Source organism: Segatella copri (genome assembly GCF_949820605.1).
Taxonomy (GTDB): Bacteria; Bacteroidota; Bacteroidia; order Bacteroidales; family Bacteroidaceae; genus Prevotella.
The window spans coordinates 2362672-2420342 of the sequence record NZ_CATKVU010000006.1 but is presented as its reverse complement, the minus strand read 5'-3'; the positions used below and the strand labels follow the sequence as shown (position 1 = coordinate 2420342).

Below are 57671 nucleotides of genomic sequence, written 5' to 3'. Positions count from 1 at the left end.
AAGACAGATGCATTCCGCTTGGCTAAGGTCCAGATAACTTACGACTTGCCTAGTACTTTGTTCCAAAAGACATGGCTTAAGGGGTTGTCGGCATACGTAAGCGGAGCTAACTTGCTTACCATTTCAGGAGAGCGCGAAGTCTTAGAGATGAACGTTGGGTCTGCGCCTCAGACACGCTATTATAATATAGGTGTGAAGGCAACATTCTAATCATTTTAAAATGTAGAAAGAAATGAAAGTAAAAAATATATTTATATTAGCAGCAATGTCGCTTACTTTGGCTTCTTGCTCAGATCTCTTCGAGCCTGCAGATGAAAACAACCGTGGCTTGGATGAGATTTACAATGAGCCAACATACGCTCAGGGACTATTGGGATATGGTTATGCCATGCTTCCTTACAATACGAAGAGTGTTACTGATGTTGCTACAGATGACGCTGTAAGCAATGACTTGACAAATGGCTATCTCAAGATGGCTACAGGTTCTTGGACTGCTAATAGCGATCCTATGTCTAAATGGACAAATGGTCGTGCTAGTATCCAATATCTCAATATCTTCCTTCAGGAGGTAGATAAGGTAAACTGGGCAAAGGACGAGAATGCCCGTAAGATGTATTGTGATAGTCGTAAAGGTGAAGCTTATGCTTTGAGAGCTCTCAACTTGTATTATCTTTTGATGAATCATGGTGGATGGACAGCCGATGGCAAACTGCTTGGTGTTCCTAATTTGACAGAACCAGAGACTTCTACTGATGATTTCAACAAGCCACGTAATACATTCCAAGAGTGCTTGGATCAAATCTATAGCGATTTGGACGAGGCTGCCAAGCTTCTCCCTCTTGATTACAATGATTTGACTGATGATAACGCTGTTCCTGCCAAGTATAAGGAAATCGGTGTAAAGACCGCAGGAGACTACAACCGTGTGTTTGGTTCCATTATGCGTGGTCGTATCAGCGGTCGTATCGCTGAGGCTATTCGCTCACAGGTATCTTTGCTTGCAGCTAGTCCTGCTTTCTCTGAAGGTACAAACGTGGATTATGCTAAGGCTGCTGACGATGCAGCTACCGTTCTTGATCGTATCAATGGTGTGAATGGTTTGTCGGCTACAGGTAATAATTGGTTTATGCAAACCAAGGAAATAGATGCGCTTGGCTCAGGTGCTTGCCCTGCTGAAATTCTTTGGCGTGGCAGTCGTACCAATGGTTCTGAAGATTATGATTTTGGTCTGAACCAAGAGGCTGATAATTTCCCTCCGTCTCTTTATGGTAAGGGTAGAATCAACCCAACTCAGAATCTGGTCGATGCATTCCCTGCTGTAAATGGTTATCCTATCACCGATGCTCGTTCTGAGTATGATAAGTTGAATCCTTACAGCAATCGAGATCCTCGTCTTGACCTTTATATCATTCATGATGGTAGTACTTATAAGGGAAAGACCATTCATACAGACATTACGACGGCTAATAACAATGATGGTTTGAATAAGATTTCCAATTCTACTCGTACAGGCTATTACATGAAAAAGCTGTTGCGTGAGGATTGTAATCCTGACCCTAATGCAAAGAATGCTCAGTATCATTATCCTGTGTATATTCGCTATACTGAGATATTCCTCGATTACGCTGAGGCTGCCAACGAGGCTTGGGGACCACAGGGTAAGGGATCTCACAACTACTCAGCTTACGATGTAATCAAGGCAATCCGTGAGCGTGCCGGGGTTGGCGAGTTTGGCGAGGATCCATACTTGGATGAGTGCGCTGGTAGCAAAGAGAAAATGCGTGAGTTGATTCGCAACGAGCGTCGTTTGGAACTTTGTTTTGAAAATAAGCGCTTTAGCGACCTTCGCCGTTGGAAAGCTCCTCTAAATGAGGCTGTGCGTGGTATAGAAATCACTTCAGAGGCTGGTGCCCCATTATACAAAGTCATGAAGGTTGAGGATCGCAACTATAAAGATTACATGTATTACGGTCCTATACCACAGAGCGAAATGTTGAAGTGGAGCAACTTGCAGCAGAATAAGGGCTGGGAAGTAAAAAATAACGACTAATATTTAAAATGATGAAAACAATGAAGATAAGCAAATATTTGTCCATGGCTGCATTGGGAATCTTGGCTTTTGGCTTTAACTCTTGTGAGAATGGCAACCAAGAATTTCCTGATTATGAGGGCGGTACTACTGTATATTATCCTTATCAGTATATCGAACGTTCTGTAGTTTTAGGCAATGATGAGAATCGCGATAATACGGATGATAACAATCATGTATTGTATATCGTATCTACAATGGGTGGAGCATATAATGGAAAGAACATCACATTGAATGTAGATGTTGATAATTCATTGTGTGACAATCTGTATTTTGAGGATGGAGTCACTCCTGTAAAGCCAATGCCTAGCAATTATTATACAATTCCTACCAAGACGGTTGCGTATAATGGGAAAATGCAGGGACGTCTTCAGGTTAAGTTGGAGGATGCTTTTTTTGCTGCCCCTGATTGTGCAAAGAATACATATGTAATCCCAGTTCGCATCAAGGATTTGGTGGGAGCCGATTCTATTCTTTCGGGTTCTCCTGCCGTTGCAGGTACAACTCCTGTTCGTACTGATGCTTCAGCTTGGTTAATTGCTCCTAAGGATTATATCCTTTATTGCGTTAAGTTTATGAATCCATGGGATGGCTATTATTTCCGTAGAGGAACTGACAAGATTACAGAGAATGGACAAACTCATGAGGTAAAGCGTGAAGGTGCAACTCTTGAAAAGGATGAAGTGAGTCGAATTACAACCAAGAGTTTGAAGGAATGTAATTTCGTAGTCTCTGTAAATAAAGCTGACGGCAAAAAGGTCACTTGCAACTTGAAACTTACGTTCGATGATAATGGTAATTGTACCGTTACTTCTGATACAGAGGGCATGACTGCTTCTGGTTCAGGAAAGTTTGTAGAAAAGGGAGCAAAGTTGGCTTGGGGTAACAAGGATCGTGACATCCTGACTCTCAATTACAAGGTTGATTTCGGTTCTGGCATTGTTTTGGAAACATCCGATCAGTTTGTTGCCCAGACTCGTGGTAACACCAATGGTGTTGTTCAATTCAGTCCTCAGTATATCAAGAAGTAATATTCTTGATAGATAAGTGTCATTCTAATAATTTGATTATTATGAAATTGAAAAATATTAATTTAGGTTTAGGCTTGATGGCTCTCTTGGCTTTGTCTTCTTGTGCTGATGACAAGTTCTCGGAGTACAGAACTGATATGACCAAGAATTTGAAGGATTATCAGTATCTGAATAACTACGAGCCTTTGAAGAAATACGTGGAAGATATGAAAGCTGCCGGCAAGTGCAATCCCGACTTTAAGTTGGGCATTGCGCTCGAAGCAGCCGAATTCAACAAGCAGGGACTTGTATATTGTCTTGCTGGTAGCAATTTCAACGAGACTGTAGCCGGCAACGCCATGAAGATGGCTTCTTGTGTTGCTGATGATGGTCGCATGAATTTTGATAATGTAAGTGAATATGTTAAGAATGCCACAGATGCAGGTCTTTCGGTTTATGGCCATACCTTGGCTTGGCATGCTCAGCAGCCTAACAAGTACCTCAAAAATCTTATCAAGGATAAGGAACTGCCACCTGATCCAAATGGTGGAAACAAGTACTTGCAGATTACTTGTGGCGAACCTGGTGCCAATAAATGGGATAAACAGATTAGTTATGCCTTGCCTAAGGCATTGGTTAAGGGACAAAGTTACGTGATGACCGTTAAGGTAAAGGCTTCGGATGGTGGAACTTTTGCTGCTTGGCCTATTTGGGAAGCAAGTGATAATAAAAACCAATGGGGTGGTAGTAATGATGTTCAGTATATGGCTGATTATGACATCACTAAGGATTATTCTACTTTGAAGTGGGAATTTACAGCCAATTTCCCTATTGATAAGCTTCAGTTTGTGTTCGGTAACGTAGGAGGAACCATTTCTTGCGATGACTTTAAGTTGACGAAAGCTGGTTCTGATGAGAATCTTATTGAAAATGGAGACTTTGCAAAAGAGTCGGCTCGTGGTTGGAAAACGACTGGCTGTACCATCAAGGTGGCTTCTGCAGCCGCAGCTAAAGAGGTTGAACTACTAGTTCATGAGCGAACCTATACTGATGGACCTTTCCCATTCTATGTAATGGGTGGTTGTAAACCTCCTGTTGTTAATGGTGCTATCCATTTTGTTCCAACAGGAGATTGGTCTCAGTTCTTTGTTATGCCAGGTGGCGAAAATCATCTTTCAGAGGGTAATTATGTGGTTTATTTGGATATGACTTCTTCCAAGGCTGCTAGTGGAGTAGAATTGACTATGCAGAATGGTTGGGGTAAAAGTGACCAGGCTATTACTAAAAGTGTACCTGTTTCTGCTGGTCGTCATACCGTAAAACTTCCGATGTCTAATATTGTTGGAGGTAATTATGATATTATCTTGAAACCACAGACTGCAGATGCTACTTTGGATGTACATTCTGTTAAGGTTTTTCAGGTCAAGAATCTCAATTCTATTCCTCTTACTGATGAGGAAAAGAAGAAAGCACTTACTCCTGTTTTGCAGAAGTGGATTTACGGCATGATGGAAGCTACCGAGGGCAAGGTGAAGGCTTGGGACGTTGTGAACGAGGCCCTTTCTGGTGAAGATAAAGATAAAGATGGCAAGTTCGAATTGCAGTCTGCTAAACGAGGCAACGTTTCAGCTGACGATGCAAAGAACAATTTCTACTGGCAGGATTACCTGGGTGACATTGAGTATGTTCGCACTGCTGTAGCTGCAGCTCGCAAGGGCTTTGCTGATGCTGGTGGAAACCCTGAGGATTTGAAGCTCTTCGTCAATGACTATAACTTGGAGAGCGATTGGGACGACAATGGCAAGTTGAGGAGTTTGATGCAGTGGATTCATGATTGGGAAGCTGATGGCGTGACCAAGATTGATGGTATCGGCAGTCAGATGCACGTTTCATGCTGCATGGATCCTGTTGAGCAGAAAAAAAGAGAGGATGCTTACGTGAACATGCTCAACCTGATGGTTAGTACAGGTAAGTTGGTTCGTATTTCTGAGTTGGATATGGGCTTGGAGGTTCCGAACTTGGATAAGAACAGCAAAGCCCCATATATCCAAGTAAAGACTACTGATATGACCGAGGAACAGCACAAGGCAATGCGTGCTTACTACGAGTTTATCGTCAAGAAGTATCTTGAGATTGTTCCTAAGAATCAGCAGTGGGGTATCTGCCAGTGGTGTGCTACTGACAGTCCTGCCAATAGTGGTTGGCGTGCTGGTTTGCCTACTGGACTCTGGGATTTGGATTATTATCGCAAGCACACCTATGGTGGCTTTGCAGCAGGTCTTGGCGCTCCAGAATATTGGAAGGAAGCCAAGTAATTACTCTAAAAGACATTAGTTTTAGGTTTATCATACAAAGATTAACCGAAAAAAGATGTTAGTCGTTAAGGTTGGCTGTGTTGTGATGACACGGTCAACCTTTTTGCGTTTTTTTAATGATGAAAATATTCTCTTTCTCCTATGTGTCATTCTTGAAAGAGATTGTCTAGTGTTACTTCGCTATTTACTATGCTTGAATGGATGCCATTGGCAACACCAAATGTTGTGACAAAGGTATTTACCAATGATTTTGTGCAATGGGTTCGGTCTCTGAATAATTCCATCCTATTGCGCAGCTTTATCTCATAATCTGCTGAAATTTTGTATTGGGCTTGACTAAATTTCATCTCGCAGAGGTTGATGACTCGGTCGGCACGCTCTATGATGAGATCTATTTGGGCTCCTCTCTGATTCTTGGTTTTGTCAGCTTTGTCAAACCAAATGTAAGCCTCGCTAGCCACGCCACCAATATTCAATGCCTTGCGTATTTGGCTGATATGGAACAAACAGAGTAATTCGAAAGTTAAACCTTGCCATGCCTCAACACTGTGAGAGAGATAATGCTTGCTCCACCATTGCTCATCAAAGGAGTCGATATTGGGCTCTATATACTTTAAATAAAATAAGGTATAAAAGTCTGTCAACTTATATAGGCGGTTTTGCGTCTTCTTGCCATAATATCTGAACTTCATGATGAAGTCACATCTCTCCAGATTCTTTAATATCTGGCACAACTTCTTTCCGTCCAGTTTGGCTGTTTTAGCAATTTCTGCATTTGTCATGCCGCCTTTATGATTAGCCAAGAGCCTGACCACCTTGATGTAATTGTCTGCATGAGTAAATAAGGCTCCATATAATTCGTCAAATTCTTGTCTTAGTGCCCCTCCCTTGTTAAAGCACAGGGCATCAACATTCTGTACAAGGCTAAGACTTGGATCTATTAAACTCAGATAAAAAGGAATGCCTCCAAAGAACATATAGCATTGGGCTATCTGGAAGCGATCCCAAGAGCATCCCCGCGATTTTAGGTATAGTTCTGTCTCATACAAAGTAAATGGGCGTAAATATATCTGGCAAGTGATGCGAGCATGCAGACCTCCTTGGTTTTCTATGAGCTTGTCTACCATCCATGATGTGGCAGAACCGCTAGCGATGAAAACTATATCGCGACGACGGGCTGCCCATCCATTCCAAAAGTTTTCAAATGCTGGAGTGAAGTCGGAACGCAAGGAATCTATCCAAGGCATTTCGTCTACAAAGATTATCTTTTTGCGGTCTTCTGGCAAGGATGACAGATATTCTTCCAAAACATCAAAGGCATCAAACCAATCTGATAATTTGCGAGCTGATGTCTCGCCCATGGCTTGTTTTAATGCTTTGGCAAAACTGCGCAATTGGGTGCGTTGGGGGAGATTGTGTCCTCCAACGAAAGTGAAGTCGTACTTCCGACCAAAGAATTCATCTACTAGATAAGTCTTGCCGACACGTCTTCTACCATAAACGATAACAAGTTCAGAGCGATCTGAGTCTATACAACGTTGAAGCTCTGCCTTTTCTTTATCTCGTCCGATTATTAAATCTGCTTTCATACTTCTAATGTTTTGGTTCGACTGCAAAATTACGATATTTTTCCTTAAAATGGCACGAAAACGCACTTTTTCTCACTTTTTTTTCGAGAAAAAGTGCGTTTTCGTGCCAAAATCTTTAATTTGGCTTCCCAGAGAAGGATGTGATGTATTAGGCTCATCTGTATAGATTTCCTCTGTTTTGACCAAACATTTGGGGAATCTGGAATATTTTGGGTAAAAACATTTGGGGAATCTGGAATATTTGTTTATTTGACTTTTCCTGATTTCCTCTTCAAATAGGTTTGATGGTGTATCATTTTCGTTATAATGTTGGCTATCAAACCTATTTGGTATTTCTCACAAAGTATTTGTTACACCCCGCAAAGTCTTTTTCAGCCTTTTCTGTTACTTTTGCCATCAGATTTGAGAAACTTCTCAATTTTATAACTGGATTTATTAACTTAATAACAAATTGTAAAGCTTATGAAAAAGTTATTTACTTTGATTGCTGCCGCATTGATGGCAGTTGGTGCTAACGCTCAGACAGCGCAGAACTTATTTTTTGGTGGTGCGGGTACAAATGCAACTATCAAAACTCATGATGGTTCTAGTCTCCCTGAACTTTTCACATGTACCCAAAAGTATGGTGCCATTAATTTGCTCGGCGGAAAAAAATCTATTTCTGGGGATGAATACAAGGGATTGAAGGTTGTCTTTTCCGATTTCCAGGCTGTTGGTAAAGAAGGTGTGAATATCATTGTTGGTGTGAAAGCGGCTGATTATTCTACTTCATACAAGTGTGACCCCGTTCAGTATGCAGGTCTTTCAGGTGATGGTGAGATGGTAGTTACATTTAATGAAACTTTTAAGGGAAAGAATATAGATTTACTCGATCTTCAGGGATTAGCCCCAGGAGTTGAGGTTAGTCTGAAGAAGGTTTATCTTATCAAGAACGATGACACTCTAGAAGAAGTGCCCTTTAGTATTTCCTTTGGATGGAATAAGTCTGTCGTAGGTAAGGCTGCTTATGCTGATCCTATTATCGTATTTCCGGGTCAGTATAGTTTGATTACTGTTTCTACAGATGAAAACGGAACTTTGGCTACTTTTGACGTTAATTCTGATTCAAAACAGGAGTATATTGTAGAGTTTGAAGAACCTACAACTGCTGGTCTTAATCTTGGTTGTAATACTGATGTAAAGGATGAAACTGTTACATGGGACGCTAAGATAGCTCTTTATTTCCCAGTAGAGCCTGGATCCAGCAAAGCTTCTTGCGTGATTTCTAAGGAAAATGTCTTGGCTAAAACAGATAAGGCAACCAAAGTTGTCAGTGTGTTCCTACAGAATACAGACTCTAAAGCCCAAACTGTAAAAATCAAAAGTATCAAGCGTGTAACTACTACAGCTACCGGTATTTCTAAGGTAGAGAATCTGAAGGTTGCTAAGGATGGCAAGTGCTTCAACCTCGCTGGTCAGCAGGTAGGTAAGAACTATAAGGGCGTTGTCATCAAGAATGGTAAAAAGATGGTTATCAAGTAATAGATGAGACGTTTTACAATGCTCGCATCGTACTATATATACCTGTTGGCGGAATTAAAAAACCGCCTGAAAATTAGTATATTTTTATGGAGAAAAAGTTGTGCATCTCGTTGATTTTTAGTAACTTTGTAGTGTCCAATTATAAAGTTATATATTTCACGCTATGCACAACTTGTATGCAAATTTCGTAAAAATTCTTGAGATATGCAAGGATTTCTCCAAAAATTTAGTTAATGAGCTAGGAAATATTCCTCGCCCTGGAGTCGTACCACGTTTTTCAGACCTCGAAGTTGTTGCTTTGAGCTTGACAGCCGAGCATCTTAGCATCGACAGTGAAAACAACTTGTTCGATAGGCTGAAGGAGTATAAGGCAGATATGCCAAATCTGATTTCTCGACGCCAGTTCAATGACAGGCGAAAGTTCACTGCGGAACTATGTGAGAAGATTCGTAAGCGCATAGCGTCAAAGATGGATGGCGCAGAAGAATATTTCTGCATAGATTCCAAACCAATAGAGGTGTGTCGCTTGTCCAGAGGCTTGCGTTGCAAGATGAAAGGAACAGACGTAACAAACTCTCCTGCATTTGGCTATTGCGCTACTCAGAAGATATACTACTTTGGGTATAAGCTCCACGCTGTCTGTGGGTTAAGTGGAGTTATCCACTCGTATGACCTGAGTCCAGCTAATGTTCATGACATTCATTTTCTTAAAGATGTAAAGTTTCAATTCCATGACTGTTGCATCCTTGGCGATCGTGCTTACCTCAGTGCGGAACTACAGCAAGACTTGTTTTCTTCTGTAGGCATCAAGTTGGAAGTTCCATATCGCTTGAACATGAAGAATTGGCGACCAACATTTAAGCCTTATGCTAAGGCGAGGAAGAGAATCGAGACAAATTTCTCTCAACTTTGTGATCACTTCATGCTCTTCCGAAACTATGCTAAGCAAACACCAGGACTGTTTACCCGAATCATTGGGAAAATCAGCGCATTTACAGTCTTGCAATATATTAATTATGTAAACAACAGACCGATTGGCAGGGTTAAGTATGCGCTAAATTAATTCCGCCAACGGGTTATATATAATAATGTGAACGATGATGTAGAATCTATATAATATAAATATTAAACAAATGGTATAAAAAATCCCAGGATCGCTCTTCCAAGCGGTTCTGGGATTTATTATGGTGATATTTGTCATCAATATCTCCGCTATTATATTTTTTATGTATTGCTCAGATTCTTAATGATTTCCAAAGGTAGCTGGGTAGCTTTGGAAACCTGTTCGGCAGAAAGTCCCATTGCCAGCAATCGTTGTGCTGTTTCTGTGTTGGCCTCATGCTTGCCTTCTGCTCTACCTTTCTCCATACCTTTTTCCATACCTTTCTCCATGCCTTCTTCCATTCCTTTCTGATATCTGTCATCCAGAAGGGTTCTTTCAACACTTACCGAATCCCAGAATTTATCATAGGCACGGAGTTCGGCATCAGTAAAGCCGGAAATCTCCAGTTCTTCTGTTGTCGGCAGATATTGTTGCTGTTGTATCAGTTCATCTTCATTGAGTGACTGAAGGCTATTCAGAAGTTTTTTCAATCGATCGGGATGATTGCCGAATATCTTCTTGAACGTAAGGTCTGCCTTGGGATCTAAGTACTTCATAACCATCTGTTTTAAAAATCCATGCCGCAAAGTTACGGTTTTATTTTCATATCTGCAAGAGATTTCAGTGAAAAGTTTATGAAAAAGTAAGAGATTGCGTTTCTTATGTGACAGGACAAGGGTCTATATGCCACGATGACAAGTGGTGTATAGACCCTTGATTATATGGAGATTTTCGTAATCTACATCTCCGCTATTCTGTATTTATGATATGGCGGATGGCATGCAGGCGGTAACAATGCCGTTTACAACCCTTTGGGGATATGATACGGATGCTGACAGAGTCGGAATTTATGTGTTTTATGTTGTTTTCTTCACGAATAATTTGGTAGTTACAAATAAACAGTGTATCTTTGCAGCAGAAATGCTGCACTCGGTAATTTGAGAACAAATTTTCATTGTGCCTGTTTGCATTATCAATAAATCAAATAACAAAAATTCTGCTTATGGGAAAGATAGTAGATAAAACAGAGACTAAGATAGTTACGCTTGATGGAGTTGAGATTATCAAGCAGGTAACGAAGGTACTTATGCCTAATGGTAAGTACCGATATCCTACTGTGTATTTTACGGTTAACGATGATGTCAAGGCTCTGACAGCAGAACAATTAGACAAAATCCGCATCCCTGTCTACAAACAGTTAATTTGAAATTAATATGGAAGAAAGTGAAGGTTATCCCTTCGTCTTTCAAATGATAGACAGGGATAGTGCAGATGAATGGCTGATTGAAACTTTGCAATATAGATTCAAGTCAGCTAAATCTCATCATTCTTATATTGTAAGAGTTGAGCGTTATCAGGAACATGCTTATTGCGTGAAGTTCTTTGATAAGGCCAATATGAATAGTAAATTGAAATTTAGTCTTCGTACTAACACTTTTGAGCCAAGAATCATTTTCTATACATTGTTCCATATTATGCTTGATGTATTGAAAAGAGATAGCAAAGCCTCATTCTTCTTTGTTGGTGCAGAAGATGAAAATGATGAATTAGGAATGGCGACAAGACGATTTCGTGTATATAAGAAATTCACTACGTCTGTGGTATCTGAAAGATTATTCAAGCATTATGCAATAGAAAATGAGTCTTTGTATATTCTGATTAATAAGAACAGTTGTTCTGATTGTGATGATTTAGCCAAAAGAGTTACTGTTGCAGTAAAAAAACTATTCTCTCGTCATTAAAACATAATTAGGTTAACAGTATATATCTGATCACAGGAAACGACAAGGGTCTATATACCACGATGAACAGGTGGCGTATAGACTTGGTGAATGTTGAGTGTTGAATGAAAGAAATATGACGACAAAGAAAAAGGGCGCATCCGGATTGGATGCGCCCTAACTTGTTAAATAAAATCGGAGGGATTCTGCTCTTGAAAAACCCTCTTAATGGAAGAGAATCAGGAAGCATCCAGAAGGTACTGGAGCTTCGTGGCATCAAAACACGGACAGGCTTTCTGAACGCCAGGCAAATCGCGATGACCCAGGATGGTGCGGATGCCCGGAAAACGGTGGTGAAGATCCAGGATAAGATGCTTCATCGCCTCCTTCTGCTTAGGAGTGCGGGTGTCGCTGATGCAGCCCGATGGCGAAAGACCACCCTCGTAACAGATGCCTATGCTGTGCGCATTGTAACCGAGGGCATGAGAGCCCATACGCTCTACCGGGCGACAGGCATGAACCACTCCATCCAGCGTGATGTAGAAATGGTAGCCGATGTCAGTCCAGCCGTTGTTATGAACATGGTCGTAGCGCAGCATCTTCATCGTATAACGGTGATCGCAGCGGCTGCCGCTGCAATGCACCACTATCATATTGATGTCTCTCATAGGCTCCTTCTAAAGTCCACCTGCCGAAACGCCCAACGCCCCGAGGAGAGCTGTCAGTACGGTTACTGCAAACTTGAGAATCTCATTCCATTTCTGCTTGTTCTTTTCTGTCATAATCTATTCTGTTTTAAGAGGTTAATTATTCTAATCCGTCTCCTGTGTCACCGTTGCCAGTGCTACCCGTGCCGCCGGTCTGCTCGCCTGAGGTGTTGCCACCCGTGGTATCGCCGCCTGAAGAAGCATTGTCCTTGGCAGGCTTTTTCTTAGCCTCCTCAATGTCGAGAGTCTTGGCACCCTCCTTCTCAGCCTTGAGGGCAGCCTTCTGTACGGCACGTGATGCAACCTGCTCAAACTCCATACCTACGAAGATGTTGGCAAGATCGCTGCCCGGGATAAACTGGATGTTCACACCCTTGATGTTGATGTCGCTCTTAAATTCGGCTGCGGTTGCCGCACCCTCACTGGTAAGCTGGAGGCGGAACTTGCCCAACTCGCCGAAATCAATCTGGTTGCCTCGCTGCAACTCGATGATCATGTTCTCCTGCATACTGACCAGAACGGCTGTTACATCCGCATAGGATACAGTGGTCTGCATAGCGATCAACTTCGCAAACTTCTTGAGCGAAATAGACTCGTTCATCTGAGCACGTGCGTAGAACTTAGGAACTCCTGCTTTGTCACCAAATTTTGACGCAAGCTTTACTAAACTGTAATTAATTGCCATAATACATAAAATTTTAAAATTGTGAATAATAATATTGTGCACCGGTCTCTTCCCGAATGCTGATACAAAGATACAACATCGGCGGAGCCCTAGTTGTCCACTTTGGTACGATAAGTACCAGTTGTGCACTATTTGGCTCAATTATGTATACTTTTGCACGCAAGCGTATGCAGCAGAATACTGATATGGTTCAGTCAGCTACTCCAGATGGTTCTGTCAGCGAGTCAAGACGTCTCGATAAATCGACGGATACGACTCCGTTAGCCTACGTTGTCGAATCCTTAACCCGATGCAGTCGAATCCTTAACCTTGTCCAGACGTCTGCGTAACCCAGTGCAGCCATATCCTTAACCCGACGCAGCCGCTTCAGTTGGTAAACGGAAGTACATCATTTTTTCACCTCATTTGGGTGGGCAATGACTACCAGAGCAATTTAGTCTTTCAGAGGGTACCATGAGGGCCAATAATAGGTACCATCAGGGCCAATCATGTATTTTCTGATATGCCCGAATGACTATCTTGGCGAATCTTAAAAATGCAAGACATTGAATATTAAGCAGTTAGATGAGAAATTTTCTTTCCTATACTATACCAAGTATATTATATATATACATTTACATCAATTACACTATACGTAATACGGGAGGAAAGAACTTTTTTTTTCAACAAATCAGCCATTAAAATGCATTTTTCTCTTCAAAAAATTTGCATAAGTCTGAAATAAATATTACTTTTGCATCATGAAAGCGCGGAGAATGCGATTCTCCTCCCGATGAAGGACACCGGGAATTGCTTTCGGTTAAGGATTAGAACATAGCTCATTGAGTAGGACTTCCCATCCCGAAAGGTGAGTGACCAAAAGGTAATCCTTACAGGGCATTCTATGCCTGATAAATTTGATAAAAATTTATCGGCATGGATGCGAAGTAAGGACTTTTGGAAGCAAGAGCGATGATGGGAAAACTTTCCTTTGTGATTGTTCATTTATCTTGTTTGTTTCCTTACTCCAATTCCATGCCGGTTTTCAATAAACTATAACCAAGACTTGCCCCAATCGGTAGGCCTCTAACGATTTTAACAGAAAACGGAAATGGAACAATTTAATCAACAGCCTCCGGGCGGGCAGCAGGCCTTCCCTCAGACAAATCAACAAGAGAAACAACTGATAGCCATCCTTGGCGTACAGGGATTGTCTTACCAGAACTATTCGGTGGTAGAACTCAAAATCGTTCTACAGATTATCAGGCATGCCCAGAAAGTTATTCAAGACTATGTAGTGCCTTATCACACAACTTCACAAACTTTTAATGGCTTCACCGCAGAACAGAGAGCTGCAGACCACACCGATGTCATCATGAAACTGTCGGAGTTTCCTTATGGTGCTCATCATTATCCGCAATTGCGCGATGCCATCAAGCGTATAGAATCCCAGCCCATCCTGCTGCCGTTTAAGCAGGCCGAGCGGACATTATACCGGAAATTTTCATGCCTGTTTAAGAGTGAGATATACCAAGACCGGCACAAGAACTGGATGGTAAAATTCCGCTTCGACAACAACGTGATACGGTTTTTCTACAGTTATGAAAAGGGAGTCAGCCATATCGACCTCAATGCCATCAAGCAATGCCGCAGTGCATCGAGCATCAAGTTATATATCATCATGAACTGCTGGGGTGCAAAGGGATTCACTATCTGCAAAACGGCGCACTTCCAGCAACTGATGCATGGCAGGGCTGATTATTACAAGACCTGGTCGGAACTGGACAGAAAATGTCTGGTAACCGCCTGCAAAGATATCAAGCGCCTTTACCGTAACCGCATCATCGACCAGTATCTTGCCTATAAGCCTTTCTTTCTGGAAGAGGGTGAAAAAGTGAAGCATCACCTGCCCGAGCACATCACCTTTACCCTGCACGACCGCCGCACTTCAGGCGAAACTGCAGAGGGTGGAGAAGTGAGCAGCGAACTGAGAGGGCAGCGGAGCAAACTGAAACTCCGGCTGCAATGCAATTATGATGTGAGCGAGAAGAAGGCTGAGCAGTTGAGCGGCTATCTCAGGTTAGATATGATTGGCGACCTGGAGGACTTCTTCCAGCGAAAGGATTATTACATAGCCAACTGCAGGCGTTCGAACAAGAAGATGAACACGGGTGGCTATATGACCACAGCCATGGTAGGTTTCTTTAAGGATCATGGTGTAGAAGGATTGTAAAAAATATAAAGCTTATGAATTATCCCCAACGTATGTACAGCAAGACCGAACTCGGTCTGCTCTATTTTCCCGATACAACCGACGGGGCGACAGCGCGCCGTCATATCATGGACTGGATCAAGCGTTGCGAGCCTCTCTGGAACGAGCTGCAGCGCCTAGGCTACCAGAATCGTAGCCAGTATTTCCCTCCCCGCCAGGTATCCACCATCTTCGAATATCTGGGCGAGCCGGGGGCATAAAGAGAATGTTGAATGTTGAATGTTGAATGTTGAATGTTGAATGTTGAATGTTGAATGTTGAATGTTGAATGTTGAATGTTGAATAAAAAAACTCCTGAAGTTTGTTTCAAACAACTTCAGGAGTTTTTTTATGGTATGCTCGGCACGAGCATTGTCTAACGGGTGCAAGTCCCGAGATAGTTTGTTTACCACTTAAAGAGGTGAGGAACAAACTCCTTGAAGCAGCGGCGCCAGGTGAGCCACTCATGATGAGTGCCTGGTGATACATAAACATCGAGCTTGATGCCCAGATCCTTCAACTGCTGTGCCATCTTCTCTGTACCGAAGTTCTCTTCCGAACCGCAGCCCATAAACATATAATGAATGTTCTTGTTGTATTTCTCTGCATCGGCAAAAACTCCATTGAAACAGGTCTTTACATCCACGCCAAAGAGTGCACCGCTAAAGGTTCCAAGGGCAGAAAACTTGTCCATGTGAGGCAATACCGTGTTGAATGTCTGGCAACCGCCCCATGACAATCCAGCCATCGCACGATGTTCGCGGTCGGTATAAGTGCGGAATGTCTTGTCAACCATCGGAATCAGATCCTTGATAATCACATCATAGAAAGAAGCTCCATAGTGGCTGCGCTCTTCATCTACATTCTTGCCTGGACGGGCAACGAAAGGCTTCTTTACATCGCCACTCTCCATGACCACAATCATAGGCTCAGCCTTGCCTTCTGCTATCAGGTTGTCCATGATGTGCTGCATCATTCCCTGCTTGCTCCAGCCCGTTTCGTCTTCGCCCATGCCATGCTGCAGATAGAGCACAGGATAGCGCTTGGTGGTGTTGGTTTCATATTCCGCAGGGGTGTAAACCATGGCGCGGCGGAACTGCTTCTGGGAGGCTGCATAGTAAGATACTGAACGAACCTGACCGTGGGCTACGCCCTGCTGAGGACGATAGTAGTTGCCTTCTGCTCCTTCTGGTACTTCCAGACCGCCTGCTTCACGGCAGCAGCCGAAGTAGGTTTCGCTGGCAGGGTCAACAACCTGCACGCCATCTACATTCAGAAAATAGTAGTGGAATCCTACTACCAGCGGATCGCTCACGCCGTACCAGTCGCCATCCAAATCCTTTTTCATCTCATATTGCTTGCCGCAGATGTCGAAGATTACTTTCTTTGCCTCAGGAGCATGGAGCTTTACATAAGCTCTGCGGTCCTTATCTACACGCGGATAGTTGCTGTCTGGAATGATTCCCTGCAGGGCGAGCATCATGTTTGCATAGCGCTTGCCCATGGTGCGGTAGCTTTCTGCGATGAAGTGGAGCCCGTCGCCACGCTGCGGACAGCCCTTTGAAGAAATGACGTGGGCTGTAGGAATGGTCTTGGCAATATCATCAACGATGGCAATATGTGCCCAGCATTTTCCGCCCATATCCTTCTGTACGGTTTCGCCTACGAGCAGAGGTACGTCTTCTGCCTTCAGATTCAAATCCTTCAAGATGTCGTTATAAACAGTCTTTACTCGGTTAGGCCAGTTGGCATCGCCGTTGTTGGTTTCGCCCTGATGCAGGAGGATGCCCTTGATAACACCCTGCTTCTTGGCTATTTTTGCCAGTTCTATCAGTCGGGCGTATGGATTTCCGTTGTACTGGGAAGCAAAGTTCTTCATCCAGTCGGGTTGTTTCTTGAGATAAGCCTTATAGGTACGCTTATCGAAGAGGTCGATGCTGGCTCCGCCCACGGCCACGGTGATGGTTCCCACCTTGATGCTGTCTGGCAGGTTATCCACCATCTTTCTTCCGAAATAGTCAACAGGAGTCAGTCCGGTAGAGGGTCTTGCCTGTGGCGGCACAGCGGTGTGCCATTGTCCCTTCTTCCATCCCGCCTTTTCATCATCCACGGCATACATAGCCTGGAATCTCGGGTTCACGCCCGTTCGGTCGATGTCTTCGATAGCCGCATTTCCTTCCATGTTCGACTGTCCGAAGCAGAGATAAATCTGAAAATTTGGATCAGGCTTTTCCTGAACCTTACTGCCCGTTTTCTGTGCCATCATAGGTAGGCACGCCATCGCGAGCATCGATGCTAAGATTGATAATCTATTCATAGTTTATATTTAATTAAATTATTAGATTGATTTTCATCTTCTGTTCTGTTTGCAAAGTTATGAAAAGATTTCCATACGTGCTTTGTCTCATATATCAATAACTTTTCCCTTTGTTATATAATAAGGTGATTCTTTTTTCTCAGGTCTCAGAATATGTTTCATTTTGTCTCTTTTTGGGTAGATGTTATTTGTGATAAAGTATTTGTTACTTGAGATAAAATGCGTTTTAATGTTTTTATCTATTTTTGCGACATGTTTCAGCATCCTTAATGAAATTTTAGAGAATTTAGGATGTATATATAATAATGTAATATTAAACAACTGACTAGTAAGTAAAACTATTAATCTATTTTTAAGATGAAGAATTTAAAAATGATTGAAAAGCCGTTTGTTTTGCTATTCCTGCTCTGTTTGCTTCCTTTGGGAGTTTCGGCTCAGAGCATAGTGAAAGGTATAGTGACTGATCCAAGTGGAGAACCTGTCATTGGTGCTACTGTTAAAGTAGATGGTAGCAAGCTGGGTGTTGTTACCGACTTGGATGGTAAGTTTAGCGTTGATGCTGCTCCTGATGCAACATTGACTATTACCTATGTGGGTATGGAACCTAAGACCGTGAAAGCTCAGGCTGGTAAAACACTTTCCATTACCTTGAAGGATGATTCTAAAGTTCTTAATGATGTCGTTGTCATCGGTTATGGCGTTCAGAAGAAGAGCGACCTGACTGGTGCCGTTGCATCTATCAAGAGCGATGACATCAAGGGTTTGTCAGCTACCGATGCCGGTGCTGCCCTCCAGGGTAAGGCTGCCGGTGTGCAGATTATCAACTCGGGTGGTCCGGGTGAGGCTGCCGATATCCGTATCCGTGGTTATTCTTCCAATAGTGGTAATATCGGTCCGTTGCTCATCGTCGATGGTCTGAAGGTGGATAACATCCAGTACCTGGATCCATCTATGATCGAGAGCATGGAGGTATTGAAGGATGCCGCTTCTGCTGCCATCTATGGTGCGCAGGCGGGTAATGGTGTCGTTATCATTACTACCAAGACGGGTGCTGCCAATGGCGGTAAGGCTCAGATTTCTTACAGCAGCAAGTTCACCATCCAGTCGTTGGGAAAGAGGGCTGAAATCTTTGATGCTCCTGAGTATATTGAGTATCATAAGTATTTGGGCGACTTGAACGATGATCTTCTGAAGAAGAACAATTATAATGGTCAGAACACCAACTGGTATGACGAGGTGTTTGAGAATTCCTTGGCTCACCAGCATAGTCTCACCTTGCAGGCAAGTAACGGTAAGGGCCGTTTCCTCGCCAGCCTGAATATCCTGAACAATGATGGTATCGTTAAGGGTAGCAAGGATACTTATAAGCGTTTCACGGGTCAGATTAATGCAGACTATGATATCTATAAGTGGTTGAACGTGACTACTAATACATCTTTTGAAAAGTGGAAGACCAAAGGTGTGACTAAGGGTTATGGTTCATTGCTGAACTCTGTGGTTTCTATCGATCCTTTGACTCCAGCTTATATCAGTAATGTGGAGGATTTGGCTCCTGGCATGAAGGCAAAGGTAGAAGCCGGTGGCCCAGTTCCAAGAGATCCAAGCCATAACAATGACTACTATGGTACTTCTAAATATGTAGAAGATGCTACTGGTAACCCTCTCTATCAGCGCGACCGCCATGATACATGGAATTCTGGTATCAATGTACGTGGTACCGTTGCTGCCAATATCAAGCCATTCAAGGGCTTTACATTTACTTCTCGCTTAGGTTATCGTATCACTCAGAGTAACTATCATAACTACGAGACTCCATATTGGTTAACATCTATGGCACATAGTGAAAACTATACCATTGAAGCGAATACCAATAATGGTTTGTACTATCAGTGGGAGAACTTTGCCAACTATTTGACAACAATCGGCAAGCACACTATTGGTGCCATGGCAGGTATGTCGTTTACCAAGAATCATTGGGATAACAGTTCCATCAGTTCTACAGGAGGTAACATACTCACATCTTATGAGCCAAACTTCCATTACATCAACTACTTGTTGGCTGATGCAACCAAGAATGTAGGTAACGCTCCTTCAGATGCCACAGAGTTATCTTACTTTGGCCGTGTATCTTACAGCTATGACAACCGTTACTTCATGCAGGTTAACTTCCGTCGTGATGCTTTCGATACATCAAAACTTTCAAAGAAGGCACGTTGGGGTAATTTCCCATCAGTTTCAGCAGGATGGGCTATCAGCAATGAGAAGTTCTTCAAGGACAATATAAGCCGTGATGCCATTTCTTTCTTGAAACTTCGTGGTTCTTGGGGTCAGAATGGTAACGTCAATATCTTGAGCGATTATCGTTATGCTTCTACCATAGCTCTTAATCAGAGTTTCTATCAGTATAATCCTTCTATCGGTGATGGTAAGCTGACTTTAGGTTCTAAGCCTTCTGGACTTGCTAACCCAGACTTGAAGTGGGAAACTTCAGAGCAGGTTGACCTTGGCCTTGATGCGCGATTCCTTAACGACCGTTTGACTTTGGGCTTAGACTGGTATCGTAAGACAACCAAGGACCTCTTGATTGAAATCACTCCTATTCCAGAGATTGGTGTAAACACGAGAGTTGTTAATACAGGTAAGGTACTTAACTCTGGTCTTGATTTCGAGTTGGGTTGGAGAGATCACATCAAGGACTTTAAGTATAGTGTGACCGTAAATGGTTCAACTCTGAAGAATGAGGTGAAGGAGGTTTCTAACCTTGTAAGCCGTTTGACCGAAGTAGGTATCGATGGATTCAATAACCAGCTTAAGCCTACATTCGAGGCTGGCCATCAGGTATGGTATTTCCGTGGTTACAAGTATGCAGGTGTAGCCGAAGATGGTAGCGCTCTCTATTATAATAAGAATGGCGAAACAACTTCAGCTCCAACCGATGAAGATAAGCAGGATTTGGGCTCAGGTATTCCTAAGTTTACTTATGGTATTACTCTTAATGCAGAATATAAGGGCTTTGACCTCACCGTATTTGGAACAGGCTCTGCTGGCAACAAGATTTACAACTTGATGGTTTCTGCAGACCGTCCGTTGATCAATGGAATTGATACCTACTGGAAGGATTCTTGGAGAGCAGACCGCACCAATGCTAAATATCCTGATATGAAAAAGGTTGCTACAGACTGGAAGTTCTTCAGTTCTGATGCAGCTGTGTTCAGTGGCTCGTATTTCAAGATCAAGCAGATTCAGTTGGGCTATACATTGCCAAAGGCTATCTCTAGCGTGGCAGGTATCAGCAATCTTCGTGTATATTGCTCACTGGATGATTTCTTCACCATCACCAAGTATCCTGGTGCTGATCCGGAGACCGCTTCTATGAATAGTGGCGCATCTCGTGGTTTTGATAATGGTACTTATCCAACTTCCAAGAAGGTGGTATTTGGTATCAATGTAACATTCTAACCTTTAATATTCAAAAACAATGAAGAAAATATTATTTTCAACAATATTGGCTCTTGCTGCCACAGGAACAATGACGCTCACGACATCTTGTGAGGATCAGCTTGATATTGAGCAGAAGGGTGTAATATATACCGAGAACTTCTATAAGACCGATGCTGATGCAGAGGCAGCCCTCGTTGCTGCATACGAAGGCTTTATGTGTAATGTGGTGGGACGTAACCACGATGGTGGTGGCCCAAGTATTTATACTCCATTGAAACTGATACTCAATGAGTGTGGAGACGATGTGTTGGCAGCAGGTGCCAACTCTGGTGATAATACGTTTGGTATCATGCTCAATCAGTTCTATTATGATGCTGAGGCTGAAGTGCCAAAGCATATGTACACAGGCCTCTATCACTCTGTATATACCTGTAACCTTGTACTCGATCACTTTGCCAAGGGTACTACCGCTGTGCAGAAACGTTGCGCCGCAGAGGCTCGTGTGCTTCGTGCTTATGATTATTTCCTGTTGGCTAATCTTTGGGGTACTCCACCATTGGTAACTCAAGCTCTGGATCCTTCTGCACAGCCTTTTAATTGTGATAAGGATCCTGAGCATCCTATGAATCACCAACAGTTGATAGAGTGGATTGCGCAGGAATGTGAGAATGCTGCCAACGATTTGGATGAGCGTAAAAGTAAGGATGACAAGGATGGAGCAGTGAAGGTAACCAAGGGCTTTGCATATGCTCTGGCTGGTAAGGCTTACCTCTTCGCCGGTAAATATGAAGAGGCTAAAACTGCCCTTAAAAAGGTTATAGACTCGGAAAAGTATGATCTTGTTCCTGGTGAGAAATATGCCGACAACTTCCATATCGAGGGTGATGCCAACGAGGAGAAGGTATTTGAGGTCAACTTCGAGTATAATACAGGTAAGACCAATTGGGGTGGTATGATTCAGCGTTCTAGCTGGATGGAGACCAACTATTGGGATTGGCGTGCTGATCACTTTGTTGTTTCTCCTAACAAGGTTTATTGTGGCGGCGTTGATGGCTGGGGTGGCCTTGGCGTGCCTCAGTGGTTTGGTGACGAGTTCTATAAAAATGATGGTGATCACTCTTATCGCTTGAAGGCTACTTTAAAGCATATTGATGATGCGGTTTATCATATGCCTTACGGCAAGGATGAAATCGATAAAATGACTGACGAGCAGAAGAAAACCAGTGACAAGATTGGCATCAATGACCCTGTTCAGGGACTCTACGGCAACTCTACCTGGTTGGCGTTCAAGCAAATAATGAGAGCTTCTGATACTCAAGGCAAGAAATATGGTGATAACATTCGCTTGAATAATTATCTTGTCATGCGTTACGCTGAGGTTTTGCTCAATTATGCAGAGGCTTGTCTTCAGACAGGCGATCAGGCTGAAGCTAAGAGATATATCAATATGATTCAGGAGCGCGCCGGTTCAAAGACAGTCAGTGAAACTGTTGATATGGATGTGTTGAAGAAAGAAAAGTCATATGAACTTTGGCTTGAAGGCTGTCGTTGGTTCGATATCATGCGATGGAATGATACGAAGGCCATTGAGCGTTTGACTAAGGCTGGTACAGTCGTGCCACATTTGTTTGATAAGGTTTTCAGAGCTCCAAAGGCAGACGACCAGGATGTAACTTGGGAACATGGATCAGAAGCAAACAGCCGTTTCTATACGACCAACACTCCTGAGACTAATTTCAAGGTAGGTTTCAAGGAGGGCAAGCATGAGTTCTTCCCTTATCCACAGACCGTGTTGGATAAGAATCCTAACCTGAAGCAGAATCCTGGTTGGTAATCATGAAGTTGTTTTGTTAATATAGTGTTTTAAGTTTAAAGAACTATAGATTGTTTGACAATTAGGGGGTGTTTTGAAAAAAAGCACTCCCTTTTTTCTTCTTTAAAGGAATTTGCGTATGAAAACATGGATGTGTGCCTTGATGCTGGCGTTATCGACAGGAGTTTCGGCTCAGAACCCGATTATCAGCGGACAGTATTCTGCTGATCCTACGGCTCGCGTATTCAACGGGAAGGTATATCTTTATCCTTCTCATGATATTCCGAGTCCTATCGAGAAACTGAAGGAATGGTTCTGTATGGCAGATTATCACGTTTTCTCTTCCACTAATCTTACGGAGTGGCAGGATCATGGAGTCATCGTTTCGCAAGACAAAGTACCTTGGGTACAGGACGGCAGTTATACGATGTGGGCTCCTGACTGTGTAGAGAAAGACGGAAAATATTATTTCTATTTCCCTGCCGCTCCGAAAGGGGAGGAGAAGGGATTCGGAATAGGTGTGGCGGTTGCTGACCAGCCTGAAGGACCGTTTATGCCGATGTGGAAACCCATAGAGGGTGTGCACGGCATAGATCCTTGTGTGCTGATAGATAAGGACGGACAGGCTTATATCTACTGGGCTGGAGCAGGATTGCACATGGCTAAGCTGAAACCAAACATGACGGAACTTGCCTCGGAACCCAAACTGGTAGAGGGGTTGCCTGAAGGATTCAAGGAAGGACCATTTGCCTTCGAGCGTAACGGCAAGTATTATTTCACCTTCCCTTGGGTACGTGAAAAGGATGGAACCGAAACGCTGGCTTATGCCATGGCTGACCATCCGATGGGACCTTTCACATTCAAGGGTATCATCATGGATGAGTCGCCAACGAAGTGCTGGACCAATCATCACAGCATCGTGGAATATCAGGGACAGTGGTATCTCTTCTATCATCATAATGATTATTCGCCAAAGTTCGACAAGAACCGCTCGGTGCGAATCGACTCTCTGAACTTCAATCCTGACGGAACGATACAGAAGGTGATACCTACGCTAAGAGGTGTGGGATTGACGAACGCTCGTTCGCGTATTCAGATTGACCGCTATTCTGCGCTGCAAGGCAAGGGTATTGGTATTGAATATCTGGATAAAAACAATTGTTTCGCCGGATGGGAGACTCTCTTTTCTAAATCGAATACTGCCCTTATATATAATAAGGTGGATTTCGGTAATGAGAAGGTGGAAGAAATCACTGTTCGTGCCAAGTCTTCAAAGGGCGGTGTGCTCGTAGTCAGAGCCGATGGCAAGAAGGGTAATATCATTGCTAAGGTGAAGATTCCGAAGTCGGCAGCCTGGAAGAATATCCGTGCCCAGGTGCTTCATGCTCCTCTGGGCGTTCATGCTCTCCATGTATCCTTGCAGAGTGGTGCCGACGTAGAGGTAGACTGGCTGGGCTTCGATGCGTTGCCTTGGGAAAAGGGAGCTTTCGAAACTCACCAGTATCGTAATCTCTTTGCCGAGATGGGCTATAAGCAGGCTGATATAGACAGGAAGGTGAACGAAGTGTTCAATGATGTATTCTACGGTAAGAACAAGGTCTATTTCGAGGTGGGCGATTCCATGGGATATGTCAGCGATATAAAGAACAATGATGTGAGAACCGAAGGCATGTCGTATGGAATGATGGCTGCCGTGCAGTTTGACAAGAAGGACATCTTCGACCGTCTCTGGCGATGGAGCAAGAAATACATGCAGCATCAGGAAGGACCTTATAAGGGCTATTTCGCATGGAGCTGCAAGACTGATGGAACGAGAAATGCGCAGGGTGCCGCATCGGATGGTGAACTCTATTTCGTAACTTCGCTCATCTTTGCATCCAACCGATGGGGCAATGATACAGGCATCAACTATCTGAAGGAAGCGCAGCATATTCTGGATTGCAGCATGCAGAAGGCGGGAATGGACCGCACAGCTCCGCTCATCAATCTCGAACATCAGCTCATCACCTTTACGCCCGATCATTGGGGCGGGAAGTTTACCGACCCTTCTTACCATCTCCCTGCCTTTTACGAGGTTTGGGCGAAATGGGCTAACGACGGACGGTCCCAGTTCTGGAAGGAGTGTGCTGAGAAAAGCCGTGAGTTCCTGCATAAGTGTATCAATGAGAAGACGGGCTTGAACCCAGACTATTGCAACTATGATGGCAGTCTGATGAAGACCGGTCAGTTGCTGGGTGATGCATTCCGTTATGACTCATGGCGTGTTCCAATGAACATAGCACTCGATTATTCCTGGGCTTGCAAGGATAAGGAGTGGCAGCAGAAATATGCCAATACGCTGCAGAACTTCCTGTATAGTAAGGGCATTGATTCTTTCCTGGACCAGTATAATGTAGATGGAACGATGGTAGAAGATATTCTGCCGGCAGGTACGGCTCCTAAGGCACTCCGCCATTCCATCGGTTTTGTTGCCACTTCGGCTGCGGCTTCATTGGTCAGCAATCATGTGAAGGGCAGGGAATTCGTCAGTCATTTCTGGAATGCCAAGCATGAACCAGATAAAGAAGGCTTCTTCGATGGCTACTACGACGGACTGTTGCGTCTCTTCGCCTTCATGCATCTGAGTGGCCGTTATCAGATTATCGAACCTCAATAATAATGAATAGTCTATGTACAACATTTTCAATAAAATAGTTAGATTGTTTTGTTTATGTGTATTCCTTTTTGGGCATTCCTCTGCGGATGCTCAAAATAGGAATTTACCTGCAGACATCAATCCTTATTTCGGACCAGTCGGGAAGCAGGCTGTCATGCCTAATGCGGCTGGCTTTATTCAGAGATGGTTGCTCCTGGAGCCCATCTCTATGCCGGTCAAGAGCAATGTCGTTTTTACTGATTCTTATCTGAAGGAGATATTCCATACGCAGTATTTCCCTAAACAGATGGAAACAGTTCCTAAGGATGGAGCCGTCGTGAAGGTGGGCAAGGAAAAACTGAAATGGCATGCGCTGGACAGTAAACTGTTTAATGTGAAGCTCTTCCGTTTCGCCACTTCGTTTAAGAAACCCAAGTATGGTGTCTTGTTCTGGGCGGTTACCATTATCGATTGCCCTGAGGAGATGAAAGACGTCCGCTTGTCTGTTGGCTCGAATGGTGCGTCCATGTGGTGGCTCAATGGTGAGGAGGCGGTGATGCTCGAAGGCGACCGAAGAATGGTTCGCGATGATGTGGTTTCTAAGAAGCTTACCTTGAAGAAAGGTAGGAATATCCTTCGTGGTGCGGTAATCAATGGTCCTGGTATGAGCGACTTCTGTGTCCGATTCATCGACGGACAGGGCAAGCCTGTCAGAAACCTGTCTATTCACGTGAAGTAGTGCAATCAATAAAGAAAGTTATGAAACAGAACAATATATTTTTCAGATATTTTAGCCCGGTTGCTGCTCAGCAGAAACTTTATGCCGCAGCTTTGGTTGCCTTGTTGTCTTCCTCTGCTTACGAGGCAGAAGCCCAGGTGGGCGAACCTTTCATTCATGATCCTTCTACTATTGCCCTGTGTGATGGAAAGTATTATACCTTTGGAACGGGTGAAGGTGGAATCTGGTCGGAGGATGGCTGGACCTGGCAGGGTGGTGCTGTTCGTCCCGGCAGAGGAGCGGCTCCTGATGTGTTGAAGATTGGCGACCGTTATCTTGTAGCCTACAGTGCTACGGGTGGTGGATTGGGGGGCAGTCATCGCGGTGATGTCCTGACGATGTGGAACAAAACGCTCGATCCGAAATCGCCTGATTTCAAATATACTGAACCAGTGGTGGTAGCTTCTTCATTGGATGATGAAGACTGTGATGCCATTGATGCGGGCTTGTTGCTCGACCCTACTACCGGCAGACTCTGGCTCAGCTATGGTACCTATTTCGGATTTATCCGTCTGGTAGAACTCGACCGGAAGACAGGTAAGCGGATGGAAGGCAACGAACCCGTCAATATCGCCATCGACTGCGAAGCTACTGATTTGATTTACCGCAACGGCTGGTATTATCTTCTCGGCACTCATGGCACCTGTTGCGATGGTCCTAATTCTACCTACAATATCGTGGTGGGACGTTCGCGAAAGATAACCGGTCCATACGTAGATAATGTGGGCAGAGAGATGTTGCAGGGCGGTGGAAAGATGGTGATTGCTGCCAATAATCTGAAGACGGGTCCCGGTCACTTCGGACGCTATATTGAGGAAGAGGGTGTAGAAAAGATGTCGTTCCACTATGAGTCTGATTTCAGACAGGGAGGACGAAGCGTATTGGCTATCCGTCCTTTGTTGTGGAAGAACGACTGGCCTGTGGCTGGTGATGAATTTCATGCCGGAACCTACGAGATAGAATCGGAACGAAGAGGCTATGCCCTGGAGATTGCCGTAGATTTCGTGAGAATGCAACGTGATATCGAACCTTTCTGGATCAAGCCAACCAAGCCTCTGAAGAATATCGAACCTCAGACCTTGAAGGAGGTAGAGGCAGAATGGCCTAAGGGCGAGGTAAAGGTGAGAATGAACGATTATATGTTCCGTCCTCATCAGAAGTGGAGTATCATGCTTGCCGGAAAGGGTGGTTATCTGGGTGGTCCTTATTATAAAATCTGCATAGAAGGCACTACTCGCTATCTTACCGCAACTGCTCAGCATGATGTCATCGCCAAACCTGAATTTACGGGTGAAGATGCCCAGCTTTGGCGCATCGAGCAGCTCACCGATGGCACCTATCGCATCATGCCGAAGGCAGTGTCAGGCACTGAAGAGAAACTGGCATTGGTTTCACTCGGCGATTGTACCCCAGGCTTGGCTCCCTTCGATTTCAACAGCGATAATTCTAAATGGAATTTCAGACAACAATAAATTCATGATGATTTGACAATCGAGAAGCGTTCCAATCGTATTATCCCTGTCTTTCTATGGATTTGATGCAGTCTTTTGCAGTCGAAATACTATCTTATATATTTGGAACTGTACAAATCATAAACCCTCTAATAAAATAAACAGAAGTATGCTAAAGAATTTATCTTTCATTGCCATTTTGGGCATCGCTGCCGTTGGTGTTCCAAGTGAACTCAGCGCCAAGAGCGTAAAGGTGGCAGGCACCCAGAAAGGTGTGGCTGCCAAGTCTATCACCCGTCAGGTGGCTCAGCAGAATGTAACCATCGAATTCTATTCTCCATCCATCGTCCGCATCTTGAAATCTGATGCCGGACTTGGTGCTCTTGTTCAGAAGAAAAGCTATTCTGTCATCTTGAAGCCTCAGCAGCTGAAGGATGTTCAGATACAGGAAAATGGAGATGTTGTAAATGTTAAATCTAAATTCATTTGCGTCGAACTGAACCAGCAGACTGGCGAAATCCGCTTCCTTTCGAAGGATGGAAAACTGCTGCTTACCGATACGAAGACCCGTCTGGAAGCTCGCAAGGATGAGGCCAATAAGGGCAAGTACCGCATAGAGCAGGACTTCCGCCTTGCTGATGACGAGGCAATCTATGGTCTGGGACAGTTGCGTGATGTTTATATGAATCAGCGTGGCCGCCAGAATATTGAACTCTGGAATCATAACACTTACATTGCCATCCCTTATTTCACCAGTGAGAAGGGCTATGGTCTTTACTGGGACAATGCAGGAAAAATAGCAACCAGCCATCATGCACTTCCTTTACCAGTGAAGTGGGAACCTGCGCCGACTACTATTTCATGTACAAGGATGGTACGCAGGATGGAGTCATCGCCAGCATTCGTGAACTCACCGGACAGGCTACAATGTTCCCGAAATGGGCGATGGGCTTCTGGCAATGCCGTGAGCGCTATAAGACCAGCGATGAACTGGCTGGCGTGTTGGACAAGTATCACGAACTGAAGATTCCTACTGATGCCATTGTGCAGGACTGGCAGTATTGGGGATGCGACTCCAACTGGAATGCGATGAAGTTCCAGAACCCATATTATATTAATAAGGTGGGCGACCCAGCCTATGCCAAGTATCTTCCTGCCGATATGAAGCAGATGAAGGCACAGGGAGAACCCCGCCTGAAGAGTCCGGAAGAGATGGTGAAGTATGTTCACCAGAACGATGCCCATCTGATGATTTCCATCTGGGCTAGTTTCGGTCCTTGGACAGAGCAGTATCGTGAACTGAAGAAGATGAATGCCCTCCTTCCTTTTGAAACGTGGCCAAGAAACAGTGGTGTGATGCCATACGATGTCTTCAATCCGAAGGCTCGCAACCTCTACTGGAAGTATCTTACTCATCTCTACCAGATGGGTTTTGATGCCTGGTGGACCGATTCTACGGAGCCAGACCATTTTGAGAAGCCGGGCGATGAGAACTATCAGACCTTCGATGGTTCATGGTTGGGCGTGAAGAACGCCTTCCCATTGTTGCACAACAAGAGCATCTATGAGCACCAGAGAGCGATGAAGGGCGACACAAAGCGTTCGCTCCAGATGACCCGAAGCGGCAGTCTCGGTATTCAGCATTATGGCACCATTTGCTGGAGCGGTGATGTGCTGGCTTCCTGGAACGAGATGAAGAATCAGATTCCATCGGGCTTGAACTTCTCGCTCTGCGGTATCCCATTCTGGAACACCGACCTGGGTGGTTTCTTCTACTGGGAGTTTGAACAGAATCCAAAGAATCCAGCCATTCAGGAATTGCAGACCCGCTGGATGCAGTGGGGAACCTTCATGCCATTGATGCGCAACCACTGTTCTTCGCCGATGGTAAGCGAACTGTATGAATTCGGAAAGCAGGGCGACTGGGCTTATGATGCTATGATTAAGGCCATCAAGCTGCGCTATCGACTTTTGCCTTATATCTACAGTACGGCTGGCGACTGTGTACAGAATAGCGGAAGCATGATGCGTGCCCTGGTAATGGATTATGCGGCAGACAAGAAGGCTTCCCGTCTGAACGATGAGTATCTCTTCGGCCGCAACATCCTGGTGAAGCCGGTAACCGATCCTTTATACACCTGGAAGGATAAGGAGAAGAAGGGCCATACCATCTATCCTGATGTAAGGAAGGCAGCTGCGCCTGTGAATGTTTACTTGCCAAAGGGTAATAAATGGTATGATTTCTGGAGCAATGCCCAGTATGAGGGCGGTCAGGATATCCAGCGCCTTTGTCCTATCGACATCATGCCTGTGTTCATCAAGGCTGGTACCATCCTGCCATTCGGTCCTGAAGTTCAGTATAGTTCTGAGAAACCTTGGGATGAGTTGGAAATCCGTGTTTATCCAGGTGCAGACGGTTCGTTTACACTCTATGAGGATGAGGGCGACAACTACAACTATGAGAAGGGAAAATTCTCTGAAATCCAGTTTGTTTGGAATGAAGCAGACAGAACCCTGAACATCGCTCCACGCAAGGGCATCTATAAGGGAATGCTCCAACATCGCAGATTCCACATCGTACTGGTGGATGCCAATAGTGGAGCGGGCGATCAGCCTATGCAGGCAAACAAGAGTGTGGAATATGACGGAAAGGCTGTAAAGATACAGCTGTAAGTGTTACATCATATAAAGTATTTGATACTTGTGATAAAGTAGTATTCTGCTTTTTTGTTTATCTTTGCAGCGCAAATAACAATTTAATATACTAATAGCTTAATAGTAATTACAATGAACAAGAATGTTATATACGCAGCTTTGATGTTTGTGATAACTATGTCTTCCGGCAATGCCTCAGCTCAGCAGTTGCCTTATCAGAATCCTGCTCTCTCGGCTCATGAGAGAGCGGTAGATTTATGTGGTCGTCTCACTTTGGAAGAGAAAGCTTCTCTGATGCTGGATGATTCGCCGGCTATTCCGCGATTGGGAATCAAGAGATTCCAGTGGTGGAGCGAGGCGCTGCATGGTGTGGCGAACATGGGAGATGTAACCGTCTTTCCGGAACCTATCGGAATGGCAGCTTCGTTTAACGACAGAATGGTGTATAGAGTCTTTGATGCAACATCTGATGAGATGCGTGCCAAATGGAATGAACTGCAGCAGAAGGGAGGAGATGTAACCCGTTTCCATGCCCTCTCTGTCTGGACTCCAAACGTGAATATCTTCCGTGATCCTCGCTGGGGACGTGGACAGGAAACCTATGGCGAGGATCCTTATCTTACCAGTAGGATGGGATGTGCCGTGGTGCGCGGATTGCAGGGACCTGAAGATACGAAATACCGCAAACTCTGGGCTTGTGCCAAGCACTATGCAATTCATAGCGGACCAGAATGGGCTCGCCATACAGACAATATTACCGATGTTACACCGCGCGACCTTTGGGAAACTTATATGCCTGCCTTCAAATCACTGGTGCAGGATGCAAAGGTGCGTGAGGTGATGTGTGCCTATCAGCGTTGGGATGATGAACCATGCTGCGGCAACACCCGCCTTTTGCAGCAGATTCTCAGGAATGAGTGGGGATTCAAGTACCTGGTAGTTTCCGACTGTGGTGCTGTTACTGATTTCTGGGAGAATCATAAGGTTTCGAGCAATGCCAGAAATGCAGCAGCTAAGGGTGTATTGGCTGGAACCGATGTAGAATGTGGATTTAATTATATATATAAATCGGTGCCTGAGGCTGTGAAGTATGGTGCCTTGACTGAAGAAGAAGTTGATAAGCATGTGATTCGTCTGCTCGAAGGTCGTTTCGACTTGGGTGAGATGGATGACAACAAGATAGTATCATGGTCGAAGATTCCTGTATCTGTGCTTTGCAGCAAGGCGCATCGCCAGCTCTCGCTCGATATGGCTCTGCAGACCATGACGCTGCTCCAAAACAAGAATGAGGTATTGCCTCTCGATAAAAAGGTAAAGAAGATTGCTTTCATCGGACCAAATGTGGATAACGAACCGATGATGTGGGGAAACTATAATGGTACTCCACGACAGACAATTACCATCCTGGATGGTATCAAGAGTCGTTTGAAGAAAAAACAGGTCGTCACCTTTAAAGGGTGCGACCTGGTGAACGACCAGACATTGGATTCTTACTTCGACCAGTGCAGCATGGATGGCAAGATGGGCTTTAAGGGCACTTTCTGGAACAATCGTGAAATGAATGGTAAGCCTGTTACCATCACCCAGGAAAAGAATCCTGTGCAGGTAACTACCTATGGTCAGCATTCGTTTGCACCCAATGTGAAGTTGACGGGCTTTTCTGCCAAGTATGAAACCGTATTCCGTCCTAAGCAGAACGCCAAGGTATTGCTCGATGTGGCTGCCTGCGGTCATTATGAGGTTTATCTGAATGGTGAGAAAAAGTCAGAGAAGAGCGATTGGCGCACAGCAGAATCCCGCATCGAGTTTGAGGGCGTGAAAGGCAAGGAGTATCAGATAGAAATACGATATGCGGAAATGCCAACCTATAATGCGGATATGAAGATCAATATCGGTCATGAGAATCCTATCGACTATCAGGCTTCGCTCAAGCAGTTGAAGGATTGCGAGACTGTAGTCTTCGTAGGTGGCATCTCTCCACAGTTGGAAGGTGAGGAAATGCCTATCGAGATTTCTGGCTTCAAGGGTGGTGACCGCACCAACATCGAATTGCCTAAGGTTCAGCGCAATTTCCTGAAGGCTTTGAAGGAGGCGGGCAAGAAGGTTGTCTTTGTCAACTGTTCGGGTTCGGCTATCGCCTTGACTCCAGAGACAGAGAGTTGCGATGCCATTCTCCAGGCCTGGTATCCTGGTCAGGAAGGTGGTGAGGCTGTGGCTCGTGTACTCTTCGGAGAGTACAATCCTGCCGGCAAGTTGCCTATTACGTTCTATAAGAATTCAGAGCAGTTGCCTGATTTCAAGGATTACAGCATGAAGGGCAGAACCTATCGTTATATGAACGATGCGCTCTTCCCATTCGGTTATGGTTTAAGCTACACTTCTTTCCGTATTGGCGATGCTACACTTTCCAACTCTATCCTGAAGAAGGGTGAGAAGATAACGCTGAAGGTACCGGTAAGCAATGTAGGAAAGAAAGATGGAACCGAGATTGTGCAGGTATATGTGAAGGATCCTGCCGATACCGAAGGACCATTGAAGAGCTTGAAGGCTTTCGAGAGAGTGGAGGTGAAGGCAGGAAAGACTGCTGAGGCTGTCATTACGCTGGATAGCAGAAACTTCGAACTCTTCGATGCTGCAACCAATACCGTCCGTGCCAAGGCAGGAAAGTATGAGGTTTATTACGGCAGCAGTTCGGCTGATAAGGATTTGAAGAAACTGGATGTTTCTATTGAATATTAAGTAACGGTATACTTTAATATATACTGCTTTCAATAGTATCAATCCAATAAAATAATCGAATTATGAAAAGAATCCTTTGTGTACTTATCGCAGCCATCTGGCTCTGCACTTGCTGGGCAGGGAATGGCAAGAAACCTATTGTCTGGGAACAGCCGATAGCTGAATCGAACCAGCTATTTAATGATCCTTTTCAATCTCAGCTCAACATCTATCGTGTGGAATTCGCAGATGATGAAACACGAGTGTTCATGCACATCACTTTTCGCCCACACTATTGGGTAAAGTTTGTGAAGGAAACCTATCTTCTTGCTGATGGCAAGAAATATCTCGTCAAGAGCTGTGATGGACTGAAACTTGACGAAGAACACTATATGCTTAGTTCAGGCAAGGAGGATGTGGTCTTCCATTTCGCACCGCTCCCCAAGAAGACCCGAAAGTTTGACTTCCTGGAAGGTGACGGCAAAGAGAACTTCAAGATATTTGGCATCGAGAGTATCGATACCCGCATCAAACAGCTCTTCTCCTCGCTTTGGCGAAACGATGCGACCGGCGATTGGGAGATAGGATTCTACGATGATTTCGCCATCTACGACTGCCGTTACTGGCAATACAAGCAGAAAAATCAGAAGGGCGATAAGTACTCTTTCATCCTTACCGATGGCAAGAGCGACCTGGCTGTCAACATCGACAAACCTCAACATGGCAAGCGCACGATGAGCATCAACGGCAAGAAAGCCGAATATTCGCTCATTACCACTTCCACCCTTCCGGATTATCCGCAGAAAGATGAGACCACAAGTCTGAAGGATACTCATAACAAGCCCGATACGGCTATTGTTGTGGGATGGCTCAGAAATATGCCTAAGGAACTTTGGGATAGAGGGCAGGAGTATTGTGTGAAGTATGAGGATCTTTTCTGTACATTCAAGGAAGTGAGTAATTATAGCAAGCTCGATTCACTTGGCAGATTTGAGATCAAAGTACCCCTCATCAACTCTACCGAGGTTTTCATGGACTGGAAACATACTTATGTCAACACGGTATTGGAGCCGGGTGAGACCTATTATCTGCTTTATGACTTCAAGGTTGGACATGCTATCTTCATGGGTAAGAACTGTCGCTTGCAAAACGAACTGCTGGCGCATCCTATCCCAATGATTAACGCAGGCTATGCAGGTAAGTCTGAGAATAAGGTTCCAGCCCAGGAGATGATGCAGATTCTTGAATCCAGATATAAGGAGGCTGAAGGGAACTTACGGAAACAGATAGAAAAATCGGCATCTATTTCCAGATGTTATCAGGAGTATGCGGCTCAATACCTTCTCTGCATTTATGCTACGGATATCTTGCAAGGAGCATATCACGTGAAAGACAATGTTTTCCCTCAGGAATATGTGAGCCAAGTGGAAAAAATATGGAAGGAGATTCCGCAGCCTTATACTCAGTTTCGTGACTATAATATGTTGACAAAAGATCTCATCGACCAGGAAGCAAGATTAAAGTACAGTACACCCATGGGGAAGACCTATGGATTCTTGTTCACCAATTATTATCCGGAACTGTTGAGAAAGCACAAGGCTCAGGGGGATATTGCGATAACAAATTCTGAAATTGCTACGGTGGAACAATGGGCTAAGAATCTGGATAGCATGACTATCAAGCAATATCAGACGACAGATGCCAAGGAGCAGGAGAAAATAGGAAATGCTTTTTCCAACTCAGCCCTTGCCAAGCGCGCTACTGCTATCATTGGAAGAGAAGATATTGCCAAGATGCTTAAGGATGAGACTCCTCTCCTCGATGTTTATTATGCCCTGCATATAGCTGATAGCATGGGGTGCAGCCAGCGGCAGAAAAATGTCATCATCTCCAAGGCTATTCTTCATGTGTTGGAAAGACTAGCTATGCCACTCAATAGTTATGGGCTTGACCTGGTAGAACATAGTATCAGTTCTGAAGTTCTCAGGGAGAAAGTATTGGCAGAACACCGTAAGTACCTGTCTTTGCAGAACAGTGACATTACTGCCAGTATCAAGACAGCTCCGCAGGATATGAGCGATGGTGAGAAACTTCTTCGCCATATATTGGAGCCTTATAAGGGAAAGCTTGTATTGCTGGATGTCTGGGGAATCTGGTGTGCCCCTTGCAAGATGGCTCTTGCCCATTCGAAGGAAGAGTTCGAACGCTTGGCGCCATACGATGTGGTATATCTTTATATGGTAAGCAATAGTCCTGAAGAGTCATGGAAAAATCTCATCAAACGGAATAATCTGGTTGGCGACAATATCGTCCACTACAATTTGCCAGCGGCTCAGCAGAGTGCCATCGAGAATTATCTCAACATTCACTCCTTCCCATCCTATCGCCTCTTCGACAAGGGAGGAAATCTGGTAGATGTGAAAGTGGATGCCCGCCAGCTTGACAATCTGGAGAAAATCATCAAGGAACTGAACAGATAGTAAGAATACTGATAAAATCCCCTTCAAGGTATTGGGTGCACAGTTGAATACATAATAAATCCCGAAATCGCTTGGCGGTTTCGGGATTTTTGCTTATCTTTGCCAACGTAAATAGTAAATTGTTGATAATATGGCAACGAAGTTATATCCAATAGGCATGCAGACCTTCTCTGAGATTCGAGAGGCGGACTTTCTCTATGTAGATAAGACGGAGTACATCTATCGTATGACTCATACGAGTGGAAAGTATTTCTTCTTGAGTCGTCCACGTCGTTTTGGCAAATCTCTTTTGGTTTCGACTTTTGAGAGTTACTTCGAGGGAAAGAAGGAACTCTTTAAGGGACTTGCTATTGAAAAACTGGAGAAGGAGTGGACGAAATATCCTGTGCTTCATTTTAGTTTGGCAGGTGGAAAGCACATGGAGAAGGACCAATTGGTGCGCTATCTCTTGTATATATTGAATGTAAATGAAGAAAAATTTGGCATCGTCAATGATTCTCCTGACCCGAATGTCCGTATGCTTAATTTAATAAAAACAGTATATGAACAGACTGGGCAGAAGGTTGTTGTGCTCATCGATGAATACGATGCTCCTTTGCTTGATGTGGTGCACGAGGATACCAGCTTGGGCGTCTTAAGGGAGGTGATGCGCAATTTCTATAGTCCCCTAAAGGATAGCGACCGAATGCTGCGTTTCGTCTTCTTGACAGGCATCACCAAGTTCTCGCAACTTAGTATCTTCAGTGAACTCAATAATATCACAAATGTGAGTATGGATACAGAATATGCTGGCATTTGCGGCATTACCAAGGAGGAACTTGTAACAGAAATGCATGAAGATATTCAGCAGATGGCAGATGTGTTGGGCTTGTCGTATGATAAAACTTTGGAAAAGTTGAAGGAAAATTATGATGGCTATCATTTCGCTTGGCCTTCTTCTGACATATTCAATCCATATAGCTTGCTCACTTGCTTTTCAAAGCGAAAGGTTGATTCCTATTGGTTTGGCTCAGGCACTCCTACTTATCTCCTTAATATGATGCGGAAATATGACTTTACACCGATTGACCTGGGTGAACAGATGGATGCATCAAAGGATGATTTCGATGCAGCCACTGAGACGATGACTACTATCATGCCTTTGCTTTATCAGAGTGGTTATATCACTATCAAGAATTATGATCCGGAAACGGAACTCTATACTTTGGCTCTGCCTAACAAAGAAGTGAGGATAGGTTTGTATCGCAGTATGTTGCCGCATTATTTGGCGGCAAAGTCTGCAATGTGCAATACGACCGTGGCCAAGATGTCTGCTCTTATCAATAAGGGTAACATGGACGGTGCTCTTCAGCTATTGAAAACGTTCTGGGAGATGGTACCTTATTGCGATAATACCGATTATGAGGGGCATTATCAGCAGACAATGTATATCATCTTTGCCCTGCTTATGAATTTCCGTATATTGGTGGAACAGCATACTTTCCGGGGAAGAACAGACATTACGATGGAAACAAAGGATACCATCTATGTGATAGAACTGAAATTTAATAAGTCGGCACAAGAGTCTCTTGACCAAATCAACAACAAGCATTATGCTGATGCTTTTGCCCTAAAAGGCAAAACCGTGGAAAAGATTGGTATGAACTTTATGATTGATGAAGATAAGACGATTGTATTGGATTGGGCAAAATAGTTCCCTTGGTAGCAGAACCTCTTCTTCCTGGATTGGTGGAAGTTTGGGGAGTAGCAACAGAAAAGATGGCCTTGCAAAATGCGGGGTCATCTTTTCTATAATAAAGGATTATCTATCAATAGAGCATCCATATTGCTCTTTATGGGTGCAAATATACGAATTAAATACGAAATTGCACTGAGTAGAGTGCAATTTACGTTAAAAATTGCACTCTACTCAGTGCAATTTGCGAATATATGTAAGGTTGTAGCGATAAAATACTTAGAGAAGCAAATTTGATTTTTCTCTTATGCGGCTGCTTTAGAGCTTTATGTTAACGAATCCTAACTCATAGCTTTCTCCTCTAAAGCTCACCGTTTCTTGGGGCTGAAGTCTGCGTTTTCTATTTGGGAACTCATCGCTTACCAGATGGGAATCCTTGTATTTCTTTATGATTTCATGCTAAAAAAATAACACGGACAAATTGAATTTGTCCGGACAAATTGTCCGATGTTACATAATTATCTGATTATTGGGTAGTTATAAACGCTCAGACAAACAATCCGGACAAATTCAATTTGTCCGTGTGTTTTTTTCTTGTTGGAGGATTGCAAATCTGCTGGGACGCCATCCTGTGGAGTGAGATTATTGAAGAATCATGATGTGTGGTCAACAGACTTTTGAGGTGGAAATATTCGTAAAATAACGGTGTCTTGTGTATAAATTGAGGAATTGAGCGAATATTTCTGATTATTTTACATGTTTATTAATAAAAAAATGCTATATTTGCAAATATATTTTAATTTATGTAAGTTCTCTTTAAGAGGGTAAAGTTATATAATTATCAAATATTCATAAACTATGAAGAAAAAGCAAATGAAAGCAAGTCTGTTACTTGCGTCTTTATTGACGTTGGGTTTCTCGGTAACTGGGTGTACAAATGACGATTATGATTTTGACCAGATTGATGCTACGATGGGATTTGGTAGTGGCGAATTGGAAATACCTGCCAGTTCTACCATGAACATACCTCTGTCTGATATTCTGGAACTGGAAGAGGGTGGTAGTGTGAAGATTGCCGCAAATGGTGATTATCTGTTCCAATTGACAGGTTCTGAGGCATCATCTGCTTCACCAATGATTTCTCCTATTGTTCTGAGGGGTAATTCTTATTCTAATACGCTAACCTTAAATGCCAATTCTGCTGCCAAGGGTACCCGTGCAGCCGGTAGTCATCTCAGTTTTGTCTCTCCTAAGGAGTTGATGTTTAAATATAATGGTACGGATGCTGCTGTGAAGAGCCTGAAAAGTGCTGAGGTGGCTGGCGAAATCGAACTGAAGATTAATCTCACTCTTGGTGGTCTTTCTTCTGCTATCAACAAGATTAATAAGGCTACCCTCACTCTTCCTGGCTATCTGCAGATTTCATCTGTCAATGGTAATGGCAATGGCGTTCCTATGGTCAACGGCTCGAAGATTACCGTGGAGAATGTTTCAACAAGCCGCAATCTTCAACTCACCATCAAAGCTAAAAAACTGGATTTCGCAAATCAGGATGCTTATGGTAAGGTTGTCATCGGCAATAATGGCTCTATCAAGATGGATGGTTATTTCGATCTCGGTATTGAGGCTAATGTAACGGGTGTTCCTACATCTGCACTGTCTATCGGTGCCAACGTGACAGTCAATGATATTACCTTGAAGTCTGCTACCGGTATTTTCGACCCAGAAATCAATATCTCAAGCTTGGGTGATGTATCTGTGACGGGCGTTCCTGACTTCCTTTCAGAAGATGGTGTAAGAGCTGACTTGGATAATCCTCAGATTATTCTTTCTATCAAAAATGATATGGATGCGGCGGCAAAGGTGAGTGCTAAGGTGATTTCTACCAAGAACGGTCAGAACTTGGCTACCGTGCAACTCCCTGAGATGAATATCTGCAAGACTACTGTTGTGCCAGTGACCAAGATCTGTATCTGCCGCCATAATACAGAAGAACTGACTGCTCAGTATGGTGCTGCCAATGTATATGAGGTGAGCAACCTGGCTACACTTATCAACCAGCATATTCCAGACCACGTACAGATTACCGATGTAAAGACAAAGGCTGATCTCAGTCAGGAAATGACCATCGAGTTCGGCCGCTATTACCATGTTGTTCCAAGCTACGAGATTTATGCACCATTGGCATTTGCCGAGGATGCAGTCATCGAATATGCTGATGATTTCGACGGATGGAATGATGATCTGGATGATCTGGAATTGTCTGAAGGAACTTATGTTCGGCTGACAGCCGATGCGCAGAACCTGGTTCCTGCTACCCTCATCGTAGAGGCAACTCCACTCGGACTGGAAGGTACTGATATCAGTAACCTGATAGAAGTGAATGTCAAGAAGGGTACTGTGAAAGCATCTGCTGATGGCGTGACAGCCGTGAACTCTCCGCTGGAAATAGAACTCCGTGAAAAAGTAAAGGGCGGATTGCAGAAACTCGACGGACTCTCTTATAAGGTAAAAGGTAAGGCAAGCCATGATGGAACTACCGTGACCGGTATCAACCTCAACTCTGAGAAGCATACCCTGAAGTTGGAAAACATCAAGGTGAAACTCGTGGGTAAGGTGATTGGTAACTTCAATTAATGACAGAGAGTAGTAACAGAATAATAACACACATAAAAGACAAAGAAAATGATGAATAAAATATATAAGCATGTCTTGGTTGCCTCTCTGCTCATGATGGGTGGCACCGCAATGGCTCAGACGCTCAATTCCGCTTACTTTACTGACGACTACAAGTTCCGTCACGATATGAACCCGGCTTTTGAGAACAAGCAGAACTATATCACCATCCCTGCTTTGGGTAATATAAATGTCAACCTGCAGGGCAACTTCGGCTACCAGGATATTGTACTGAACAATCCGATGTACGGACAGGAGGCGGGTGCCAAGAAGATGACTTCCTTCATGAATCCTTATATCTCTGCCGATGAGGCGCTGAAAGGCTTCAGCAAGAGCAACAACCGCATACAGGGTGATGTGGGCATCTCCATACTTTCTGCCGGTTTCAAGGGCTTTGGCGGTTATAATACCATCGAGGTGAAGGCCAAGGCATCTTTCGGTGCTTCCCTGCCTTATGAGTTGTTTGAATTTGCCAAGAACACGGGTAACCAGAATTATGAGATTGGTGATGTGAGCATGATGGCTCGCTCTTATGCTGAATTGGCATTGGGTCACTCTCATCAGATTAACAAGAAACTCCGCATCGGTGCTAAATTGAAGTTCCTCTTCGGTGTGGCTGACGGTGATGTTCGTCTGGAAAACCTGCGTGCTGACCTCTCTGGTACAGACAAGTGGATTGTTTCCGGCAAGGCGAATGCCCAGGTTTCTATGAAGGGCTTTACTTATAAGACTTCAAGAGATAAATATAACAACCCGGAGAAGGGGGAGTACGAAAAGATAGATGATGTAGATGTTGATGGAGCAGGATTGGGCGGTTTCGGTATGGCGCTCGACCTCGGTGGTGTCTATAAGTTGAACGATAACCTGACCCTGAGTGCTTCTGTTCTCGATTTGGGCTTCATCAACTGGAGCAACAATATGAAGGCTGTGAACAGAGCTGAGAGCTTCGAGTTCAATGGCTTCCATGATACTGCGGTAAGAGAAAACAGCGGTTCTACCATCGATGACAAGATGGATGACTATGGCGACCAGATTACCGACTTCATCAACCTGAAGGATTTGGGCGACCAGGGTAGTCGTACTACCGCTCTGGCTGCTACGCTCAACTTTGGCGCAGAGTACGGTTTGCCAGCATACGACAAGTTGTCCTTCGGTTTGCTGAGCAGCACCCACATCAATGGTGATTATACCTGGAGCGAGGGTAGACTCAGTGCCAACTGGAAACCATTGAAGTGGTTGGATGGTGGTATCAACTTTGCTGTCAGCAGTTTTGCTACAAGTATGGGTTATGTTCTGAATATCCATCCAAAGGGTTACAACTTCTTCATCGGTATGGATCACATCTTGGGCAAGACCAGCAAAGAGTTTATTCCTCTCAGTTCCAATGCCAGCATCGCATTGGGTATGAGTGTTACCTGGTAACTCCCATACGCCCTGAACCAACTCCTACCTTTGCAGCCGTGTTCTTTAAACAAGAATTCATGCAAAATCCTGTTAACGAGGGTGTTTCGACAAGAAGTACCCTCGTTTATTTCGGGCAAAACTTATAGGTAAAGATGTAAAAACGGTGTGTTTCTTTTGAAATGCACCGTTTTTTTCTTACATTATGGTTGTTTGGCTAAAGTATTTGTAACATACAGCAAAGTAAAATGTCTGTTTTATTGCTACCTTTGCACTCAATAATAGAAACTAATAATTTTAGATAAACAATGAACAATAAGTTTTTGATTGCTTCGGCTTTGTGCATCAGTATGAGCGCAACGATGAATGCGCAGAATCCTATCGTGCAAACACAGTTAACTACCGACCCAGCACCTCTGGTTGTTGGAGACCGTCTCTATGTATATACCGGTCATGATGAAGATAAGGCCGACTTCTTCTGGATGAACGAATGGCGTGTGTATTCCACCAAGGATATGGTGAACTGGACAGACCATGGTTCTCCGCTCGACCTCAGTTCTTTTTCCTGGGCAGACGACCGTGCCTGGGCAGCACAGACCATCGAACGTAATGGTAAGTATTACTGGTATATCTGTGCGCACTCTAAACTGACGGGCGGAATGGCTATCGGCGTAGCTGTGGCAGATTCTCCTACCGGTCCGTTCAAGGATGCGCTGGGCAAACCGCTTTTCGATAATGGAAGTTGGGACAATATCGACCCTACCGTCTGGATGGATGAGGATGGTCAGGCTTATCTCTATTGGGGTAATCCGCATCTTTACTATGCCAAACTGAATAAAGATATGATCAGCTTCAAGGGGGGTATAGATGCTAAGGCAGCTGTTGATGAAAAGCGTGAAGTGGGCAGAATCGTGATGACTGAGGAGGGATTCGGTTCGCCTGACGTGGAGAAGCGTGATTCTACCCGAAAATATAAGGATTGCTACACAGAGGGACCTTGGCTCATGAAGCGTGGCAAGAACTATTATATGCTCTATGCTGCAGGTGGAGTGCCTGAGCACATTGCTTATTCCATGAGTAAGAAGCCTTTCGGACCATGGAAGTATATGGGTGAAATCATGCCATTGGAAGATACGGGTTCCTTTACTAACCATTGCGGTGTGACCGACTTCAAGGGCAAGTCTTATTTCTTCTATCATACGAGTAAACTGGGTGGCGGATTCGGACGCAGTGTGGCTGTGGAAGAATTCAAATATAATGCCGACGGCACCTTCCCAATCATCCATCATACCCAGGAAGGAGTGGCTCCTATCGCAACCCTCAATCCTTACAAGCGTCAGGAGGCTGAAACCATCGCTTTCTCTAAGGGAGTGAAGTCGGAGCAGACCGATGATACGGGTGTTTATATCTCTGAAATTCATACAGGCGATTATATCAAGGTACGCGAGGTGGATTTCGGAAATGAGAGTCCGGATGCATTTGCCATCTCTGCAGCGTGCTCTTCGCTTGGAGGTTCGCTGGAGGTTCATCTCGATAAGGAAGATGGCGAACTGATAGCTAAACTTGATGTTACCAAGACGGGTGGCTGGGAAAAGTGGAAGACTTTCTCGGCACAAATGCTAAAGAAAGTGACAGGAAAGCATGATATATACTTCGTGTTCAAGGGATTGAAGGGGAGCAAACTCTTCAATTTCGACTGGTGGAAGTTTGAGAAGAATTTCGCCAATCCTGTGGTTTGGGCTGATGTGCCTGATGTGGATGTAATCCGTGTGGGTGACAGCTTCTATATGGTAAGCACCACCATGCATCTGATGCCGGGTGCGCCTATCATGAAATCGAAGGATCTGGTGAACTGGGAAACCGTGAACTATATCTTCCCTAAACTTACCGATTCGCCTAAGTATGACATGAAGGAGGGTACGGTGTATGGTCGTGGTCAGTGGGCCACTTCGCTGCAGTATCATCGTGGCAAGTTCTATGCGCTCTTTGCTCCGAATGATAATCCCGGTGGAGAGACTTATATCTGTACAGCCGATGATATCGAGGGCAAATGGACTATCCACAGCCGTTTGCAGCATTTCCATGATGCCGCTCTCTTCTTCGATGACGACGATAAGGCATACGTGGTTTATGGAACGGGAGAGATGGTGCAGCTGAATGCAGACCTTACGGAAGTGGTGCCGGGCAGCCATCGTAAACTCTTTGAGCGTGATGCTGATGAAACGGGTTTGCTCGAAGGCTCCCGCATGATCAAGTACAACGGCAAGTATTATCTCCTGATGATTTCGTGGCCACAGGGACATCCTCGTCGTGAGGTTTGTTATCGTGCTGATAAGATAACGGGTCCTTACGAAAAAAAGGTGATTCTGGAAACGGAGTTTGCCGGATTCAACGGCGTGGGACAAGGTACGATTGTAGATGATAAGGATGGCAACTGGTATGGCATCGTATTCCAAGACCGTGGTGGTGTGGGCAGAGTGCTCACGCTGGAGCCATGTACCTGGAAGGACGGATGGCCTATGCTGACCGATGAGAAGGGCAATATTCCTGCCGAGATACAGAAGCCTGTATTGGGATATGACGGTAAGGGACTCGTGTATAGTGATGATTTCTCGAAGGATAAACTGGAATTGCAGTGGCAGTGGAACCACAATCCTGTGGATAATGCCTGGTCGCTCACAGAGCGCAAGGGCTGGCTCCGCCTGAAGACATCCCGTATTGTTCCTAACATCTTCCTGGCTCCTAATACCATCAGTACCCGTACCGAAGGACCAACCTGCGAGGGAATCATCAAGATGGATGTGAGCAAGATGAAAGATGGCGATGTGGCTGGTCTGTCAGCCTTCCAGGGTGATGCAGCTTTGCTCTCTATTGTAAAGGAAGGCAAGAAACTCTTTGTGGTGGGTACCAAGGAGAGTGTAGCTTTGACTGAAAAGGAAAAGGCTGTGACCGATGTGAAGCGTGAGGAGGTGTATCGCCAGCCTTTGAATCTGAAGCAGGATAAGGCAACGAAATCAAGCATCATCTATCTGAAGATGAGTTGCGATTTCCGTCTTCATCAGGATCTCGCCACCTTATTATATAGTATAGACGGCAAGACTTGGATTCCTGCCATCAAGGATTTCAAGATGCAATATGATTATCGCCGCTTCTTCATGGGCACCCGTATTGCCATCTATAACTATGCGACAAAGGCTACCGGAGGATATATAGATGTGGATAGTTTTGAGTATCAAAAACAGAATAGTAGTGAGAAATAGAATCATAGTGGGAACTATGGCTTTGGCGTTCCTTCTTCCGGTAAAGATGATGGCTAAGGCTAGCAGTTCTGATAATAGTACTCTGCTTTGGTATAACGCCCCAGCCCAACATTGGTTGGAGGCTTTACCTATAGGAAATTCTCACTTGGGAGGTATGGTGTATGGCGGAACCACGGATGAGAATATCCAGTTGAATGAGGAGACTTTCTGGAGTGGCGGTCCTCATAACAACAATAGCAAGAAATCTCTGGAGAACCTGCCAAAGGTGAGGGAACTTATCTTCAATGGTAGGGAAGAGGAGGCGGCTGCTCTCATCAATCAGACCTTCATCCCCGGACCTCATGGCATGCGCTTCCTGCCGATGGCAAATCTGCATATCACCATGAAGAACCGGGGAAAGGCTGAGCAGTTTGTGCGCAACCTGGATTTGAAGAGGGCGATTGCCACGACTTCTTTCGTGATGGATGGCGTAAGATATACCCGTACTACCTTTGCTTCGCTGGCTGATGGCGTCATCGTTTGCCACATCAAGGCGAGTAGAAAGGGGGCTTTGAATATCGATGTTACCCTGGATTCGCCTTTTGAACATCAGACTCAGAAAATGCCTTCAGGGGTTATGCTGAAGGTGAAGGGACAAGACCAGGAAGGCATCAAGGCGGCTCTCACTGCCGAATGTGTGGCAGATGTAAGGACGGATGGCACCGAGGCAACCATCATCGTGAGTGCTGCCACTAATTTTGTGAACTATCACAATGTGTCGGACAATGCTGCCCAACGCAATGCTGACTATATAAATAAGGTGAAACTGATGAGCTATGCACAGTTGGAGAAACGCCATGTGGAGGCTTACCAGAAGCAGTTTGCTACTTCCTCTCTGATTTTGCCAACCGATATCAATGCTTCGTTGCCTACCAACCAGCGCCTGGAGAAATTTGCAGGCAGCAAGGATATGGCGATGGTGGCACTGATGTATAACTATGGTCGCTATCTGCTCATCTCCTCTTCCCAGCCTGGTGGACAGGCTGCAAACTTGCAGGGTGTTTGGAACAACAGCAAAAATGCGCCTTGGGACAGTAAATATACCATCAACATCAATACGGAGATGAACTACTGGCCTGCCGAGGTAACGAATCTCGGTAACACCACGGAGCCTCTGTATTCGCTGATTAAGGATTTGAGCGTAACGGGAGCACAGACGGCTAGGGAAATGTATGGTTGTCGTGGCTGGATGGCACATCATAACACCGATATCTGGCGCATAGCAGGTCCGGTGGATGGTGCGCAGTGGGGCATGTTCCCGAACGGCGGTGCCTGGCTCACTACCCATCTCTGGCAGCATTATCTCTATACGGGCGACAAGGCTTTCCTCAAGCAGTGGTATCCGGTAATAAAAGGTGCTGCTGAGTTCTATCTTGACTATATGCAGAAGTTGCCGGGCACCGAATGGAAGGTAACCGTGCCGTCGGTGAGTCCGGAACAGGGACCTAAGGGTAAAAGAACTGCCGTAACGGCGGGATGTACAATGGATAACCAGATAGCCTTCGATGCCTTAACCAGTGCCGTGAAGGCTTCTGAAATATTGGGTGTTGATGAGGCTGAGCGCAAGGATATACAGCAGTTGGTTTCGCAGATTCCGCCGATGCAGATAGGAAAGTACGGACAGTTGCAGGAGTGGCTTGTGGATGCGGATGATCCGAAGAATGAGCATCGCCATATCTCGCATCTCTATGGATTGTATCCATCCAATCAGATTTCTCCTTTCTCTCATCCGGAACTGTTCCATGCCGCAGCCACCACTCTGAAGCATCGTGGCGACCAGGCTACGGGCTGGAGTCTGGGTTGGAAGACGAACTTCTGGGCACGCATGCTCGATGGCAATCATGCTTTCAGAATCATCAGCAATATGCTTCGTCTGTTGCCATCTGATGCGCAGGCAAAGGAATATCCTGATGGCAGAACCTATCCGAATCTCTTCGATGCCCATCCGCCATTCCAGATAGATGGTAACTTTGGTGTTACTGCCGGTATCGCAGAGATGCTCTTGCAAAGTCATGATGGAGCTGTGCATCTCTTGCCAGCCTTGCCTGATGCCTGGAAAGAAGGAAGCGTAAAGGGACTTCGTGCCCGTGGCGGCTTTGTGGTGGATATGGACTGGAAGAATGGCAGACTGATGAAGGCGAAGATTCGTTCCACCATCGGAGGCATCCTGCGTCTCCGTTCATACGTACCGCTGAAGGCGAAAAAGCTGAAGAAGGCAGAAGGAACATGTCCCAATATCCTTTTTGCATCTGCAGAAGTGAAACCTGTAATGGAACAGCATCGGATAGCAGAAGGAGTGAAGGTTCCTATTCCTGACGTATATGAATATGACTTGGAAACAGAACCAGGAAAGACTTATCTGATTAAATAATGTCCTAAAATCACATTTGTTGCCATAAAAGTATCATTTTGTCCACCTCTGGTTGGATAATTATTCGTACTTTTGTGGCAATATTTTTTATAATAATCTTTTAGACCTATCAATGAGAATGAAGAAATTATTATTTGCAACCTGTTGCATCGCTTTTTTGAGCGGTTCTTTGGGAGCAGCGGCGCAGAAAAAATCTGCAGCCAAGAATGTTCTGACACAGACTTTGAAAGGGAAGTCTTGGTCGGCTGATAATGGTAATGGTACCTTTACAAACCCTTTGTTTTATGATGAGTTTTCTGATCCTGATATTATCAGAGTAGGGGAGGATTACTATCTGGCAGGTACTACGATGCACAGTGTGCCGGGATTGGTGGTGCTCCATTCCAAGGATCTCGTAAATTGGGAGTTCTCTTCCTATTGCTTCGACCGATTCGATGATTCTGATGATTTCAATCTCAGAAACGGTAAGGAGGCTTACGGACAGGGTATCTGGGCGCCTGCCATTCGATATCATAACGGCAAGTTCTATATCTTCTCCAATATCAACGGGCATGGATTGCAGGTGTATATCTCGGACAGTGCCAAGGGTCCTTGGACGCATCATAAAGTTAATGGCGATATCTATGACCTCTCTGTGCTCTTCGATGAGGATGGCAAGATTTATGCCGTGCACAAGTATGGCAACGTGACCGTTACGGAGTTGAAACCCGATTTGAGTGGTCCGGTAGAGGGCAGCAGTAAGGTGGTGATTCCGGAAGGCAATGCGATGGGTGAGGGACATCATGTTTATAAAATCAATGGTATGTACTATATCCTCTCTGCAGATTATTCACCGATGGGCCGCATGCAGTGTGCCCGAAGCAAGAGCATTTGGGGACCTTATGAAACTTGCGTAATTAGTGAACGCGAATCGTATGGTTATGCTGCTGGATGGAGCGTAGGTAACATGGGAATTGGTCGGCCTTTGCCGGAAGATGGTTTCAAATTCCAGAACAACAAGCCTAATGGTCTGAACCTGGGATGTGCTACCATTCATCAGGGTGGCATCGTGCAGGCTCCGGACGGAAAATGGTGGGGTGTTTCGATGCAGGACTTCAATGCCGTGGGAAGAACGGTGTGTCTGTCGCCTATCACTTGGGTTGACGGCTGGCCTTACTTCGGATTGGAGAAGAACCTGGGACGCTCGCCTCGTACCTGGTTCAAACCGAATGATGCGGTAAAAGCGCCTCAGGCTCCATACGACAGATGTGATGATTTCTCGGGTAAAACTTTTAAACCGGTTTGGCAATGGAATCATAATCCGAATGACAAGATGTGGTCGCTGAATAAGGAACGAAAAGGATGGCTCCGTTTGCATTCCATGCCTGCCAAGCAACTGCTTTGGGCAAAGAATACATTGACGCAGCGTGCCATCGGGCCGGTATCTTATACATCTGTAAAGTTGGATGCTTCCCGCTTGAAGGTAGGTGATGAGGCTGGTTTGGGTGCCATCAATACGCCATACGCTTCATTGGGCGTTGTCAAGACGGATAAGGGGTTGAACTTGAGATGTTATGATCAGAATACCAACAAGGAAGTGTGGAAGCCTTTGGCTAAAAGCAAGGTAGTATGGTTGCGCCTTTGGGGTGATTATGACAAGAGCCAGTTGCAATATTCCTACTCTCTGGATGGTAAGAACTGGGAGAATATCGGTGAGCAGATGCTTTCACCTTATCAGTTGAAGACCTTCCAGGGTGTACGTGTGGCACTTTATGCTTTCAACAAGAAGGAATTGAATGGCGGTGTGGCTGATTTCGATGATTTCATGGTAGAGGAGCCGATGGCTGACAGAACAGCTAATTTGCCTATCGGAAAGACCATAAGATTCTCTAATCTCGCTGATGGCAGTCTGATGGATGCTACCGGACATGGGTTGATGCATAGTTCTAGTAACCGAAAGGACATGAGAAATCAGGTGAAGTTTGTTGTGGAGGATAGAGGTAAGGGAAAGATTGCTTTGAAGACGGCTGACGGACGATATGTTTATATTGCTGGTGCTGGTTTATCTGGTGATGTTCGTCTGACTTCCGACTCTTCCAAGGCAGAGGAGTTTGTATGGCAGGATATGCTTTATAACCGCTGCATGCTGCTTTCTCTGAAGACTCAGCGTTATGTGGGTAAGAATCCTGTGGATGGAAGTCCTTATTCTGCAGATTACCAAGGTGCTGATGCCGGCATGAAGAACGGATGTGTTTTTACATGGGAAGTTGTTGAGTAAAGATATCTGTTCTTTATAAATTAGAAGAGGCAGACTCTCGCTGTGGGGAGTCTGCCTCTTTATCTTATGTGATATTGTTCGATTATTCGAAATAGAATGTAAGTGCTATCATTTTGCTATGTGCTGACTTAGCTGATAGTGTATATGGGAGTGTACTCTTGTCTTTTATATTTTTGATGTGATTCTTATCGTATGTATCTGTTATTCCATACATAAACTTCAGTTCTGGGCGAAGTTTGAAATAAGGCAGATAGAAATCACACCCCAATCCCAACTCCAGGTACAAATCTGTTTTCTTCAGTTTGATATAATCTTCGTTCTTGCTGTTCAGATTTATCATCGGGTTGATTCCTGCCATGATATAGGGACGGTGATTGTTGAATCTCTGTGCTGCAAATATCAGGTCGAGGGCACTGGAAATGTAAGCCGTCTTCATCTCCTGTTTCTGTTGGATCGGATTACCGGCTCCATCTTTTTCCAGCATGTTGTAGAAGGAGAGATGTCGGGTACCGAAATACATGGCTGGTGCTATGCGTAGCTGGAAGTGGGTGTTGAGGCGGAATTCTCCTAGTACACCTACTGTAAATCCAGGATCCCATCTGTCCTGGTCTACTGTTACACAGCTTTGCTGCTCAATGCCGTCAGCATCAAGATAAGTCACCGGTCCTGCATTCTGGAATTCTATATCCTGGAAGTGGGTACCTACTAATACACCGAAGTGGAATGGGCGCAAATCGGTATAAGGACGGTTTTCTACCGTTCTTTCCTGTGCGCCAGCCTGGATTGTGATGGCAAGGCTTATGATGAATGTCAATAGTTTCTGTTTCATATATTTATAACGGAATATTCCTCTTCATATTGCTTTCCGTTTTATTTCGATTATGTATAAATTAATCTAATTCTTGAAAATTCTTATACCTAATTGTAGGTATTTCAGAAATTATTATTATCTTTGCACCATAATTATTAGGTAATATACCTGATGTTATGAAGTAAGACAAATTACAAGCATATTATACAAAAACATTATAAACATTTAAACATTAATAATTATGGCATACGTAATTGGTGACGATTGTATCGCTTGCGGTACATGTATTGATGAGTGCCCATCAGGTGCAATCTCTGAGGGCGATAAGTATTCTATCAACCCAGACCTCTGCACAGAGTGTGGTACTTGTGCTGATGTTTGCCCTAACGAGGCAATCAGTCTTCCTTAATCTTTAAGGATAGATACTTTTAGTTACATAAAACATAGAGAGCGGTTCCCTTGGGAATCGCTCTTTTCGTTTTCCGTTGTTTATAGATTTGTTTACCTTTTTATCTTTTTAACTCATAGTATAAATCATAGAAACGAAAAGAGGGTGTGTCATAAGTCTGTGACGCACCCCTTTTTATTTTTTGCCTTTTCACAGATACGAAATCTTTAAAAAACATTTTTATTTACAACAAAGCCCAAACTTTCACAAGCTCGGGCTTTGCCTTTCCGCAAAAGATTTGTATCTTTGCAGAAAACTTCTTTAAGTATGGCAAAGATACAAATAAAATCTGAAACTCGGCACGAATTGAGCTTTTTTCCTAACTCTTTCGATGATTATGTGCCAAAAGACAGCAAAGTTCGTATGGTGGATCGTATTGTTCGCAGTATGGACATCAACCCTCTCATGGATACCTATGATGGGATTGGTGCTCCTCCTTACAGTCCGAAGATGCTTCTAAGTTTAGTTGTTTTTGCCTATATCAATGGCATTTATTCCTGTCGTGGCATAGCGGACGCACTTAAATACGATGTTCGCTATATGTGGATTTGTGGAGGTAAGCAATTATCTTTCGCAACAATCAACCGCTTTAGATCCCATCATATGATTAAATGCATCGACTTCTATTTTGATGCGGTCGTCTCCATATTGGTTGAAAAGGGCGTGATTAGTCTGGAGGAACAATGTGTTGATGGCACTAAGATAGAGTCGAAAGCAAACAAGTACACGTTTGTATGGAAGAAGACCGTGGAAAAGAACAGGGCTAAGCTCTTGGAAAAGACCTCTGCTGCATTGGCTCAGATAAAAGAACAAATTCGCCTGAATGGCGGGAGTGACATTAGGGAAGAAGACAGCGAGCCAGCCACTTCCGCCAGGGATGTAGAGAGAAGTGCACGTTTGTGTGAGAGGCAAGCTAAGAACCTTCCTAAGGCAAAACTTACAGGAAGAGAGAAGCAAAAGCTAAATACTCAGATAGATCACTTGTTCAAAGCCTCGGACAAACTGCGCGAGTATGAAAAATCACTGGATATACTGGGTGAGAGAAACAGTTACTCCAAGACTGATCCCGATGCGACCTTCATGCGCCTCAAGGAAGATGCCATGAACAATGGGCAGACAAAGCCTGCCTATAACCTTCAAATTGCGACAGAGAATCAATATTGGACGAATTTCGCCCTTTATCCCAATCCAACAGACACCCTGACCTTCAAGCCTTTTTTGGATAAGTACAAGAAAAGATATGGAAAGCAATCCAAGAGCGTCACCGCAGACTCAGGGTATGGCTCGGAGGAGAACTACGAGTACCTAGAGATGGAAGAGATGATGGGTTATGTAAAGTACAACTGGTTTCACAAGGAACAGCATAAGCCTTTCAAGGAGGATGCCTTCAACCAAGCGAACTTCTACTACAACAGGGATGATGACTATTATGTCTGCCCCATGGGACAACACATGGAACCTTGTGGACAACGGCAAACGAAAAGTGACTCCGGCTATGTGTCTGTCATTACATTATATAGAGCACAACGATGTGATGGATGTCCGCTTGGAAGTCTCTGCAAGAAATCCAAAGGCAACAGAACCATATATGTCAACCATAAACTGAATGCATATAAAAAGGAAGCCTTCCTGCTACTAACGTCTCAAGAGGGCTTGAAACACAGAAGCCAGCGACCGATAGAGCCGGAAGCTGTATTTGGGCAGATGAAGGCAGATATGCATTATAAGCGATTCAGGCATTTCGGAAAGGACAAAGTTTACATGGACATAGGGTTGTTCGGTATAGGATTCAATTTGAAGAAATATTTGGGGATAAAACGATAAAACTCAATTTTGTTTTTTTTATCGTCAGGGATAACTATGCCCTTTTGTGAGCTTTGGGGCTGTTTTGTTATCGATAAAACAAGAAAAGTAAAGTTTCTATACAATATAATAAGATTCCCTTTGTGAAGAAAGACTACGATTCAACTAGAATATATAGAAACACACACAAAAAAGGGTGCGTCACAGACTTATGACACACCCTCAATATGTTGTAGTTAATGTTATGCTTATTCACCTGGCTTGAGACCTGCCTTCTCGTAAGCATCGTTAGCCAACTTGTTCTGTGGATCAAGCTTCAGAAGCTTATCCCAGTATGGCTTAGCTGTGTTGAAGTCCTGTTTGTCGTAGGTATAGATGAAGCCCATATACTGGTAAGATGTCTTCAGGTAGCTGAGTTCATCCTCATCACACTGCTTTGCTTCCAACTCATTGATTACTTCTTTGTAAGCAGCAATAGCCTTGTCGTCCAACTCGTTCTGGAAAGCAGTGTTACCCTCCTGAAGCTTAGCAAATGGCTTCAATGTAGGATACTTCTCTGCTAACTTAGCGTATACGCCGATAGCCTTGTCGATATTCTCAACCTTCTTAGCTGGATCTTTCTTAGCCTTGTTTATATAGATTTCAGCAAGCTTCATGAAGTCTGTAGGAGCAGCATTTGGATTCTTGTCCATATACTGCTGGTTGTACTCTAAAGCCTTGTCTTCATCGCCCAGCTCCTTGTAAGCTTCAGAGATATACTGCAATGGCTTAGGATCATCAGCCTTCATCTCCAATGCCTTCTGGTACTGAGCTATAGCCTCATTATACTGCTTGTTGCCAGCCAAAGCCAAACCATAATAAGCTACGATACTGGCATTCTTCTTGATAGAATCGGTGTTCATTACGATGTTTGCATGCTGGAGAGCAGATTCAAAGTTCTTTACGTCAACAGCGGCGCGCATAGCCAAAACCTGCATAGCTGCATCTTTAGGGAATTTCTGGATACCACTTTCGCAAAGGCTCAAACTTTCTTCCTTCTTTCCAACGATATAAGCTGTGAAAGCATATTCGTACTGAGTATACTCTTCAAGTGTGTTTGGCTTAGCCTTTGAGAAATACTCATAAGCCTTCTCGTAGTTGCCAGCGCTGAAGAAGTTGTGACCTGCTTCTGCCTCGATAGGGTAGTTAGGGTTGATTTCTCTCAGTTTGTTCAAAGCTTCCGCACTAGCCTGTGGGTCAATTTTACGGTAGACGTTAGAATAGCTGATATATCCCTGAGGATTCTTAGGATCCATTGTCATACACTGACCGTACCATGTAGCAGCCTCACCACCATTGTCCTGCATTGCATAGATGTCGCCTTTCAGAATGTAAGCGTCACCATAGTTCTTGAACTTAGCGATGACAGCATCAGCAACAGCGTTAGCCTGATCATAGTTTTTGTTCATTGCAAGAAGGTTACCCAAAGCAATCAATGCCTTAGGATCCTTTTTGAACTCCTTCTGGTATTCCTTGATTTCCTTGGCAAAAGCCTTAGGATCTGCATTACCAGCCTTCAATGTAGTCTCTATAGGTTTCAGCATGTCCTTATAGTTGACATCCTGTGCCATTGCAGGTGCTGCCAAACCCATGACAAGCAAACCTGCTACTAAATATTTAATAGCTTTCATAATTCTATTTTTTTATATGTGTCTCTTTCTTAGCGTTTTACATTAACGGTCTTTATAGTGATGTCACCTCTGTATGGAAGCAATCCGGTCTTGAACAGGATGAGTTGTCCTCTTGGACCTGAAATGTAGTTTGCGAAGCTCCAAGGCAATGCCTTGTGAGGGTCAACTACAATTGCATATAATGTTCTGACGAACGGATATCTTCCATCCAGCAAGTATGCCTGATATGGTTGCCAGCTGTTATATGGTGTTGCCACATCTTTGATAGATACTCGCATGACATGAATATTCTTCTTAAATGTAGTGTTGGTTGAATCACGGCGGTCGTTGAGCCAGTTAGATCCAATTACACCGATTGAGCCTGGGTTCTGATCCACATAGTCGATAACCTCTTTACTAGTTTTTGCGGCCATGATTTTTGCACCCATTTTAGCTCCGTGCAATACAGAGTCTACTACATAATTGGTTGTTGCAGAGCGGGTATTATCGAAAATGACTTCGATGTCGCCTCTCTTTGAACCTTTCACAATATCACTCCATTTAATTGCCTTACCCGTAAGGATACGTTTGATATCTTTTACCGTAATACAAGTATCATTGTTTTGCTTGTTTACAATAAATGCCAATCCATCGTAACCGATAGGGAAAACAGAAGGAATTACATTGCTTTTAGACTTCAAGTAGGCTATTTCACTATCTTTCAAATTACGTGTAGTGAATAAAAGCGCTGTTTTGAAATCTTTAATCATCTGAAGTCCGGTGACTTCATCTGTATACTTCGGCTTGAGTTTAGCTTTTGGGAACTCATACTCAAACTGACTTCTTTCTTCGTCAATGATAGGACTCAAACTCTCGTCAGCCACAAATTCAATTGTGCCTGAAGTAGGAGTATCAGTTCTACCATCTTTGGCTTTCTTCTCGCCACATGACGAGAAGAAAGCCATTGATAGTACTGTTAATCCTATACCTAAAAAAATATAAGATGTTTTTTTCATTCTATTACTGCAATCTAAATACAACTGGTACAGTATACTTAACACGTACAGCAGAACCGTTTTGCTTACCTGGTTTCCACTTAGGCATGCTCTTAACGACACGCTGTGCTTCACGGTCAAGTGAAGGGTCTACGGAACGAGCTACCTTAACATCTGAGATAGAACCATCACGCTCTACCACGAATGATACGATAACACGACCCTGTACACCATTTTCCTGTGCAACGACAGGATACTTGATGTTGCTTGCAAGGTAAGACATCAGGGCGCCTTGTCCACCAGGGAATGAAGGCATCTCCTCTACGACGTCGAAGACCTTAGTAGAAACCTCAGGTTTTGGTGCTGGTGGTGGAGGTGGAGCTGCCACTGCAATATCATTTCTTACAGCTTCAATTGTACGGTCTTTCACACCTTCCTTGTTTTCAGTACCGACTGCAACTTTGTCATCCAGTTTATCCATCTGCTTAACCTGGTTTTCCTCTTTTACGAGTTCATCCTTCTTAATGACAGGTGCGGTAAACTTCTGAGTTTCGCGAGCCACAGGAATCTCCTTTTTCATTTCAACCTTAGGCTTCACTGGCTCCTTCTTCTTTTCTTCCTTCTTAGCCTGCTGCTGGAGTTTAGCCAACTCCATAGCTTCCATATATGCTTGCTGCTCTTCAGCCTGTTTCTGTTCAATAACCTTCCAAGCTAAAAAACCACCCACGAGAGCTGCAGCAATGACCAAGATAAGCAGAGCCTTGATGTTTCTGCCAGAAGTACCCTTACGGAGCTGGTATGCACCATACTCCTTGTTCTTTCCGGCGAAAACCATATCGACCCATTTAGGATCGTAAAGATCAATTTTTGCCATTTCTTTCTTGTTTTAATTGTTAGTACACATCTTACATCTTAACGTTTCTAGACTTGAGAAGCTTCTCATCGTCTCCGTTAATCTTATCGATGACATACGTACCAATGTTCAAAATCTGCATTTCATCGAGTGCATCAACCATATTCTTATATGAAGCATTATCTGTAGGCTTGATGACGATAGTAAGAGTAGGAATCTTTCCGTCCTTCAAGTTACCAGCCTTCAAATCGCTCAACTTCTTCTGATAGATGCTATCAGGATACTGCTTAGGATTCTTCTGACGGTCCATGTTCAACTCCTTGACAGCAAGTGCGATTCTTTCTACAGGGCGTGTGCCGTTTTCTGTAGCGTGTTCTCTCAAGACCTTACGGATGCCCTGGCTACCCCATGTAGTCTCCTTGATCCATGTTGGATCATCGTACTTAGGAATACCAGCACCATAATAAATCTTGTTATCTGCTGTTACGTAGAGTGTCACAGTTTCAGAAGCCTTAGCTTCGTTCTTCTGATTTTCTTGAGTATTCTCATCATTACTTGGCATAGTCAGCTCCATAGTCTGAGGTTTGCTCAAAGATGTACACAGCATGAAGAACGTGATAAGCAGCATGAGCATATCCACCATAGGCGTAAAGTCTACGCGGACATTCATTTTCTTTTGTTTGCTTTCTTTCTTTGCCATTTATTCGTCCCCCTGTTGTTTTAACTGTGTAATCATATAGTAATGACTCTCGTCCATATCCTGGAGTTCGTTCATCACTCTCTTAACGGTCTTGTAAGGTGTAGAAGCATCTGCCTTGAGGGCAATCTTGATGTCTTCGTTTACGTTACGAGCTGCGTCAACCCACTGCTGGAACTCGCTCATACCGCCCTTAATACTGTCGAGAGGAATACCTTTAGTCTGGAGATACTGTGGACGCTTAGAAGCGTTCATTGTCAGATAAGTACTCAAGTCGCCCATAGGTACGCCGAACGTACCTTCGCTCTTGAATGTCTCAATCTGTTTTGGGCTCAATGACACGCCGAATGCTCCTGTCATTGTGCTCAGTGTAGCTCCCAACTGATCAGTATTATCAATACTCATAAATACTTGGCCCTCGCCGGTAGGATTACCAGCCTTGTCCTTTTGAGGACTAACCAAGATGGTCAAGACACCGTTCTCTGGCACCTTAATCTCAGACACAGAACCTGGTGTATTTACCTTAACTGGCTCATTCTTTACGAAAGTAGAGGTGAGCATGAAGAAGGTAAGCAGCAGGGTCATAACGTCTGACATAGGCGTCATGTCGATCCAGATGTCACTCTTCTTAATTTTTACTTTACCCATAGCGATAAAATTTTAAAGGGTTAGCAAAAATTAAGCCTCTTCTGCGTGGTTAGCTTCGTATGTCTGAGCAATTGAGTAACCTACCTCGTCGAGTGCGTATGTCAACTTATCTACCTTGTTGGTGAATGTGTTGTAAGATACAACGGCACACCATGATGTCAAGATACCGAATGCGGTGTTGATCAACGCCTCAGAAATACCTACAGAAAGTGCTGCTGAGTCAGCGCCACCACCTTCACCCATGGCCTGGAATGACTTGATCATACCGGTTACAGTACCGAGAAGACCTGTCAAAGTACCAAGTGTTACGATTGTAGCGATGATAGGCAAGTTCATTGTCAAAGTTGGCATCTCCAACTGAGTTGCCTCCTCGTGAGCCTGCTGGATCTTAGCTACCTTCTGAGCCTTCTTCAAAGATGCGTTAGCACCTGACTCCATAGACTTGTAAGCGTTCAAAGAAGCCATAACAACGTTAGCTACTGTACCGCGCTGCTTGTTGCAGAGCTGCTCAGCCTTAGCGAAATCATTTGCGTTCAAAGCTGCCTTAATGTTTGCAACGAACTTAGGAAGAGCACCTTTACCTGTAGCGGTCTTAAGAGCCAACCAACGCTCGATTGTCATAGCCAACACTGTGAGCAACAATGTGTGGATAACTGGTACGATTACACCACCTTTGTAGATAGTACCCCAAATGTCTGCTGGGTGATCCTGTACACCTGGATCCTGGAAGTGCATGTCGTTACCGAACCATGTGAAGAACAATGTGAATGCGATGATAGCACATACCACGATGATCCAGAATGCGCCTCTTACTCCCTGAAAGCCCTCAGA

General features: G+C 44.3%; 37 protein-coding genes and 2 pseudogenes (2 of these 39 only partly in view). 26 read left to right on the top strand and 13 right to left on the bottom strand.

The window, feature by feature from the left end; genetic code table 11:
* The 4 genes in view from RCO84_RS11140 to RCO84_RS11125 are tightly spaced (at most 41 nt apart) and all read left to right on the top strand, a layout consistent with a single transcriptional unit that may run on beyond the window.
* Positions 1 to 210: the final stretch of a SusC/RagA family TonB-linked outer membrane protein gene (locus RCO84_RS11140; protein ID WP_144152877.1), read on the top strand. It extends 2658 nt beyond the left edge of the window; the window shows 210 of its 2868 coding nt (coding positions 2659-2868); the start codon falls outside the window, past its left edge; it ends in the stop codon at positions 208 to 210.
* Between the two features lie 22 nt (positions 211 to 232).
* The gene (locus RCO84_RS11135; RefSeq protein WP_317572783.1) at positions 233 to 2050 is read left to right on the top strand and encodes a RagB/SusD family nutrient uptake outer membrane protein; all 1818 of its coding nucleotides are present in this window, start codon (positions 233 to 235) and stop codon (positions 2048 to 2050) included.
* A 20-nt stretch (positions 2051 to 2070) separates the two neighbouring features.
* The gene (locus RCO84_RS11130) at positions 2071 to 3120 is read left to right on the top strand and encodes a DUF5627 domain-containing protein (protein ID WP_317572782.1); all 1050 of its coding nucleotides are present in this window, start codon (positions 2071 to 2073) and stop codon (positions 3118 to 3120) included.
* Positions 3121 to 3161: 41 nt separating this feature from the next.
* The gene (locus tag RCO84_RS11125) at positions 3162 to 5414 is read left to right on the top strand and encodes an endo-1,4-beta-xylanase (RefSeq protein WP_317572781.1); all 2253 of its coding nucleotides are present in this window, start codon (positions 3162 to 3164) and stop codon (positions 5412 to 5414) included.
* A 146-nt stretch (positions 5415 to 5560) separates the two neighbouring features.
* Here RCO84_RS11125 and RCO84_RS11120 read toward each other — a convergent pair whose 3' ends face one another.
* On the bottom strand, positions 5561 to 7003 hold the full coding sequence (locus RCO84_RS11120) for an AAA family ATPase (protein WP_317572780.1): 1443 nt from the start codon (positions 7001 to 7003) through the stop codon (positions 5561 to 5563).
* Positions 7004 to 7465: 462 nt separating this feature from the next.
* Between RCO84_RS11120 and RCO84_RS11115 the strand changes: the two genes are divergently transcribed.
* Together RCO84_RS11115 and RCO84_RS11110 are read left to right on the top strand one after the other, a co-directional pair.
* On the top strand, positions 7466 to 8524 hold the full coding sequence (locus RCO84_RS11115; RefSeq protein ID WP_317585126.1) for a hypothetical protein: 1059 nt from the start codon (positions 7466 to 7468) through the stop codon (positions 8522 to 8524).
* An 86-nt stretch (positions 8525 to 8610) separates the two neighbouring features.
* Positions 8611 to 9587 (top strand): annotated as a pseudogene (locus tag RCO84_RS11110) (IS982 family transposase).
* Between the two features lie 161 nt (positions 9588 to 9748).
* Here the strand turns inward: RCO84_RS11110 and RCO84_RS11105 are convergent.
* Positions 9749 to 10183, bottom strand: a complete 435-nt coding sequence (locus RCO84_RS11105; protein ID WP_317585124.1) for a hypothetical protein — start codon at positions 10181 to 10183, stop codon at positions 9749 to 9751.
* 446 nt (positions 10184 to 10629) lie between these two features.
* Here RCO84_RS11105 and RCO84_RS11100 point away from each other — a divergent pair, with 446 nt between their 5' ends.
* Positions 10630 to 10833: a hypothetical protein gene (locus RCO84_RS11100; RefSeq protein ID WP_006846247.1), complete on the top strand. Its 204-nt coding sequence runs from the start codon at positions 10630 to 10632 to the stop codon at positions 10831 to 10833.
* Between the two features lie 7 nt (positions 10834 to 10840).
* Positions 10841 to 11368 (top strand): hypothetical protein, encoded by a 528-nt coding sequence (locus tag RCO84_RS11095; RefSeq protein ID WP_287617389.1) that lies wholly within the window; start codon positions 10841 to 10843, stop codon positions 11366 to 11368.
* 218 nt (positions 11369 to 11586) lie between these two features.
* Here RCO84_RS11095 and RCO84_RS11090 read toward each other — a convergent pair whose 3' ends face one another.
* Genes RCO84_RS11090 through RCO84_RS11080 form a run of 3 tightly spaced genes read right to left on the bottom strand, consistent with a single transcriptional unit; the run spans position 11587 to position 12739 of the window.
* Positions 11587 to 12015, bottom strand: a complete 429-nt coding sequence (locus RCO84_RS11090; RefSeq protein ID WP_317585121.1) for an N-acetylmuramoyl-L-alanine amidase — start codon at positions 12013 to 12015, stop codon at positions 11587 to 11589.
* 9 nt (positions 12016 to 12024) lie between these two features.
* On the bottom strand, positions 12025 to 12129 hold the full coding sequence (locus RCO84_RS11085) for a smalltalk protein (RefSeq protein WP_022120813.1): 105 nt from the start codon (positions 12127 to 12129) through the stop codon (positions 12025 to 12027).
* 25 nt (positions 12130 to 12154) lie between these two features.
* The gene (locus RCO84_RS11080; RefSeq protein ID WP_119236938.1) at positions 12155 to 12739 is read right to left on the bottom strand and encodes an HU family DNA-binding protein; all 585 of its coding nucleotides are present in this window, start codon (positions 12737 to 12739) and stop codon (positions 12155 to 12157) included.
* 1090 nt (positions 12740 to 13829) lie between these two features.
* Between RCO84_RS11080 and RCO84_RS11075 the strand changes: the two genes are divergently transcribed.
* On the top strand, positions 13830 to 14951 hold the full coding sequence (locus RCO84_RS11075) for a replication initiation protein (RefSeq protein ID WP_317585119.1): 1122 nt from the start codon (positions 13830 to 13832) through the stop codon (positions 14949 to 14951).
* 14 nt (positions 14952 to 14965) lie between these two features.
* Positions 14966 to 15190: a DUF4248 domain-containing protein gene (locus RCO84_RS11070; protein ID WP_006846252.1), complete on the top strand. Its 225-nt coding sequence runs from the start codon at positions 14966 to 14968 to the stop codon at positions 15188 to 15190.
* Between the two features lie 185 nt (positions 15191 to 15375).
* Here the strand turns inward: RCO84_RS11070 and RCO84_RS11065 are convergent, their stop codons facing one another.
* Positions 15376 to 17250, bottom strand: coding sequence for a sialate O-acetylesterase (locus RCO84_RS11065; protein WP_373690152.1), 1875 nt, complete (start codon positions 17248 to 17250; stop codon positions 15376 to 15378).
* Between the two features lie 393 nt (positions 17251 to 17643).
* Here RCO84_RS11065 and RCO84_RS11060 point away from each other — a divergent pair, with 393 nt between their 5' ends.
* From RCO84_RS11060 to RCO84_RS10990, 14 genes and pseudogenes are all read left to right on the top strand, one after another.
* Entirely contained in the window at positions 17644 to 20745 is a 3102-nt protein-coding gene (locus tag RCO84_RS11060; RefSeq protein ID WP_317585117.1) for a SusC/RagA family TonB-linked outer membrane protein, read from the top strand.
* A 19-nt stretch (positions 20746 to 20764) separates the two neighbouring features.
* A complete protein-coding gene (locus RCO84_RS11055; protein ID WP_317585115.1) occupies positions 20765 to 22561 on the top strand; it encodes a RagB/SusD family nutrient uptake outer membrane protein in 1797 nt (598 codons plus the stop codon).
* A 118-nt stretch (positions 22562 to 22679) separates the two neighbouring features.
* Positions 22680 to 25196 carry a glycosyl hydrolase family 8 gene (locus tag RCO84_RS11050; RefSeq protein WP_317585113.1) on the top strand — a complete coding sequence of 839 codons (2517 nt, stop codon included), beginning with the start codon at positions 22680 to 22682 and terminating at the stop codon, positions 25194 to 25196.
* Positions 25197 to 25350: 154 nt separating this feature from the next.
* Positions 25351 to 25914 (top strand): acetylxylan esterase, encoded by a 564-nt coding sequence (locus RCO84_RS11045; RefSeq protein ID WP_264906484.1) that lies wholly within the window; start codon positions 25351 to 25353, stop codon positions 25912 to 25914.
* 20 nt (positions 25915 to 25934) lie between these two features.
* Positions 25935 to 27425 carry a family 43 glycosylhydrolase gene (locus RCO84_RS11040; protein ID WP_317585111.1) on the top strand — a complete coding sequence of 497 codons (1491 nt, stop codon included), beginning with the start codon at positions 25935 to 25937 and terminating at the stop codon, positions 27423 to 27425.
* Between the two features lie 148 nt (positions 27426 to 27573).
* Positions 27574 to 30077, top strand: a pseudogene (locus RCO84_RS11030) (TIM-barrel domain-containing protein).
* A gap of 114 nt (positions 30078 to 30191) precedes the next feature.
* Entirely contained in the window at positions 30192 to 32798 is a 2607-nt protein-coding gene (xyl3A, locus tag RCO84_RS11025; RefSeq protein WP_317585109.1) for a xylan 1,4-beta-xylosidase, read from the top strand.
* A 62-nt stretch (positions 32799 to 32860) separates the two neighbouring features.
* Positions 32861 to 35257 (top strand): TlpA family protein disulfide reductase, encoded by a 2397-nt coding sequence (locus RCO84_RS11020; protein WP_317585108.1) that lies wholly within the window; start codon positions 32861 to 32863, stop codon positions 35255 to 35257.
* Between the two features lie 130 nt (positions 35258 to 35387).
* Positions 35388 to 36950 (top strand): ATP-binding protein, encoded by a 1563-nt coding sequence (locus tag RCO84_RS11015; RefSeq protein ID WP_317585107.1) that lies wholly within the window; start codon positions 35388 to 35390, stop codon positions 36948 to 36950.
* Between the two features lie 840 nt (positions 36951 to 37790).
* Complete coding sequence (locus tag RCO84_RS11010; RefSeq protein WP_317585106.1) at positions 37791 to 39569, top strand: hypothetical protein; 1779 nt, start codon at positions 37791 to 37793, stop codon at positions 39567 to 39569.
* A gap of 48 nt (positions 39570 to 39617) precedes the next feature.
* Positions 39618 to 41030, top strand: a complete 1413-nt coding sequence (locus RCO84_RS11005) for a DUF5723 family protein (protein ID WP_317585105.1) — start codon at positions 39618 to 39620, stop codon at positions 41028 to 41030.
* 287 nt (positions 41031 to 41317) lie between these two features.
* Positions 41318 to 44269, top strand: a complete 2952-nt coding sequence (locus tag RCO84_RS11000; RefSeq protein ID WP_317585104.1) for a family 43 glycosylhydrolase — start codon at positions 41318 to 41320, stop codon at positions 44267 to 44269.
* A gap of 46 nt (positions 44270 to 44315) precedes the next feature.
* Positions 44316 to 46679 (top strand): glycoside hydrolase family 95 protein, encoded by a 2364-nt coding sequence (locus RCO84_RS10995; protein WP_317585512.1) that lies wholly within the window; start codon positions 44316 to 44318, stop codon positions 46677 to 46679.
* A 118-nt stretch (positions 46680 to 46797) separates the two neighbouring features.
* Positions 46798 to 48936 (top strand): glycoside hydrolase 43 family protein, encoded by a 2139-nt coding sequence (locus RCO84_RS10990; protein ID WP_317585103.1) that lies wholly within the window; start codon positions 46798 to 46800, stop codon positions 48934 to 48936.
* Positions 48937 to 49018: 82 nt separating this feature from the next.
* Here RCO84_RS10990 and porT read toward each other — a convergent pair whose 3' ends face one another.
* The gene (gene porT / locus RCO84_RS10985; protein WP_317585101.1) at positions 49019 to 49765 is read right to left on the bottom strand and encodes a type IX secretion/gliding motility protein PorT/SprT; all 747 of its coding nucleotides are present in this window, start codon (positions 49763 to 49765) and stop codon (positions 49019 to 49021) included.
* A gap of 223 nt (positions 49766 to 49988) precedes the next feature.
* Here porT and RCO84_RS10980 point away from each other — a divergent pair, with 223 nt between their 5' ends.
* Together RCO84_RS10980 and RCO84_RS10975 are read left to right on the top strand one after the other, a co-directional pair.
* Positions 49989 to 50156 carry a 4Fe-4S binding protein gene (locus RCO84_RS10980; RefSeq protein ID WP_022120089.1) on the top strand — a complete coding sequence of 56 codons (168 nt, stop codon included), beginning with the start codon at positions 49989 to 49991 and terminating at the stop codon, positions 50154 to 50156.
* A gap of 306 nt (positions 50157 to 50462) precedes the next feature.
* Positions 50463 to 52019: an IS1182 family transposase gene (locus tag RCO84_RS10975; RefSeq protein ID WP_317585100.1), complete on the top strand. Its 1557-nt coding sequence runs from the start codon at positions 50463 to 50465 to the stop codon at positions 52017 to 52019.
* Positions 52020 to 52246: 227 nt separating this feature from the next.
* Here RCO84_RS10975 and RCO84_RS10970 read toward each other — a convergent pair whose 3' ends face one another.
* The 6 genes in view from RCO84_RS10970 to RCO84_RS10945 are tightly spaced (at most 31 nt apart) and all read right to left on the bottom strand, a layout consistent with a single transcriptional unit that may run on beyond the window.
* Positions 52247 to 53668 carry a tetratricopeptide repeat protein gene (locus tag RCO84_RS10970; protein WP_287851027.1) on the bottom strand — a complete coding sequence of 474 codons (1422 nt, stop codon included), beginning with the start codon at positions 53666 to 53668 and terminating at the stop codon, positions 52247 to 52249.
* 29 nt (positions 53669 to 53697) lie between these two features.
* Positions 53698 to 54663 carry a PstS family phosphate ABC transporter substrate-binding protein gene (locus tag RCO84_RS10965; protein WP_317585099.1) on the bottom strand — a complete coding sequence of 322 codons (966 nt, stop codon included), beginning with the start codon at positions 54661 to 54663 and terminating at the stop codon, positions 53698 to 53700.
* A gap of 4 nt (positions 54664 to 54667) precedes the next feature.
* Positions 54668 to 55516: an energy transducer TonB gene (locus RCO84_RS10960; protein ID WP_144155529.1), complete on the bottom strand. Its 849-nt coding sequence runs from the start codon at positions 55514 to 55516 to the stop codon at positions 54668 to 54670.
* A gap of 31 nt (positions 55517 to 55547) precedes the next feature.
* Positions 55548 to 56195: an ExbD/TolR family protein gene (locus RCO84_RS10955; RefSeq protein WP_144155531.1), complete on the bottom strand. Its 648-nt coding sequence runs from the start codon at positions 56193 to 56195 to the stop codon at positions 55548 to 55550.
* Positions 56196 to 56840 (bottom strand): ExbD/TolR family protein, encoded by a 645-nt coding sequence (locus RCO84_RS10950; RefSeq protein ID WP_264902417.1) that lies wholly within the window; start codon positions 56838 to 56840, stop codon positions 56196 to 56198. It lies immediately after the preceding gene.
* Positions 56841 to 56870: 30 nt separating this feature from the next.
* Positions 56871 to 57671 carry the 3' portion of a MotA/TolQ/ExbB proton channel family protein gene (locus RCO84_RS10945; RefSeq protein WP_022120095.1) on the bottom strand. Its footprint extends 36 nt past the window's final position, so only the last 801 of its 837 coding nucleotides appear in the window; its start codon lies beyond the right edge, outside the window; its stop codon occupies positions 56871 to 56873.

Coding starts and splice junctions, on each gene's coding strand:
- RCO84_RS11135 (WP_317572783.1), top strand. CDS start 233: ATGAAAGTAAAAAATATATTTATATTAGCAGCAATGTCGCTTACTTTG.
- RCO84_RS11130 (WP_317572782.1), top strand. CDS start 2,071: ATGAAGATAAGCAAATATTTGTCCATGGCTGCATTGGGAATCTTGGCT.
- RCO84_RS11125 (WP_317572781.1), top strand. CDS start 3,162: ATGAAATTGAAAAATATTAATTTAGGTTTAGGCTTGATGGCTCTCTTG.
- RCO84_RS11120 (WP_317572780.1), bottom strand. CDS start 7,003: ATGAAAGCAGATTTAATAATCGGACGAGATAAAGAAAAGGCAGAGCTT.
- RCO84_RS11115 (WP_317585126.1), top strand. CDS start 7,466: ATGAAAAAGTTATTTACTTTGATTGCTGCCGCATTGATGGCAGTTGGT.
- RCO84_RS11105 (WP_317585124.1), bottom strand. CDS start 10,183: ATGAAGTACTTAGATCCCAAGGCAGACCTTACGTTCAAGAAGATATTC.
- RCO84_RS11100 (WP_006846247.1), top strand. CDS start 10,630: ATGGGAAAGATAGTAGATAAAACAGAGACTAAGATAGTTACGCTTGAT.
- RCO84_RS11095 (WP_287617389.1), top strand. CDS start 10,841: ATGGAAGAAAGTGAAGGTTATCCCTTCGTCTTTCAAATGATAGACAGG.
- RCO84_RS11090 (WP_317585121.1), bottom strand. CDS start 12,015: ATGAGAGACATCAATATGATAGTGGTGCATTGCAGCGGCAGCCGCTGC.
- RCO84_RS11085 (WP_022120813.1), bottom strand. CDS start 12,129: ATGACAGAAAAGAACAAGCAGAAATGGAATGAGATTCTCAAGTTTGCA.
- RCO84_RS11080 (WP_119236938.1), bottom strand. CDS start 12,739: ATGGCAATTAATTACAGTTTAGTAAAGCTTGCGTCAAAATTTGGTGAC.
- RCO84_RS11075 (WP_317585119.1), top strand. CDS start 13,830: ATGGAACAATTTAATCAACAGCCTCCGGGCGGGCAGCAGGCCTTCCCT.
- RCO84_RS11070 (WP_006846252.1), top strand. CDS start 14,966: ATGAATTATCCCCAACGTATGTACAGCAAGACCGAACTCGGTCTGCTC.
- RCO84_RS11065 (WP_373690152.1), bottom strand. CDS start 17,250: ATGGCGTGCCTACCTATGATGGCACAGAAAACGGGCAGTAAGGTTCAG.
- RCO84_RS11060 (WP_317585117.1), top strand. CDS start 17,644: ATGAAGAATTTAAAAATGATTGAAAAGCCGTTTGTTTTGCTATTCCTG.
- RCO84_RS11055 (WP_317585115.1), top strand. CDS start 20,765: ATGAAGAAAATATTATTTTCAACAATATTGGCTCTTGCTGCCACAGGA.
- RCO84_RS11050 (WP_317585113.1), top strand. CDS start 22,680: ATGAAAACATGGATGTGTGCCTTGATGCTGGCGTTATCGACAGGAGTT.
- RCO84_RS11045 (WP_264906484.1), top strand. CDS start 25,351: ATGCCTAATGCGGCTGGCTTTATTCAGAGATGGTTGCTCCTGGAGCCC.
- RCO84_RS11040 (WP_317585111.1), top strand. CDS start 25,935: ATGAAACAGAACAATATATTTTTCAGATATTTTAGCCCGGTTGCTGCT.
- xyl3A (WP_317585109.1), top strand. CDS start 30,192: ATGAACAAGAATGTTATATACGCAGCTTTGATGTTTGTGATAACTATG.
- RCO84_RS11020 (WP_317585108.1), top strand. CDS start 32,861: ATGAAAAGAATCCTTTGTGTACTTATCGCAGCCATCTGGCTCTGCACT.
- RCO84_RS11015 (WP_317585107.1), top strand. CDS start 35,388: ATGGCAACGAAGTTATATCCAATAGGCATGCAGACCTTCTCTGAGATT.
- RCO84_RS11010 (WP_317585106.1), top strand. CDS start 37,791: ATGAAGAAAAAGCAAATGAAAGCAAGTCTGTTACTTGCGTCTTTATTG.
- RCO84_RS11005 (WP_317585105.1), top strand. CDS start 39,618: ATGATGAATAAAATATATAAGCATGTCTTGGTTGCCTCTCTGCTCATG.
- RCO84_RS11000 (WP_317585104.1), top strand. CDS start 41,318: ATGAACAATAAGTTTTTGATTGCTTCGGCTTTGTGCATCAGTATGAGC.
- RCO84_RS10995 (WP_317585512.1), top strand. CDS start 44,316: ATGATGGCTAAGGCTAGCAGTTCTGATAATAGTACTCTGCTTTGGTAT.
- RCO84_RS10990 (WP_317585103.1), top strand. CDS start 46,798: ATGAAGAAATTATTATTTGCAACCTGTTGCATCGCTTTTTTGAGCGGT.
- porT (WP_317585101.1), bottom strand. CDS start 49,765: ATGAAACAGAAACTATTGACATTCATCATAAGCCTTGCCATCACAATC.
- RCO84_RS10980 (WP_022120089.1), top strand. CDS start 49,989: ATGGCATACGTAATTGGTGACGATTGTATCGCTTGCGGTACATGTATT.
- RCO84_RS10975 (WP_317585100.1), top strand. CDS start 50,463: ATGGCAAAGATACAAATAAAATCTGAAACTCGGCACGAATTGAGCTTT.
- RCO84_RS10970 (WP_287851027.1), bottom strand. CDS start 53,668: ATGAAAGCTATTAAATATTTAGTAGCAGGTTTGCTTGTCATGGGTTTG.
- RCO84_RS10965 (WP_317585099.1), bottom strand. CDS start 54,663: ATGAAAAAAACATCTTATATTTTTTTAGGTATAGGATTAACAGTACTA.
- RCO84_RS10960 (WP_144155529.1), bottom strand. CDS start 55,516: ATGGCAAAAATTGATCTTTACGATCCTAAATGGGTCGATATGGTTTTC.
- RCO84_RS10955 (WP_144155531.1), bottom strand. CDS start 56,195: ATGGCAAAGAAAGAAAGCAAACAAAAGAAAATGAATGTCCGCGTAGAC.
- RCO84_RS10950 (WP_264902417.1), bottom strand. CDS start 56,840: ATGGGTAAAGTAAAAATTAAGAAGAGTGACATCTGGATCGACATGACG.